This is a genomic window from Bacteroides sp. Marseille-P8574 (genome assembly GCF_902825465.1).
GTDB lineage: Bacteria > Bacteroidota > Bacteroidia > Bacteroidales > Bacteroidaceae > Bacteroides > Bacteroides uniformis.
In genome coordinates this window covers 1557132-1613668 of record NZ_CADEBE010000001.1, presented here as the reverse complement: position 1 = coordinate 1613668, position 56537 = coordinate 1557132, and the positions used below count along the sequence as shown (strand labels likewise).

General features: G+C 49.3%; 63 protein-coding genes (2 of these 63 cut by a window edge). 38 read left to right on the top strand and 25 right to left on the bottom strand.

Going from position 1 to position 56537, the window contains the following annotated elements; genetic code table 11:
- Positions 1 to 137, top strand: the final stretch of a protein-coding gene (locus HUX74_RS07040; protein WP_117599240.1) for a carbonic anhydrase. 406 nt of this gene lie to the left of the window's left edge; the window shows 137 of its 543 coding nt (coding positions 407-543); the start codon falls outside the window, past its left edge; the stop codon is at positions 135 to 137.
- 10 nt (positions 138 to 147) lie between these two features.
- Here the strand turns inward: HUX74_RS07040 and HUX74_RS07035 are convergent, their stop codons facing one another.
- Positions 148 to 1185: an asparaginase gene (locus HUX74_RS07035; protein ID WP_117966348.1), complete on the bottom strand. Its 1038-nt coding sequence runs from the start codon at positions 1183 to 1185 to the stop codon at positions 148 to 150.
- 448 nt (positions 1186 to 1633) lie between these two features.
- On the opposite strand from HUX74_RS07035, the gene thrA reads away from it, so the two are divergent.
- The 3 genes from thrA (at position 1634) to thrC (ending at position 6773) form a co-directional block, all read left to right on the top strand.
- Positions 1634 to 4066: a bifunctional aspartate kinase/homoserine dehydrogenase I gene (gene thrA, locus HUX74_RS07030; protein ID WP_138346142.1), complete on the top strand. Its 2433-nt coding sequence runs from the start codon at positions 1634 to 1636 to the stop codon at positions 4064 to 4066.
- Positions 4067 to 4214: 148 nt separating this feature from the next.
- Positions 4215 to 5465, top strand: coding sequence for a cofactor-independent phosphoglycerate mutase (locus HUX74_RS07025; RefSeq protein ID WP_174646748.1), 1251 nt, complete (start codon positions 4215 to 4217; stop codon positions 5463 to 5465).
- Between the two features lie 6 nt (positions 5466 to 5471).
- Positions 5472 to 6773: a threonine synthase gene (gene thrC, locus HUX74_RS07020; protein ID WP_117599244.1), complete on the top strand. Its 1302-nt coding sequence runs from the start codon at positions 5472 to 5474 to the stop codon at positions 6771 to 6773.
- A gap of 578 nt (positions 6774 to 7351) precedes the next feature.
- Here thrC and HUX74_RS07015 read toward each other — a convergent pair.
- Positions 7352 to 7549, bottom strand: coding sequence for a hypothetical protein (locus HUX74_RS07015; RefSeq protein ID WP_174646420.1), 198 nt, complete (start codon positions 7547 to 7549; stop codon positions 7352 to 7354).
- A gap of 297 nt (positions 7550 to 7846) precedes the next feature.
- On the opposite strand from HUX74_RS07015, the gene HUX74_RS07010 reads away from it, so the two are divergent.
- Genes HUX74_RS07010 through HUX74_RS06970 form a run of 9 tightly spaced genes read left to right on the top strand, consistent with a single transcriptional unit; the run spans position 7847 to position 11393 of the window.
- Positions 7847 to 8062, top strand: coding sequence for a hypothetical protein (locus HUX74_RS07010; RefSeq protein WP_004320352.1), 216 nt, complete (start codon positions 7847 to 7849; stop codon positions 8060 to 8062).
- Between the two features lie 11 nt (positions 8063 to 8073).
- On the top strand, positions 8074 to 8295 hold the full coding sequence (locus tag HUX74_RS07005) for a hypothetical protein (protein WP_004320353.1): 222 nt from the start codon (positions 8074 to 8076) through the stop codon (positions 8293 to 8295).
- Positions 8296 to 8307: 12 nt separating this feature from the next.
- A complete protein-coding gene (locus HUX74_RS07000) occupies positions 8308 to 8718 on the top strand; it encodes a PcfK-like family protein (RefSeq protein ID WP_004320354.1) in 411 nt (136 codons plus the stop codon).
- A gap of 2 nt (positions 8719 to 8720) precedes the next feature.
- A complete protein-coding gene (locus tag HUX74_RS06995; RefSeq protein WP_174646419.1) occupies positions 8721 to 10052 on the top strand; it encodes a PcfJ domain-containing protein in 1332 nt (443 codons plus the stop codon).
- Between the two features lie 24 nt (positions 10053 to 10076).
- Positions 10077 to 10334: a hypothetical protein gene (locus HUX74_RS06990; RefSeq protein WP_174646418.1), complete on the top strand. Its 258-nt coding sequence runs from the start codon at positions 10077 to 10079 to the stop codon at positions 10332 to 10334.
- A 20-nt stretch (positions 10335 to 10354) separates the two neighbouring features.
- Positions 10355 to 10558 carry a hypothetical protein gene (locus HUX74_RS06985; protein WP_005642470.1) on the top strand — a complete coding sequence of 68 codons (204 nt, stop codon included), beginning with the start codon at positions 10355 to 10357 and terminating at the stop codon, positions 10556 to 10558.
- Between the two features lie 5 nt (positions 10559 to 10563).
- Positions 10564 to 10797: a DUF3873 domain-containing protein gene (locus HUX74_RS06980; protein ID WP_174646417.1), complete on the top strand. Its 234-nt coding sequence runs from the start codon at positions 10564 to 10566 to the stop codon at positions 10795 to 10797.
- Entirely contained in the window at positions 10794 to 11039 is a 246-nt protein-coding gene (locus HUX74_RS06975; RefSeq protein ID WP_174646416.1) for a hypothetical protein, read from the top strand. The genes HUX74_RS06980 and HUX74_RS06975 overlap by 4 nt, the downstream gene beginning before the upstream one ends.
- Before the next feature lie 45 nt (positions 11040 to 11084).
- On the top strand, positions 11085 to 11393 hold the full coding sequence (locus HUX74_RS06970) for a hypothetical protein (RefSeq protein WP_174646415.1): 309 nt from the start codon (positions 11085 to 11087) through the stop codon (positions 11391 to 11393).
- Positions 11394 to 11624: 231 nt separating this feature from the next.
- On the opposite strand, the gene HUX74_RS20695 is transcribed toward HUX74_RS06970, so the two are convergent.
- Positions 11625 to 12503, bottom strand: a complete 879-nt coding sequence (locus HUX74_RS20695) for a helix-turn-helix domain-containing protein (RefSeq protein WP_254592843.1) — start codon at positions 12501 to 12503, stop codon at positions 11625 to 11627.
- 190 nt (positions 12504 to 12693) lie between these two features.
- Between HUX74_RS20695 and HUX74_RS06960 the strand changes: the two genes are divergently transcribed.
- From HUX74_RS06960 to HUX74_RS06945, 4 genes are read left to right on the top strand one after another with little or no spacing between them, the layout of a single operon-like run.
- A complete protein-coding gene (locus HUX74_RS06960; RefSeq protein ID WP_174646414.1) occupies positions 12694 to 13827 on the top strand; it encodes an efflux RND transporter periplasmic adaptor subunit in 1134 nt (377 codons plus the stop codon).
- The gene (locus tag HUX74_RS06955; protein ID WP_174646413.1) at positions 13824 to 16964 is read left to right on the top strand and encodes an efflux RND transporter permease subunit; all 3141 of its coding nucleotides are present in this window, start codon (positions 13824 to 13826) and stop codon (positions 16962 to 16964) included. Before HUX74_RS06960 ends, HUX74_RS06955 begins: the two co-directional genes overlap by 4 nt.
- Positions 16961 to 18331 carry an efflux transporter outer membrane subunit gene (locus HUX74_RS06950; RefSeq protein WP_174646412.1) on the top strand — a complete coding sequence of 457 codons (1371 nt, stop codon included), beginning with the start codon at positions 16961 to 16963 and terminating at the stop codon, positions 18329 to 18331. The genes HUX74_RS06955 and HUX74_RS06950 overlap by 4 nt, the downstream gene beginning before the upstream one ends.
- The gene (locus HUX74_RS06945) at positions 18328 to 19530 is read left to right on the top strand and encodes a multidrug effflux MFS transporter (protein WP_174646411.1); all 1203 of its coding nucleotides are present in this window, start codon (positions 18328 to 18330) and stop codon (positions 19528 to 19530) included. Before HUX74_RS06950 ends, HUX74_RS06945 begins: the two co-directional genes overlap by 4 nt.
- A 257-nt stretch (positions 19531 to 19787) precedes the next feature.
- On the opposite strand, the gene HUX74_RS06940 is transcribed toward HUX74_RS06945, so the two are convergent.
- From HUX74_RS06940 to HUX74_RS06855, 18 genes are all read right to left on the bottom strand, one after another.
- The gene (locus HUX74_RS06940; RefSeq protein WP_174646410.1) at positions 19788 to 20315 is read right to left on the bottom strand and encodes a glycoside hydrolase family protein; all 528 of its coding nucleotides are present in this window, start codon (positions 20313 to 20315) and stop codon (positions 19788 to 19790) included.
- Positions 20312 to 20815 (bottom strand): DUF3872 domain-containing protein, encoded by a 504-nt coding sequence (locus HUX74_RS06935; protein WP_174646409.1) that lies wholly within the window; start codon positions 20813 to 20815, stop codon positions 20312 to 20314. Before HUX74_RS06935 ends, HUX74_RS06940 begins: the two co-directional genes overlap by 4 nt.
- A 2-nt stretch (positions 20816 to 20817) precedes the next feature.
- Entirely contained in the window at positions 20818 to 21708 is an 891-nt protein-coding gene (locus tag HUX74_RS06930) for a toprim domain-containing protein (protein WP_174646408.1), read from the bottom strand.
- Between the two features lie 9 nt (positions 21709 to 21717).
- Positions 21718 to 22293, bottom strand: coding sequence for a conjugal transfer protein TraO (locus HUX74_RS06925; protein ID WP_174646407.1), 576 nt, complete (start codon positions 22291 to 22293; stop codon positions 21718 to 21720).
- Positions 22294 to 22295: 2 nt separating this feature from the next.
- Positions 22296 to 23300 carry a conjugative transposon protein TraN gene (gene traN, locus HUX74_RS06920; protein WP_174646406.1) on the bottom strand — a complete coding sequence of 335 codons (1005 nt, stop codon included), beginning with the start codon at positions 23298 to 23300 and terminating at the stop codon, positions 22296 to 22298.
- A gap of 47 nt (positions 23301 to 23347) precedes the next feature.
- Positions 23348 to 24691 carry a conjugative transposon protein TraM gene (traM, locus tag HUX74_RS06915; RefSeq protein ID WP_174646405.1) on the bottom strand — a complete coding sequence of 448 codons (1344 nt, stop codon included), beginning with the start codon at positions 24689 to 24691 and terminating at the stop codon, positions 23348 to 23350.
- The gene (locus tag HUX74_RS06910; RefSeq protein ID WP_174646404.1) at positions 24660 to 24986 is read right to left on the bottom strand and encodes a TraL conjugative transposon family protein; all 327 of its coding nucleotides are present in this window, start codon (positions 24984 to 24986) and stop codon (positions 24660 to 24662) included. The genes traM and HUX74_RS06910 overlap by 32 nt, the downstream gene beginning before the upstream one ends.
- A gap of 6 nt (positions 24987 to 24992) precedes the next feature.
- Positions 24993 to 25616: a conjugative transposon protein TraK gene (gene traK, locus HUX74_RS06905; RefSeq protein WP_004320393.1), complete on the bottom strand. Its 624-nt coding sequence runs from the start codon at positions 25614 to 25616 to the stop codon at positions 24993 to 24995.
- Between the two features lie 19 nt (positions 25617 to 25635).
- Positions 25636 to 26694 (bottom strand): conjugative transposon protein TraJ, encoded by a 1059-nt coding sequence (gene traJ / locus HUX74_RS06900; RefSeq protein WP_174646403.1) that lies wholly within the window; start codon positions 26692 to 26694, stop codon positions 25636 to 25638.
- Between the two features lie 3 nt (positions 26695 to 26697).
- Positions 26698 to 27327, bottom strand: a complete 630-nt coding sequence (locus HUX74_RS06895) for a DUF4141 domain-containing protein (protein WP_005841853.1) — start codon at positions 27325 to 27327, stop codon at positions 26698 to 26700.
- 34 nt (positions 27328 to 27361) lie between these two features.
- A complete protein-coding gene (locus HUX74_RS06890; RefSeq protein WP_004320399.1) occupies positions 27362 to 27742 on the bottom strand; it encodes a DUF3876 domain-containing protein in 381 nt (126 codons plus the stop codon).
- 42 nt (positions 27743 to 27784) lie between these two features.
- Positions 27785 to 30289 (bottom strand): TraG family conjugative transposon ATPase, encoded by a 2505-nt coding sequence (locus HUX74_RS06885; protein ID WP_174646402.1) that lies wholly within the window; start codon positions 30287 to 30289, stop codon positions 27785 to 27787.
- Positions 30286 to 30618, bottom strand: a complete 333-nt coding sequence (locus tag HUX74_RS06880) for a DUF4133 domain-containing protein (protein ID WP_174646401.1) — start codon at positions 30616 to 30618, stop codon at positions 30286 to 30288. Before HUX74_RS06880 ends, HUX74_RS06885 begins: the two co-directional genes overlap by 4 nt.
- An 11-nt stretch (positions 30619 to 30629) precedes the next feature.
- Positions 30630 to 30941 (bottom strand): DUF4134 domain-containing protein, encoded by a 312-nt coding sequence (locus HUX74_RS06875; protein WP_005841848.1) that lies wholly within the window; start codon positions 30939 to 30941, stop codon positions 30630 to 30632.
- A 201-nt stretch (positions 30942 to 31142) separates the two neighbouring features.
- On the bottom strand, positions 31143 to 31883 hold the full coding sequence (locus HUX74_RS06870) for a hypothetical protein (RefSeq protein ID WP_004320407.1): 741 nt from the start codon (positions 31881 to 31883) through the stop codon (positions 31143 to 31145).
- Entirely contained in the window at positions 31880 to 32260 is a 381-nt protein-coding gene (locus HUX74_RS06865) for a DUF3408 domain-containing protein (protein ID WP_256379963.1), read from the bottom strand. The genes HUX74_RS06870 and HUX74_RS06865 overlap by 4 nt, the downstream gene beginning before the upstream one ends.
- A gap of 7 nt (positions 32261 to 32267) precedes the next feature.
- Positions 32268 to 32720 (bottom strand): DUF3408 domain-containing protein, encoded by a 453-nt coding sequence (locus HUX74_RS06860; RefSeq protein ID WP_004320411.1) that lies wholly within the window; start codon positions 32718 to 32720, stop codon positions 32268 to 32270.
- 5 nt (positions 32721 to 32725) lie between these two features.
- On the bottom strand, positions 32726 to 33481 hold the full coding sequence (locus HUX74_RS06855; protein WP_005642430.1) for a ParA family protein: 756 nt from the start codon (positions 33479 to 33481) through the stop codon (positions 32726 to 32728).
- Between the two features lie 16 nt (positions 33482 to 33497).
- Here HUX74_RS06855 and HUX74_RS06850 point away from each other — a divergent pair, with 16 nt between their 5' ends.
- From HUX74_RS06850 to mobC, 4 genes are all read left to right on the top strand, one after another.
- Entirely contained in the window at positions 33498 to 33929 is a 432-nt protein-coding gene (locus HUX74_RS06850) for a hypothetical protein (protein ID WP_174646399.1), read from the top strand.
- Between the two features lie 218 nt (positions 33930 to 34147).
- Entirely contained in the window at positions 34148 to 34573 is a 426-nt protein-coding gene (mobA, locus tag HUX74_RS06845; RefSeq protein ID WP_005841206.1) for a conjugal transfer protein MobA, read from the top strand.
- A complete protein-coding gene (gene mobB / locus HUX74_RS06840) occupies positions 34552 to 35802 on the top strand; it encodes a conjugal transfer protein MobB (RefSeq protein ID WP_174646398.1) in 1251 nt (416 codons plus the stop codon). Before mobA ends, mobB begins: the two co-directional genes overlap by 22 nt.
- Positions 35803 to 35834: 32 nt before the next feature.
- The gene (gene mobC, locus HUX74_RS06835; protein WP_174646397.1) at positions 35835 to 37844 is read left to right on the top strand and encodes a conjugal transfer protein MobC; all 2010 of its coding nucleotides are present in this window, start codon (positions 35835 to 35837) and stop codon (positions 37842 to 37844) included.
- A 58-nt stretch (positions 37845 to 37902) separates the two neighbouring features.
- Here mobC and HUX74_RS06830 read toward each other — a convergent pair whose 3' ends face one another.
- From HUX74_RS06830 to HUX74_RS06815, 4 genes are all read right to left on the bottom strand, one after another.
- Positions 37903 to 38355: a hypothetical protein gene (locus tag HUX74_RS06830; RefSeq protein WP_174646396.1), complete on the bottom strand. Its 453-nt coding sequence runs from the start codon at positions 38353 to 38355 to the stop codon at positions 37903 to 37905.
- A gap of 6 nt (positions 38356 to 38361) precedes the next feature.
- Positions 38362 to 39300, bottom strand: coding sequence for an Abi family protein (locus HUX74_RS06825; RefSeq protein ID WP_174646395.1), 939 nt, complete (start codon positions 39298 to 39300; stop codon positions 38362 to 38364).
- A gap of 187 nt (positions 39301 to 39487) precedes the next feature.
- The gene (locus HUX74_RS06820) at positions 39488 to 40102 is read right to left on the bottom strand and encodes an RteC domain-containing protein (protein WP_174646394.1); all 615 of its coding nucleotides are present in this window, start codon (positions 40100 to 40102) and stop codon (positions 39488 to 39490) included.
- 235 nt (positions 40103 to 40337) lie between these two features.
- On the bottom strand, positions 40338 to 40766 hold the full coding sequence (locus HUX74_RS06815; protein WP_174646393.1) for a dihydrofolate reductase family protein: 429 nt from the start codon (positions 40764 to 40766) through the stop codon (positions 40338 to 40340).
- Positions 40767 to 41150: 384 nt separating this feature from the next.
- On the opposite strand from HUX74_RS06815, the gene HUX74_RS06810 reads away from it, so the two are divergent.
- The 17 genes from HUX74_RS06810 to traK (HUX74_RS06730) form a co-directional block, all read left to right on the top strand.
- Complete coding sequence (locus HUX74_RS06810; RefSeq protein ID WP_005807062.1) at positions 41151 to 42284, top strand: site-specific integrase; 1134 nt, start codon at positions 41151 to 41153, stop codon at positions 42282 to 42284.
- 205 nt (positions 42285 to 42489) lie between these two features.
- Positions 42490 to 43182, top strand: a complete 693-nt coding sequence (locus HUX74_RS06805; protein ID WP_051035920.1) for a hypothetical protein — start codon at positions 42490 to 42492, stop codon at positions 43180 to 43182.
- A gap of 179 nt (positions 43183 to 43361) precedes the next feature.
- Positions 43362 to 43757, top strand: a complete 396-nt coding sequence (locus tag HUX74_RS06800) for a helix-turn-helix domain-containing protein (RefSeq protein WP_005807064.1) — start codon at positions 43362 to 43364, stop codon at positions 43755 to 43757.
- Positions 43735 to 44835 (top strand): AAA family ATPase, encoded by a 1101-nt coding sequence (locus HUX74_RS06795; RefSeq protein WP_005807066.1) that lies wholly within the window; start codon positions 43735 to 43737, stop codon positions 44833 to 44835. The genes HUX74_RS06800 and HUX74_RS06795 overlap by 23 nt, the downstream gene beginning before the upstream one ends.
- Before the next feature lie 105 nt (positions 44836 to 44940).
- Positions 44941 to 45828: a toprim domain-containing protein gene (locus HUX74_RS06790; RefSeq protein ID WP_007216023.1), complete on the top strand. Its 888-nt coding sequence runs from the start codon at positions 44941 to 44943 to the stop codon at positions 45826 to 45828.
- 245 nt (positions 45829 to 46073) lie between these two features.
- Positions 46074 to 46529 (top strand): hypothetical protein, encoded by a 456-nt coding sequence (locus HUX74_RS06785; protein ID WP_071148945.1) that lies wholly within the window; start codon positions 46074 to 46076, stop codon positions 46527 to 46529.
- Position 46530: 1 nt separating this feature from the next.
- Positions 46531 to 46854 (top strand): DUF4134 domain-containing protein, encoded by a 324-nt coding sequence (locus tag HUX74_RS06780; RefSeq protein ID WP_005807072.1) that lies wholly within the window; start codon positions 46531 to 46533, stop codon positions 46852 to 46854.
- 49 nt (positions 46855 to 46903) lie between these two features.
- Positions 46904 to 47281, top strand: a complete 378-nt coding sequence (locus HUX74_RS06775; RefSeq protein WP_005807074.1) for a DUF4134 domain-containing protein — start codon at positions 46904 to 46906, stop codon at positions 47279 to 47281.
- A 12-nt stretch (positions 47282 to 47293) separates the two neighbouring features.
- Entirely contained in the window at positions 47294 to 47590 is a 297-nt protein-coding gene (locus tag HUX74_RS06770) for a hypothetical protein (RefSeq protein WP_005807076.1), read from the top strand.
- A gap of 104 nt (positions 47591 to 47694) precedes the next feature.
- Entirely contained in the window at positions 47695 to 50400 is a 2706-nt protein-coding gene (locus HUX74_RS06765; RefSeq protein ID WP_071148946.1) for a helicase HerA domain-containing protein, read from the top strand.
- Positions 50401 to 50411: 11 nt separating this feature from the next.
- Positions 50412 to 50891, top strand: a complete 480-nt coding sequence (locus tag HUX74_RS06760; RefSeq protein ID WP_071148947.1) for a hypothetical protein — start codon at positions 50412 to 50414, stop codon at positions 50889 to 50891.
- An 11-nt stretch (positions 50892 to 50902) separates the two neighbouring features.
- The gene (locus HUX74_RS06755) at positions 50903 to 53434 is read left to right on the top strand and encodes a hypothetical protein (protein ID WP_071149384.1); all 2532 of its coding nucleotides are present in this window, start codon (positions 50903 to 50905) and stop codon (positions 53432 to 53434) included.
- Positions 53431 to 54156: a hypothetical protein gene (locus HUX74_RS06750; RefSeq protein WP_071148948.1), complete on the top strand. Its 726-nt coding sequence runs from the start codon at positions 53431 to 53433 to the stop codon at positions 54154 to 54156. The genes HUX74_RS06755 and HUX74_RS06750 overlap by 4 nt, the downstream gene beginning before the upstream one ends.
- An 18-nt stretch (positions 54157 to 54174) precedes the next feature.
- Positions 54175 to 54933 (top strand): DUF5045 domain-containing protein, encoded by a 759-nt coding sequence (locus tag HUX74_RS06745; protein ID WP_007216017.1) that lies wholly within the window; start codon positions 54175 to 54177, stop codon positions 54931 to 54933.
- A gap of 21 nt (positions 54934 to 54954) precedes the next feature.
- Positions 54955 to 56088 carry a hypothetical protein gene (locus tag HUX74_RS06740; protein ID WP_071148949.1) on the top strand — a complete coding sequence of 378 codons (1134 nt, stop codon included), beginning with the start codon at positions 54955 to 54957 and terminating at the stop codon, positions 56086 to 56088.
- 42 nt (positions 56089 to 56130) lie between these two features.
- Positions 56131 to 56526: a hypothetical protein gene (locus HUX74_RS06735; RefSeq protein ID WP_071148950.1), complete on the top strand. Its 396-nt coding sequence runs from the start codon at positions 56131 to 56133 to the stop codon at positions 56524 to 56526.
- Positions 56527 to 56532: 6 nt separating this feature from the next.
- Positions 56533 to 56537: the beginning of a conjugative transposon protein TraK gene (gene traK / locus HUX74_RS06730; RefSeq protein ID WP_007216015.1), read on the top strand. It continues 610 nt past the right edge of the window; only the first 5 of its 615 coding nucleotides appear in the window; its start codon is at positions 56533 to 56535; its stop codon lies off the right edge, out of view.

Here is a 56537-nt window from a genome sequence, read left to right as displayed (position 1 = left end):
ATGGGTTCGAAGATACGGAGAAATCGGTAAAAGGTACGGTGGAAGCCATTGTCAACCATCCGCTGATACCGGATGATGTCAATGTCAGCGGTTTCATAATAGATTCTGTGACGGGAGAATTGACCCCGGTGCAGTGATAGTTGTGCTTCACACGGTAATTTCCCCTGCCAGCGGTCGTCCCATCAGTTCGCGTATTTCGGCAGGTGGATAATCGTGCCCCAGAAGGAACATCAGCTTGGTTACGGCAGATTCCGTTGTGCTGTCATATCCGCAGACAACTCCTGCCTGCATCAGGTGGTAACCGGTTTCATAGCGCTCCATTTCAACGGTGCCGGCACTGCATTGGGTGACGTTGACAATGATGATGCCTTGTTCGCAGGCATCATGCAGGCGGCGTAGAAACCATTCCTTTCGGGGAGCGTTGCCGGAACCGTAGGTTTCGAGGACTACGGCCTTCAGTCCTTTAGTGGCAAGTATGGCTGCCACGACATTTTCCTGAATACCTGGAAAAAGCTTCAGTATGGCGATGTTGGTATCGAGCAGATAATGAGGCTCCAGTTCGCGGGGAGTGCCGTGTGTATGAATCTGCACATTATTATATTTAATATGTATACCGGCAGAAGCGAGTACCGGATAATTGAAGGAGCGGAAAGCATTGAAGTTCTCCGCGTTCATTTTGGTGGTACGGTTGCCGCGCATCAGGTGATTTTCGAAGAAGATGCAGACTTCGGGTACGATGGGCTGTCCGTTGGAGTGGCGGTCGGTGGCTATTTCGATGCTGGTCAGCAGGTTTTCCTTGCCGTCTGTGCGGAGCACGCCAATGGGCAGTTGCGAGCCGGTTAGGATGACGGGCTTGTTCAGACCTTCAAGCATGAAGCTGAGTGCGGAAGCTGTGTAGGCCATGGTGTCTGTGCCATGCAGAATGACGAAGCCAGTGTATTGGTCGTAGTTGTCGCTGATGATACGTACCAGTTTGCGCCAGGCATCGGGGTCCATGTCCGAAGAGTCCATGGGCGGGTCGAATTGATAAGTGTCGATACGGAACGCAAATCTCTGAAGCTCGGGAACATGTTTCTGCAACTGCTCGAAGTTGAAGCTTTCCAGGGCGCCGGTTTCTGCATTCTCTATCATTCCGATAGTTCCACCGGTGTATATTAGCAAAACGGAAGTGTTTTCTGGGTTCATGCGCACTTTTCTTTCATGTTTTCCATGCAAATATAATGATATCTATTGAGAATGATAGCAAAATGTTAGAAAAGAATAAACGGATATACAGAAAAAAGGTATGGAAAGTGTGAAAGTGTAAGCCGTAAGTTGCGCATATTTCTTGCCTTTTTAAAGGCTTTCTGTATTTTTATCGCAAAAAAGTCGTAAAAAGTGATAGATTGAATGTTTTTATTGTTACTTTTGCAACACTTATCATAAACGATAGAAACAAGAGACAATGAACAAGTACTATCAGCATACAGTCACATCCATGTGGACCATGACCCTTAGGGGTTAGGGATAGTATTTTGTGTTTCTACGTGTTACACCATTTTCAAGCAGTTTTTCCATTTAATAAAAGTCAATGCAAGCCGTATCAGCTTGTTTCCGACACATTGTATCAACCATCTCAACAATATAAAGAGAAATGAAAGTAATGAAATTCGGCGGAACGTCCGTAGGTTCCGTGAACAGTATTTTGAGCGTCAAGAGAATTGTAGAAGCAGTCGATGAACCGGTTATCGTGGTAGTGTCCGCATTGGGTGGCATCACGGACAAGTTGATTAACACCTCCAGAATGGCGGCAGCCGGTGATGCTTCTTACGAGAATGAGTTCCGGGAGATTGTCTACCGTCATGTGGAAATGATTAAGGAAGTGATTCCGGCAGGCGAGGAGCAGGTTGCCTTGCAACGTCAGATTGGCGAACTGCTTAATGAGCTGAAAGATATTTTTCAGGGTATTTATCTGATAAAGGACCTTTCGCAGAAGACGTCCGATACGATTGTGAGCTATGGCGAACGGCTTTCATCTATCATCGTGGCACAACTGACGGGAGCTGAATGGTTTGATTCGCGTAAGTTTATCAAGACGGAGAAGAAACATTCCAAGCATGTGCTGGATACGGAGCTGACAAATTCGTTGGTGCGCGAAACATTCAGCAGCCTGCCCAAACGCGTATTGGTTCCGGGGTTTATCTCCACAGACAAAATGACGGGAGAGGTAACGAACCTGGGTAGAGGTGGTTCCGACTATACAGCGGCAATCATTGCTGCCGCACTGGATGCCGACAGTCTGGAAATTTGGACGGATGTAGACGGGTTCATGACAGCTGACCCGCGTGTGATTTCCAGGGCATACACTATCAATGAATTGAGCTATGTGGAAGCTACGGAGCTTTGTAACTTCGGTGCGAAAGTGGTCTATCCGCCTACAATCTATCCGGTTTGCCACAAGAATATCCCCATTCTGGTGAAGAATACCTTCAATCCGGAGGGTGTGGGAACTGTCATCAAGCGAGAGGTTTCCGACCCGCAAAGCAAGGCCATCAAGGGTATTTCATCCATCAATGATACGAGCCTGATTACAGTGCAAGGCCTTGGTATGGTAGGTGTTATCGGTGTGAACTACCGTATCTTCAAGGCGCTGGCAAAGAATGGCATCAGTGTGTTCCTTGTGTCCCAGGCTTCTTCGGAGAATTCAACGTCTATCGGTGTGCGCAATGCGGATGCTGACCTGGCTTGCGAGGTGCTGAACGAGGAGTTTGCCAAAGAGATAGAGATGGGAGAGATTTCTCCTATTCAGGCAGAAAAGAACTTGGCTACCGTGGCCATCGTAGGCGAGAACATGAAGCATACGCCGGGTATTGCCGGAAAGCTGTTCGGTACGTTGGGGCGTAACGGTATCAATGTGATTGCTTGTGCTCAGGGTGCTTCGGAAACCAACATCTCGTTTGTAGTGGACAGCAAATCATTGCGCAAATCGCTGAATGTCATCCATGATTCTTTCTTCTTGTCGGAATATCAGGTACTGAATCTCTTTATCTGTGGCATAGGAACCGTAGGCGGTAGCCTGATAGAGCAAATCCACAGCCAGCGCCAGAAGCTGATGCAGGAGAACGGCCTGCAGCTGAATGTAGTGGGTATTGCCGATGCAAACAAAGCCATGTTCAGCCGCGAAGGTTTCGATTTGGGACGTTTCCGTGAAGAACTGCAGGAGAAGGGAAAGGACAGCTCTCTGGAAACGCTGCGTAATGAGATTATCGGTATGAACATCTTTAACTCTGTCTTTGTGGACTGTACGGCAAGTGCAGGCGTGGCTTCCCTTTACAAGGACTTGCTGCTGCACAATGTTTCGGTAGTGGCTGCCAACAAGATTGCCGCTTCTTCCGAATACGAGAACTATCGTGAACTGAAACAGATTGCCCGCCAACGCGGTGTGAAGTACTTGTTTGAAACAAATGTAGGTGCCGGACTCCCCATCATCAATACCATTAACGACCTTATTCATAGCGGTGATAAGATATTGAAGATTGAAGCCGTGCTGAGCGGTACGTTGAACTATATCTTCAATAAAATCAGTGCCGACATTCCTTTCAGCAAGACCATTAAGATGGCACAGGAGGAACGTTACTCCGAACCCGATCCGCGTATCGACCTCAGCGGAAAGGATGTTATCCGCAAACTGGTGATTCTGGCACGCGAGGCCGGTTACTGTTTGGAACAGAGCGATGTTGAGAAGAACCTCTTTGTGCCCGATGACTTCTTTGAAGGCTCCCTGGATGACTTCTGGAAGAAAGTGCCGAGCCTCGATGCCGATTTCGAGGCCCGTCGCAAGGTGTTGGAAGCCGAGAACAAGCATTGGCGTTTCGTAGCCAAGCTGGAAAACGGCAAAGCATCTGTCGGCTTGCAGGAAGTCGGCGCTAACCATCCGTTTTACGGTCTGGAAGGCAGCAATAACATCATCCTGCTGACCACGGCACGTTATAAGGAATATCCGATGATGATACAAGGATACGGAGCCGGTGCGGGTGTAACGGCTGCGGGGGTATTTGCGGATATTATGAGTATTGCGAATGTTTAAAGCCTCTCCCCCCCTTCTCCCTCCCCCGTAGGGAGGGGGAGCGGATAGATTGGCATTCATAAATTATATAGCAGAGAAGAATATGGAAGTACAAAACAATAGTAACTCATTCCCCCTCCCTACGGGGGAGGGGGTTAGGGGGAGAGGCTTGAAGCACATCATCATCCTGGGTGATGGTATGGCCGACTGGCCCGTGAAGGCTCTGGGAGGCAAAACCTTGCTGCAGGCGGCTGCAACTCCCTATATGGACAAGCTGGCACGCATGGGACGTGTGGGAAGGCTGGTGACGGTGGCCGAGGGATTTCATCCCGGCAGTGAGGTGGCGAATATGTCCGTTCTGGGCTATAACCTGCCGAAGGTGTACGAAGGCCGCGGTCCGTTGGAGGCGGCGAGCATCGGTGTGGACTTGCAGCCAGGTGAGATGGCGATGCGCTGCAATATTATCTGCATCGAGGGAGACAATATCAAGAATCATTCTGCCGGGCACATCACTACAGAGGAAGCGGATGTGTTGGTGAAATACCTTCAAGAGCATCTGGGCGACGACCGCGTGCGTTTCCATACGGGCGTGCAATACCGCCATCTGCTGGTAATAAAAGGAGGGGACAAGCGCATTGACTGTACGCCGCCCCACGATGTCCCTTTGAGGCCTTTCCGTCCGTTGATGGTGAAGCCGATGGAGGGGACGGAGAATATTTCGGTCCCCGAAGGCGGTGCAGAGCTTACTCCGAAGCAGACTGCCGATTTGATTAACGATTTGATTATCCGTTCGCAAGTGTTGCTGGAAAACCATCCGGTCAACATGAAGCGGAAGTCCGAGGGTAAGGACCCTGCCAATAGCATCTGGCCGTGGAGTCCCGGTTATCGTCCGCAGATGGAGCGCCTTTCAGACAAGTTTCCGCAGGTGAGGCGCGGCGCCGTGATTTCTGCCGTGGATTTGATTAACGGCATCGGCTACTATGCGGGGCTGCGGCGTATTACCGTAGAAGGTGCGACGGGGCTTTATGATACCAACTATGAGAATAAGGTGGCTGCCGCTCTCGATGCATTGCGGACGGATGATTTTGTCTACCTGCATATCGAAGCCAGTGATGAGGCCGGTCATGAAGGAAACGTCCCCTTGAAGATTATGACGATTGAGAATCTGGACAGCCGTGCTGTAGGTCCTATCTACGAGGCTGTGAAGGATTGGGAGGAACCCGTTGCCATCTCCGTATTGCCCGACCATCCCACTCCCTGCGAGCTCCGTACGCATACGGCCGAACCTGTTCCATTCCTCATCTGGCATCCGGGTATCGAGGCTGACAAAGTACGGACATTTGATGAAGTGGCAGCCTGTGAAGGCAGTTACGGACTGATGAAAGAAGACGAGTTTATCAATGAATTCTTTAATTTTTAATTTAATATGAAATATTATAGCACCAACAAACAAGCTTCCGAAGTCACTCTTGAAGAGGCCGTGGTAAAGGGGCTTGCCGCAGACAAGGGGCTTTTCATGCCATTTACAATCAAAACTCTGCCACAAGAGTTTTACGATAGCATCGATACACTCAGCTTTCAGGAGATAGCCTATCGCGTGGCAGATGCTTTCTTTGGTGAGGATGTTCCTGCCGATACGCTGAAACAGATTGTTTATGACACACTCAGTTTCGATGTCCCTCTGGTCCGGGTGACGGAGAATATTTATTCGCTTGAGCTGTTCCATGGTCCGACACTTGCCTTTAAGGATGTAGGCGGTCGCTTCATGGCGCGTTTGCTGGGGTACTTTATCAAGAAAGAGGGCAAGAAGCAAGTCAATGTGCTTGTGGCTACTTCCGGTGATACGGGGAGTGCCGTTGCCAATGGTTTCCTCGGTGTGGAAGGCATACACGTCTATGTGCTCTACCCGAAGGGAAAAGTCAGTGAAATCCAGGAGAAACAGTTCACTACCTTAGGGCAGAATATCACGGCCATTGAGGTTGACGGTACGTTCGACGATTGCCAGGCTCTGGTTAAATCCGCTTTTATGGACGGGGAACTAAACGAGCACCTGCAACTGACCAGCGCCAATTCCATCAACGTGGCGCGTTTCTTGCCGCAGGCATTCTATTACTTTTATGCCTATGCTCAACTGAAGCGTGCCGGTAAGGGAGACAATGCCGTCATTTGTGTACCCAGTGGTAACTTCGGCAATATCACTGCCGGCCTTTTCGGCAAGCGTATGGGACTACCCGTGGAACGCTTTATCGCTTCCAACAACCGCAATGATATCTTCTTCCAATATTTGCAGACGGGCATTTATACACCGCGTCCCAGTATCGCTACCATTGCTAACGCGATGGATGTGGGCGACCCGAGCAACTTTGCTCGCATACTCGACCTTTACGGAGGCAGCCATGCCGCCATCTCTGCCGAAATCAGCGGTGCCACTTATACCGATGAGCAGATTGCCGAAACTATGCGGGAAGTGTGGAAGAAGGACCATTACCTGCTCGACCCGCACGGAGCCTGCGGCTTCCGCGCTTTGGTCGAAGGACTGAAACTCGGTGAAACGGGCGTGTTCCTTGAAACGGCTCATCCGGCGAAGTTCAAGGATACAGTCGAGAAGATTATCGGTGAAGCCGTAGAAATACCAGCCAAGCTTCAGGCCTTTATGCGCGGTGAGAAGAAGAGCCTGCCGATGTCGAAGGATTTCGCGGACTTCAAGCAATATCTGATGCATGTATAAAGAATGGGACGTCAGTAAAGAAAAACACCGGATTGCTTGACATTGCCTTTCGGATGTTGTATCTTTGTAACTGGAAGTTATGAAAAAGGTCTAAGATATTGAAAATGAGCATAGGTTATTCGCTCATTATGGTAATAGGTTACGAATAAGAGAGTTATCTCCTTAAATATACTTCTGCGCGTTGCGTAACCTTCAAAGAACTCTTCAAGTACAAAAGTACAAATAAAACGGGAGATTACGACAGAATCTCCCTACTTTTTTTCACTCTAATTTGGCTTTTCCGCAAAAGCGATTTTATTTCGTCGGCACACCATCGCCAAAACAAGTTTTGACAACCATGTCCCGACTATCCGCATAAGCGAAGAAAAGGGCTTTGCCTCATGCCTAAACAACAAGTTTAGACTGATGAAGCAAGGCCCATTTCTTTTGGGCTTATGCTACAAAGGTGCTTTTACGGATTTTCTGAGATTTTTTTCTTTTTGCTGTTTTTTTGAGCCGGTAGCGGAAAGCTGCATGTGACCGCCCGCCCATAAATGGGACAAGCCGTCACCCACAGCAGGCAAACCGGGAAGAATGGTTTATTTGCCCGACCAAACGGGTTTGGCCAGACGGATAAACCACACTTCCTTGCAAGTGGTTTGCCCGGTTTCACGCTTCCGGCAGTATTTCCTTTCTCTTTGTCTTTTCTTCTTTTTGTGGATTTTTCCCTGAAGTTTTCTCTCGAATCTGCCTCTACTTCCGTTTACCTCCATTTTTACGCCTTTCAGTAGCCGCATCAGTCAGTCATTTTCGTTCTGGGCGCAAAGGTAATTCCGGGATTTTACGGGAATGCAAGGTCAAGCCTCCTGTTTTCTGGAAAAATCTCCAGCCCTGCGGGTAGTATTTTTCCGAAAAACCTTGCATCCCCTAATCCCTACCTTTTTGAGCACCCGAAACGAAAACGACCGATGCGACAGAAAGACGCATTAAAAAAAATGTCGGATAAACGAGAGGCAGATAAGATAGTTTGAAACTCAACTCCCTCAGCTCTTGAATCCGCATTAAAAACAAAAAAAATCAAAAACAACGTAGATATGACAGCAACGGCAAATTTCAGACAAGTGGCGCAGAACATAGGACTTGCAGTATGCGGTTTAATCGTGCGCACCGCCTTCGGGATGTTCGGCATCCTCTTGGGCATCATTTCAGAGATTGTAAACGGATTGTTCCGAGTGGCAATAGGCATAATCGTGGCTATCCTTTCCACCATTGCCTTCTTCGGTCTTATCCTTTGGTTATTCACCCTTTAATACTTACCGATATGGCAAAGAGAAACAGCAAGACAGCAGCACAGCAGTGCAGATACTATGAGGTGGACAACATCTTCGAGTATATGGTGGAAACATACATCAACGGCAATATATCCGTGTTCCGTGAACTCTACCACGAACTGAACAAGGACACCCGAAAGGATTTTACCGACTTCCTATTGAGCGAAGTGGAGCCGACCTATTGGAGAGAGATACTGAAAGAAACAATCTAAAACGACAGCGATATGAAAGGAACTGACCATTTTAAGAAAACGATACTGATGTACTTGGAGCAACGTGCAGAGGAAGACCAACTCTTTGCCAAAAGTTTCAGCAACCCTGCCAAGAACATAGACGACTGCGTGACCTACATTCTGAACTATGTAAAGAACAGCGGTTGCAACGGCTTCACGGACGGAGAGATATTCGGGCAAGCCATCCACTACTATGAAGAAAACGAGATAGAGGTGGGCAAACCAATGAACTGCCAAGTGGCGGTGAACCATATTGTGGAACTCACGGCAGAGGAAAAGGCAGAAGCACGGCAGAAGGCTATCCAAAAATATCAAGAAGAGGAAGTCCGCAAGTTGCAGAACCGCAACAGACCGGCAGCGAAAAAAGAAACTATTGTACAACCCTCCCTATTTGACTTTTGATTATGAAACCCAAGACACGCATACAAAAAGAGGTGGCAAGACTTTCCACCAACCTTCGCCCCATATCCGCGACACAAATTGATTGGGCATACCGCCATTGTGTTGAACATATCGGCTACCGCACCAAGAAAGGGAACATCACCTGTTCTGACTGCGGTCACGAGTGGCACAGCAACAGCGGACTATGCGACAGCCTTGATGGTTGTACCTGCCCCCAATGCCGTGCAGAACTCAAAGTGCGAGACACCCGAAAGCGCACTCACAAGGAAACGCAGTATTTCAGCGTGATAACCACCTGCAAAGGCTATCAGTTAATCCGTGTGGCACAGGTCAGATGCGAGAGCAGGAAAGGCGAGCCGATGAAATTCTACTGCCACGAGGTTGTGCAGCGTTGGATTTCACCCAAAGGCATCATCACTGACATGGCTCTGCTTCGTGGCTTCGCTTTCTGCTATTGCGATGTATGGGCTTTGGATAGTAATATGGAGGTCAGACCACACAACAGCCTTTATGATGATGTGGTGGCATGGGGGAATGTGTACCCCAATATGAAGATATTGCCCCAACTCAGACGCAATGGTTTCAAGGGCGATTTTCACGGAATTTCCCCCGTGCGTCTTTTCAAGGCTTTGCTTTCAGACCCAAGAATTGAAACCCTTATGAAAGGCGGTGAGATTGAGGATATGAAATACTTTCTTTTCAATCCAATGATAGCCGATGAATGTTGGGTGTCATATCTGATTGCCAAACGTCATAAATATCAGATACACAACCTCTCCATGTGGTGCGACTATCTACGTATGCTCAAAAAACTCGGTCAAGACCTCCGTAACCCGAAGAACATTTGTCCCGAAGATTTCATGGTGGCACACGACAAGGCAACCCAAAAGATTGAAGCCATACATGAGAAGGAACGGATTGAGCGACAGCGCAGGTGGGAGATTGAAAAGCGTGAACGTGAGCAGCAGCGACAACTCCAACAAAAGAAAGATGCGGAGGATTTCATCGCCAACAAATCCAAATTCTTCGGATTGGTAATCACTGACGAGGAAATAATCGTCAAGGTGCTTGAAAGCATAGACGAGTATTACAACGAGGGCAAGACGCAGAACATCTGCGTGTTCGGCAGTGAATACTATAAGAAAGTCGACACCCTCATACTCTCGGCAAGGATTGGCGGTGAGATAATTGAAACCATTGAGGTGGACTTGCGCACCTTCAAAGTTGTGCAGTGTCACGGCAAGTACAACCAAGACACCGAATATCACGAGCGTATCATAGACCTTGTGAACAAGAACGCCAACCTTATCCGTGAACGGATGAAAGCGGCATAATATCAACCTATAATATTGAACAATATGGAAATAAGAATTGAAAGTATGGTTTGTCTTTGGGATGATACAATCCCAAAGATGTTCCTTGAATTTGTAAACCTTCTCACTCTTGCAACGAGTGAGGAGCAGTTAAGGCGAAGCGTAAAGGACTTTGCCGAGAAGCACGAACTTGACAAGTTCTTCCTTTACGGCTTCGGCTCACACCATTTCTATATGCACCAACGCTACACGAGCGACCCCGAAATGGTGATGCAGAACAGAGTGCTGTCAGTACATTTTTAACCTATAAACAGAATGGAATTATGACCAACGAAAGAGAAAAAAGAAACCGCTACTACAAGCATATTGTCAAAAGACATTTGAACGATATAAGGGAACATATCGGATTATCCACAAACGAAATGGAAAGGAGTTATTACAATACCCGTTATGCAGTCCAATTAAGTATCTATGCCGAAGCACTCGGCATACAAGAGAAGTATTTGGAAAGATTTATTCAAAAGTAAATGATATGAGTACACGAATGACCATCAATGGAGTGAGTACCTGCCAAACGGCAGGTACGGAAAAGTATGAAAGTTTCCAATTAGGTTACAGCAGGAAAAGACGCACCCTTGTGCAGTACGACTACCGTCATCACACGGACGGAGAACTTTTCTCTTGTGTGAAGCCCACATTGGGCGAGTGCCGAGCAGAAAGGGACAAGTGGCTTATGGCTAAAAGCAGAAAGGAGGACAAGAAATGAGCGTAATCTATCAGACTACGATTGTCAAGTTTGGCGAGCCTATCAAGGTATTGGACAGTATTTTCGAGGATGCCAAAGCGTGGGGAACGGACAGCCTAAAGGGATGGATAGACAACTATGAGAGCAGCAGGTTTACCGCCATTGACACCTACACGGCAGTCATAACAAGCGAGTACAATATGGAGTGTCTGTTGGAATGGTTGAAACGACATACACCCATTTCCGAGATAACCGAATGTTGAACAAGTTGGCGGTGTTCACACCGCCAACCATAAAGACTTGAAAACATGATAGCTAAGACCATTTGGAAGCAGATTGGTGGCAGACGCTTTGCCACTATGACGGGAAGCAAGGATTTCATTGATATGGGTAACGGCTTGCGCATGAGCCTTGCACGTAACAAGACGAGTGCCAACCGCCTTGACATTATCTACGATGCGGGAGCAGATTTATATAATATGCGTTTCTACCGCAAGACCTTCAGCAAAAAGACCTTTGAGTGCAGGAAAACGGACATAGCCACGCACGAAGGCGTATATTGTGATATGCTGGAAGAGGTATTCACTATGGTGACAGGACTTTACACGCATTTTTGAGTGGTGGGCGGCGAAAGCCGCCTACTTTCTTTCATGAGCATAGGGCGGAAAAGAAAGTAGCAAAGAAACCTTTGTCCCAATCTACGATGTCAGTCTTAAAAGCAAGTTTTATGGAAGCAATTTGGTAAAACCAAAAAATCATCTTGCAAAGGAGCGGTGGCATAAGCACAAACATGATTTCCAATAACCTCACAAATGAAAACTTCATGGCAGGAAACATATGATAACTGTCTAAGACAAATGAAGTTGACGATAAGCGACAGGTGATACCTGCATATGCTTTTTAAAGAATTTGCTGAAAGATGCCATATCTGCAAAATTTAGTTCTTCGGATATTTGCTGGATACTTATCTCATGATTATCCAACATGTCCAAAGCATGATGAATGATTTCTTTGCATATCATTTCGTGGGGTGTCTGTTTAAACGCTTCTTTCGTCAATCGAGTCAGGTGCTTGGTTGAAACACACAAGTTATCAGCATAGAATGCGACACCATGTTCTGTAATGGCATTTTCCCAAATCAATTTCATGAAATTCATTAACAAGATGTCTTTTTTGTTAATAATCAGCGTGTTTCCGGCAGTCATTGCATTAGCACGTGAAAACATGAGATTTCCTTCTTCCAACATGAAACTACGGAAGTAAGTCTGTACTAAATCATTTCGATAGTAATGTTGTAATGATTCCAAACTTTCTTTTAACAAGACCATTTGCTGTTGAATACGATGTGCTTCTTCCTCAGTAAGATGTAAGATAGGAAACTTTGTTCGTTCTAGAAAATAATTTTCCGGTCCTGGTCGAAAGAGTTTTAGAGAGTTACGCGCAAACTTATAATTGGGAAAAAGACAATAAGCATGCAGATCGTCACTGCAAGATTTAAAGTGGATGGGAACACCTTCGAGCACATCCATAAAATCATTTTCCTCCATATTATAAGAACGACTATCAATAGAGAGGTTTATTTTGCCACTACATACCAATATAAATACTCGACAGCCTTCAATGCTTTGGCTTATCAATTGTTTTAATTCTTGACCAACAATTAATAGTACCTGGTTGGATAACATCCGACTAGGAGAAAATCTGGGAAATAATTCTTGTAGATTCATACATCGGGAACTTTATAAATGCAAATTTAGTGTTTTTCAATCGTTTTAAAAGCTGGATAATGTTATAAAATCATTCAATTGCTAATTTTAGTTGATTATGTCTCAAATGGACAAATGCTGGCGTTATTTGAATAACAGCTCTGTTTTTAATCATTCCTAATTTTGACGCAAAATTTAATAATAGTATTATATGAAGGTAAGTAGATTTTTAGTATTAGGATTGTGTGCCTGCTGGTTGCAAAGTTGCCATCAAAAGGAGCAGGTACGTGGGAATCAGGTGAATTATCCCTTGCTGACCTTGAAACCGGAAACCAGAACTTTCTCGGTAAAGTATTCAGCTGTTGTAGAAGGCAAACAAGATGTTGAAGTTCGTCCCCAGGTGTCGGGTACGATTACACAAGTTTGCGTGGAAGAAGGGGCTAAGGTTCGAAAAGGACAAGTACTTTTTGTAATAGATCAAGTCCCTTATCAAGCAGCTTTGTTAAAAGCAGAAGCAGCTGTGGCTACGGCTGAAGCCAATGAAGCCACAGCCAAACAGACGCTGGAAGGCAAAGAACTTTTGTACCGTGACCGCGTGATTTCCGAATATGAGCTTCACACGGCCCGGAACAATTATAAAAGTGCAAAAGCTACCCTGATGCAGGCTCAGGCTGAGTTGAAGGATGCTGCCAATAATCTTTCCTATACCGAAGTAAAAAGCCCGGTGGACGGATATGCCGGGATGACTTCTTTCCGTATAGGGGCTTTGGTCAGTGCTTCTATGACAGAACCGCTTATTCGAGTCTCTGATAATTCTCAGATGTATGCTTATTTTTCATTATCTGAAAAGCAAGTGTTGTCTATGATGTCTCAATACAGCACATTGGATAGTCTGTTAGCTACATTCCCTCCGGTGTCACTGGAATTGAACGACCATTCCATTTATCCGCTACAGGGGAAAGTGGATGTCGTGAGTGGTATCATTGACAAGGTCACAGGAACAGTCAGCTTACGGGCTGTGTTTGATAATCCGGACAGGCGTATTTTAAGTGGAGGATCTGCCAATGTGGTCATACCCTATGAGCGTAAGCAATGCGTGGTTGTACCTCAAGAAGGTACTTACGATATTCAAAACCGTATTTTTGCTTATAAAGTTGTGGATGGCAAAGCTGTTTCCACTCCTATTCAAGTATATGAATTAAATAACGGATCCGAATATATCGTGGAAGAAGGTTTGAAGATCGGAGATGTGATTGTAGCAGAAGGAGCAGGTTTGTTAAAAGAAGGCACATTGGTACAATCACCAGTGGCTGATGAGTCGGAAAAGAAGGAGGAAAGCTTATGAAACTGCAACATTTTATTGACCGTCCCATTTTGTCCATGGTGATTTCTGTAGTCATTTTTGTGGCGGGATTAATCGGTCTATATGCTTTGTCTGTTGAACAGTATCCAGATATTGCACCGCCTACCATCCGGGTTTCTACCACCTATAGTGGTGCCAATGCCGAAGCGGTACAGAAAAGCGTAATTGTACCCTTGGAAGAAGCTATAAATGGAGTCGAAAATATGACCTACATGACTTCTACAGCCAGCAATACGGGCAGTGCGGAAATAACAGTTTATTTTAAGCAGGGAACTGACCCTGACATGGCTGCTGTCAACGTACAAAATAAAGTATCATCAGCTACTTCACTACTACCGGCTGAAGTTACCAAAGTAGGAGTAACCACCATGAAGCGGCAAAGTAGTATGTTGAAAATATTTGGCTTATACAGTCCGAAAGGGACGTATGATGAAAATTTTCTGACAAACTATCTGAACATAAACGTAAAGCCACAGATTCAACGCATTTCGGGGGTAGGTGAAGTAAATGTAATGGGAGGAGCTTATGCCATGCGTATTTGGTTAAAACCCGATATAATGGCCAGATATGAGTTGGTTCCCAGTGATGTTGAATCGGCTTTAGCCAGTCAAAACATAGAGGCTGCCGCAGGAGCTATTGGTGAAGATTCCCAAAATGTCTACCAATATACATTAAAATACCGGGGACGCCTGGAAACGGAAAAGGAGTTTGAAGAAATTGTCATAAAAGCTTATGCAGACGGGCGGGTACTGAAATTGAAGGATATAGCTACTGTAGAACTGGGTGCGCAAAGTTACTCCTATTCGGGAACAGTCAATGGGTGTCCGGGAAGTACCTGTATGATTAATCAGATGGCAGGAACCAACGCCAATGAGATCATTACAGAAATTGACCGTTACTTGGAGGAGTTGAAAGAATCACTGCCTGAAGATGTGGAAGTTGTGGAACTCATGAGTACTAAAAACTTTTTGGATGCTTCTATTCATGAAGTTATCAAAACGCTGATTGAGGCCATTATTTTGGTAGTGTTGGTGGTGTATATATTCTTGCAGAACCCTCGTTCCACCCTGATTCCTACCATCAGCATTTTTGTATCATTGATTGGTACATTTGCTGTATTGTATGTGGCTGGTTTCAGTATTAACTTGCTGACTCTCTTTGCCTTGGTGTTGGCTATTGGTACCATTGTGGATGATGCTATCATTGTAGTGGAAGCGGTTCAGGTTCGCTTTGACGAAGGATACCGTTCACCTTATCAGGCCACTGTCAATGCTATGGGAGGTATTTCATCGGCTATTGTTACCTCCACCCTGGTATTTATGGCTGTGTTTGTCCCTGTCTCATTTATGGGCGGTACTTCGGGAATATTTTATACCCAATTTGGTATCACGATGGCTGTTGCAGTGGGTATTTCCGCCGTCAATGCCCTGACCCTTTCCCCTGCCCTTTGCGCCTTAATCCTACGACCCAATGAAATGCTTATAGAAGGACGTAAACCAGAGTTTTCCACTCGTTTCCGGCTGGCTTTTGACAGTGCCTTCCGTCGCATCGTATTAAAATATAAAATTGGAGCTAAATATTTCATTAAACGTAAATGGCAGGCATGGGGAGTTTTGGTTGCTTCAGTACTTTTGCTGGTTTATTTGATGGGAACCACTAAAACCGGTCTGGTTCCATCTGAAGATACAGGTTCTATTTTCATTAGCATGGATGCTCCGGCTGGCAGTTCACTTTCGGAAACACTGAGCATTATGAATGAAATAGAAGAAGAATTGAAAGAAATACCTCACATCGACAGCTTCAATAAAGTGGCAGGTTTTGGTATGGGTTCAGGCAGTGGAGCCTCTCATGGCATGTTCATTATAAAATTAAAACATTGGGATGAGCGGAAGACGGAAGCAGGGAGTGTGGATGCCATTTCTGCCGAAATCTATCGCCGTACAGCTCACGTAAAGAATGCGAAGATTTTTATATTTTCTCCGCCTATGATTTCCGGATATGGTACAGGAAACAGTTTTGAATTATATCTGCAAGACCGTTCCGGAAAAGGTATTGAGGCTTTAAGTGAAGTGGCCAATCGATTTTTAGAAGTCTTGAACCAGCGTCCTGAAGTGCAAATGGCCTACACTTCCTTCAGTGCTGATTTCCCCCAGTACCGAGTGGATGTAGACGAGGCGCAGTGTCAACGTGCCGGTACAACTACCGAAGAAGTACTGTCTGTATTGTCTGGCTATATGGGAAGCGTGTATGCCTCCAACTTCAACCGTTTTACCAAATTGTATAGAGTTATCTTGCAGGCTCCTTCAGACAGCCGGAATAGTATCCAGTCTTTGGATAATATTTATGTCAAGACTTCAGGGGGCATGGCACCAGTCAGCCAGTTTGTTACATTGACAAAAACTTACGGTTCTGAATCACTGACACGTTTCAACATGTTTTCTTCCATCAATATACAAGGAATGCCTGCAACCGGTTACAGTTCGGGTGATGTAATCCGGGCTGTTAATGAAGTGGCGGCTCAAACCTTGCCTACAGGCTACGGCTATGAGTTTTCGGGTATGACACGCGAAGAAAAACAGATGAGTGATTCGCATGACACCGTTATTATCTATGGAGTCTGTATATTGTTCATTTATTTGATTCTTTGTGCTCTTTATGAGAGTCTTTTTATCCCGATGGCTGTAATTCTTTCAGTACCATTTGGCTTGATGGGAAGTTTCCTATTTGCCCGATTATGGGGTGTCGAAAATAATATCTACCTACAAACCGGTTTGATTATGCTGATTGGATTGCTTTCTAAAACAGCCATTCTTCTGACAGAATATGCATCCGAACGAAGAAAAGAAGGCATGTCACTTACACAAGCTGCGGTATCAGCTGCTGGAGTGCGCCTCCGACCCATTCTGATGACAGCGCTTACCATGATATTCGGTCTGCTTCCACTGATGTTTGCATCTGGAGTTGGTGCCAATGGAAACACGTCATTAGGTGTAGGAACAGTTGGTGGAATGCTGATAGGCACTATCGCTTTATTATTTGTTACGCCTGTATTTTTCATCACATTTCAGTATTTGGAAGAGCGGGTAATGGGTAAACGAAAAGAAGATAAAATTTTATGAAAAGAATAGGATATTGTTTGGCATGTGTGACTTTATTGAGCAGTTGTCACATTTATCAGAATTATAAACGTCCGGAAGGATTGCCTGTTGACAGCCTTTATCGTGACTCAATAGAAATAACATCCAATGATTCAGTTACGTTGGGTGATATATCCTGGCAAGATTTATTTCAGGATGAGCAGTTGCAGTTGTGGATAGAATATGGTTTACAACACAATACAGACATACAAATAGCTATGCTTCGCACGGAACAGGCCAAAGCACAGCTTATGTCGGCTCGTCTTGCATTTCTTCCGTCATTGTCCTTATCTCCTCAAGGGACACTGACCAGCACTGATGGAGGAAAAACTGTAAAATCGTATGAATTGCCAGTTCAGGCAAGTTGGGAAATTGATTTGTTTGGAAATCTGAGAAATGCCAAGAAGGGCAGCCATACCTCTTTGCTGCAACAGCAAGCTTACCAGCAGGCAGTTCGTTCTGAGTTGATAGCTAACATAGCCAATGGGTATTACACTTTATTGCTATTGGATGAGCAAATAACTTTAAGTCAGAAAACTTTAGAAGTTTGGAAAGAACAAGTGAGACTGATGGAAGCGAAATGGAAAATAGGTGAGGAAACGGAAAATGCCGTAACACAAGCTCGTGCCAGTTTATATGAATTGGAAGCTACACATAATGATTTGTTGCGTCAGCAGCGAGAGGCAGAAAACAGCCTATGTACGCTTTTGGGAAAGACATCCCAAACCATCAAGCGTTCAAGTTTATCAGCCCAAGAGTTTCCGCAACATTATAATATAGGTATTCCCTTGCGGCTGCTTTCGAAACGTCCTGATGTAGTACAGGCTGAAATGGTTTTAGCCAGTGCTTATTACAATACCAATCAGGCACGATCGGCATTTTATCCCAATCTGACATTGAGTGGTGAAGCCGGGTGGACCAATTCGTTGGGACAGGTTATCGCAAATCCGAGTGGCTGGATTCTATCAGCATTGGGTAGTTTAACCCAGCCTCTTTTCAATCGGGGTAAGTTAGTTTCCAACTTACGGGTTTCCAAATCAGAAGAACAGATAGCTTTATTGTCTTATAAGCAAACTTTATTGGATGCAGGAGAGGAAGTGAACAATGCGCTCTATGCGGTAGAGTCAGCCGGTCGTATGTGGAAATTCCATAGTCAGCAATGCAAGGAACTGGAGCGTTCTGTGGAGACATCCGAATCGTTGTATCAGACAGGAAATGCTACTTATCTGGAATTGCTGACTGCCCGGCAGTCTCTGTTGACTGCCCGTTTAAGCATGGCTACGGATAAGTTTACTCAGTTACAATCTGTCATAACTCTTTATCATGCTTTAGGAGGAGGTACTTTATGAATCTGGTAAATCATAGCATAGGTGTGCGGAATTTTAAGAACACCTTATTTGTTACGTTTTTATTAGGAATGCTAACAGCTTTTGGCCCCTTTGTAACAGATATGTATTTGTCTGCTCTGCCTGCCATGATGGAATCATTTGATACGTCAGCCTCCATGGTACAGCTCAGTTTGACATGTTGTATGGTCGGATTAGGATTAGGACAACTGGCATTCGGTCCGTTAAGTGATCGTTATGGGCGTAAACCTTTATTAGTAGGTACGATACTATTTTATATTCTATCTACCTTATTCTGTTTGTATTCCGATACAATTTGCTTATTCGTATTATGCAGATTGTTTCAGGGTATGGCGGCTTCGGGAAGCATTGTCATTGCACGTTCAATCGCTACCGATCTCTACGATGGACATCAACTGGCGAAGATGCTGGCTGTTGTGGGTTCTATTAACGGTTTTGCACCTGTACTGGCACCTGTTATTGGTGGTATGATGGTGAAGACAACGGGTTGGGAAGGCATATTTGCTGTATTGCTTGGCATAGGTGTAGTTCTATTAATCGCTGTATGTTTTTTCCGAGAATCATTGCCCGTGGAAAGGCGTCTTCAGTCTACTTTCCTTCATACTATTTCTGACTATAAACCTTTACTGAAGAATCGTTCTTACATGGGCTATATGTTGCAGCTTGGGTTTGCCCAAGCTGCAATCTTTACTAATATAGCTTCAGCCCCTTTTATAATGCAGCAATATTTCGGTTTCCCCCCTGAACAATTCAGCCTCTGTTTCGGAATGAATGCAGTTGCAATTGTTGTGTCAGCATCTGTTGGTGCAAAATTCAAGCAAATAGAGAAAGGAACAATGTGGGGTTGTTATGGATTGTTGTTATTTGCAGTTTCAGAAGCAATTGCTCTAATCTACGGATGTAATTTTTGGATATATGAACTTCTACTTATAGGCATTCTGTTGTCTTTAGGCCTATGTTTCACTTGTTCAACAGCCTTATCTATGGAATTTGGTCGCCAACATTCAGGTAGTGCCTCTGCATTGCTTGGAGCTGTTTCTTTTGCATTAGGCGGTTTAGTTTCACCATTAACAGGAATAGGAAACACTTGTTATTCTACTGGAATTCTATTTGTAATTTGTGCTGTAGGTTCGCTCTTATCACGTAAGTATGCTATAAAGAAAAATAGTATTAGATGTTAAATATTGAAATTAAAAGTAAAATTAAAAAACACACTATCGGCTTCTTACCGAAAACTGACAACGCGTTTATGCAATAGATAACAAAAATCTCAAAAAGATTTGCTTGTCAGCGTGAATGCTGTAATGTTAGGAGTTCATTCTTATATTATGCGAAAAAACAATCTTGCAGGAACGGTATTTTTACAAGGAGAAAAATCCGATGAAGCCATCAACTTCATCGGATTTTTTTTGGTCAGATGTCTGACATATACTGATATTTATGGAACATGCAGCAACGTAAACTCCGCCTTCCTCCGTTTGAGCAGCAGGGTGTGGCGTTTCCCCTTGTAGTTGCAGAAAGCGATATACTCGCGGTAGATGTTCCTGTCGCCAGCTTCCAACTTCCTAACCAGTGTGCTTTTGGGTATGTTGCGGTTTCCCAACAGACGGTACGGACCGACATTGTAGGCAAGTGTGGCAAGGAGCAGGCTGTCCTTTCCGAACTGACGGAACATTGAGCAGAACTTCCGCAAGTCTTTTCGGAGCAACACCTCTGCTTCCCGTTTGGTCATTGTGCGTGCCGACAACTTTTCACCTGGCAGGAGCTTGTGTCCATAACCCACATACGGGTAATGCTTTTCTGAATGCCAGCCCTCAAAATATTTCGTGCAGCGTACCGCCCGCTCAAAAGGCAGAAGGCGGTAGATAGCCGCCTGTCTGTCCGTTCCCTTTGTGCGGTTGATCTGGGCAGGCACAGAACAGACCACCCAAAGCGAACAGAAGAAAACCATGAATATTCTCATCATCTTGACAAGGGCTTATATTTGCCGGCAGAAACAACGGTCTGGATGCCGTCTTCCACATTCCGGTTGTTAAAATCAAATTCCAGCTCAAAGGTGTTTCCGAAATTATCTTCCACCACCACGATAAAATTGTGCGCCTCTTCGCCCGCAGCCGTATAGTATAGGCGGAATTTATCGTTTTCGAGCAGGTAACGGTCATTGGGCAGGAATGCGATGCCGTTATCCATTTTCAGGGAGCCTTCCCCCTCAAACTGGAAATAGCGGATGGTGTAGAGTGTATTCGCAAAATCGCCCGTCTTTTTCAGTTCACAGCGGATTTCCACCGTTTGTCCCTTTGTAACCTTTTTAGGTACGGGCATCGTCTCCACCGTGAAGGGATAGGATTGCTGGATGTCCATGTCATCATCGCACGATACGAATGTGAATGACATGGCGGCGAACAGGCAAAGTGCCAACGTCTTGAAAAATGATGTTCTCTTGTTCTTGTTGTTCGGTATATTCATTGTCATTTGATTTTTAGATGTTTGATATTCTGTTTTTTCGTTGTCCGTTGCAGGTGCTCGTTCAAGTCCTTGCAACCGTCATAGAGAGCGGAGCGGTCTGCGACACGCCCGCCATACCGTTCTTTCAGGGTTTCAAGCGTCCTTCGTCCCGCATCGTCACGGTCAAGGAAACAGCCGATGCGCCCGTAACCGTCCAGATACCTCAGCGCCTTCTTCACGTTGGCGACCGAGTTCAGTACAAGGTGGTCGCACCTTTCGCCTATGCCGAGCGTGACAGCGGAAAGGAAGTCCATAAATCCCTCGTACACGCAGCAGGCGTCAGTGCCGGCGGCTTCCGTCCTTATCAGCGACACATCCTTCGGCGGCACGCAACCCTTGAAATGGCGGCTGCGGATTTCATAACCGCCCGCCACATTGGGGAAACCGACTGCAAAATACCTTTTCCCGTGCACACCATAGTTCAGGCGGCAGCAGTGACGCGATGCGACAGCGTAAGGGATACCCCTCTCTTTCAGATATTCCGTCAGCGGAGAGAGGAGAAGCCGGGCGGCTTCCACTTCCTCAAAGACCGGCTCCGGGGGCTTCGGTTCAAAAGCCGGCAATGCCGTTAGCGGCATATGGGCGGCTTCCGATATGAACCTCGCCTGCACCATGAAATCACCGCTTCGGACAAACTCCCCGGCAAGCGTGAATATGTCGCCGCCCTTGCCCAAGCCGAAGTCGTACCAGAGCTGTTTCGCCACGTTCACACGGAACGAGGCTGTGCGCTCGTTGCGGTACGGCGCACGATACCACAGCTCGTTTCCGCTTCTTCGGACAGGCTCATGCCCCAACCGTGCGAGGAAGTCCGCAAGGGGTATCCGCTTCATGTTTTCAATGTCCGTCCGTTCCATACACGCCTTTCAGTTGATGATGAACTTTATGCCCACACCCCATTGGCAGTGCAGCTTCTTCGTGTCGCCACCCCACAGCAGGCGTTCCCTGAGATTGGCGAGCAGGGCGATACGATCTGCCACATAAAACTCCACATCAAGCGTCAGCGCACTCCCGTAGATGAAAGCGTCCCGGTCGTGCAGTGTGGCTCCGTCATACAGCATCTTCTTCCCCCAATTCACCGACTCATATCCGGCGAGAGCCGAAATACCCCCATAGACAAAAATGATTTTTCGGGCATCCGTCAGCAGTTTGAAGAAGTAGCCGCCCTCTGCCGTGAACTGCGCCACAGGTATGGCGGTGTCCTTGTACGGGGTGTTCTTCAAGAGATATTCGCCGCCGAACACCCACTTGTTTCCTCTTTTCGTATAGGTGGATAAAGCCGCCCCGAAACTGTACCCTCCGTCATTGCCGCCGGGCTTGAAGCCGTCCGTCATGTTCGCCCTGACTTCGATACCCTGCATTTTCGGCAGGCATCGTTGGGCGTGCGCCTGCCCCGTGAAAAGGGCAAGCGACGCGATGATGATTGCGATGTACTTTCTCATGGTCAGCGCACTTGAAGTTCGTCAATCGTGTTGGCACGCACCAGATCCTCGTTCTCAATCACGAAGGACTGGTGGCGACCGCCGTTCTTCTCGCTCAGTTCCACCACGAGGCACTTGTCATCGGGAATGGTGAACTTCGCCATTGTGAAGACCGTACGCTCGCTTTTTTTGCCCGGCACACAGGTGGCGTAGTTCTGCGCACGGAGCGGCAGGATTATCTGCTCCTGCACGGCGGTACGCTTCGCCACCTTCTTGTCCACGATTTTCCACGTGATGTAGTCCACATCGAAAGGCACGTTGCTTTGGTTTTTGATTTCCGTGTGGAAATAGAGAAGACCGTTGTGCGTGTAGATGCCTTTCAGCAGGTACTGGATGCCGAAACGCTTGCTGCCGATGTGCTTCACCTCACGCTTGTTCTGCTTGTGTATGGACTTCATGATAAGGCGCACCAGCATCGGGCTTTCGCTGCCCAGCTCCTTCAGGTAGATTTCCTGCGCGTTGTTCGGACGGTTCACCGATTCCCCGTCGTGGATGAAGTCGCACATCTCCACGTTGAGCAGCAGCGGTTCGGCGGCGTACTTCACGTTGAACGTGTAGAAACTTCCGTCCTCCGTGATTACTGACATGTTGGTCTCGTTCGGGAAGTTTCTCACGGTAGCCTTCACACGGATCACGTTCTCCGCTCCGTCCGCTTTTCCGGCTATCAGGTCGGGCGAGCCCAAATCCACATAGCGCACCTCTGCCGGAAAGATGATATGCACGGTCTTGTCGTAGGTCACTTCCAGACCGTGAGGGGGTATCATGCGGTCAAAAGTCAGTTTCTTCGTCAGACCGTGATACAGGTCGCCGTCCGCCTCCTTCTGCGGATAGACCTCCTTGGTCAATACCGGCTGTGCGTCCGTCTGTTGCTTACTTCCGTTGTTCTCTTCAGCAACGGTTGCATTTTCCTGCGCATGGGCAGTTACGATGCCCATAGCGAGGGCAAACATCATGATTGTTTTTCTCATATTACTTTGGATTTAGTGGTAAATAAAATAGGATTTATTGTTGTTTTTTAATTCGTTTCCTGATAGAGCATGACCCTGTACCCGGATTTCAGATGCACTTTCACGGTACGCATCTTCTTGGATATGTATTGGCTTGTGCCCTGTATCAGCCCCTTGCCCAAATCAGAGGCAAGCTGCGCCCCGGCATTGGTGGAGATGTTGATGCTGCTGCCGAGCGAACTGCCCATATTGGCGGCGACCTCTTTGACAGCGTTCAGTTCCAGCGAGTTCGGGATGAAGATGCCGGGCTGTCCGTCCGTGTCATAGACTGCCAGCTCTATCGGGATGATGCTGCCGTCATGTTCCAGCGAACTGATTCCGATTTCGAGCCGTTCCCCCTGTATCTTGGCAGTGCCGACCACCACCGCATTACGGGGAATGATTTTATCCGCTATCGCCATCGGCTCCAGCAGCCGCAATCTGACAGCCTGCCCGTCCGTCACGCTCTGCGCCCCATAGACGCAAGCCGACAAGGTGTTCTTGTCCGATATGGCTGTTCCGCCCACCGCTGTATTAAAGCCCCGGTTACGCTCCTGCGGGCAGGTAGCGGCAACCTCCGCATTGCCCGCAGGCTGTGCGAGCGAGGATACCACCTGACGTTCCACCTGCCTGACGGGTTCCGCCTTGTTCTTCCCTGCTTTCTGAACGGAAGAGGGCTTTGCCGTCTGTGTGCCGTTTTGTCCGCCCATGTATTTCGCTGCCAGTTCATAGGACTTCTCCATCAGTGCCACCTGCTCGTCCATTGTGGAAGCTTTTTCCTTTTCACTTTCCAGTTCCGACTCCAGCAGGGATATACGCTCCATCAGTTTCTCCATCTCCGCATCGTTCCGTGCGGGTTCTTCATAGAAGTTGCCGAGTGTGGCATTCAGGTTGCGGTAGGCGGCTGCGGAAGACCGGATGGTCTGTGTGGCAGACCCGTCTTCCTTTCCTTCGGGAGTGGAGAGGTCGAAGCCGCCGCCATTCCCTGTATCTCCCGTTTCACGGTCGAACATGTCGCCCAGCTGCCGCACGGCATGGTCCCTTTCCTCCAGCCGTTCCTCCATCGCCGCCTGCTCGTAGGCTTTCAGTTTGTCGCCGATTATCTGGCGGTCTGCCTTGTCCGCATCCGGCATCTCGGTGTTGTAACCTACCGTTCCCGGTTTCTGCTCCGTTTCGGAGGACGGGGCGAATATCAGCCACATCACCCCGATGAACACCAGCACCATGACGGGCAGCACGATCATTTTCTGACGTTGCAGCCTCTGTGCTTCGGTCAGCGGTTTACGCTCCTTTTTCGGTTTTCCCTTGTTATCGGGCATAGCCGTGTTTCCGGTATTGCCCTCAATCCTTGTTTCGTTCTTTGTCTGTTCCATACATATTATAACAAGGTGTAAAACTATTGTTCTTGTCAGGCTTCACGGACAGCTCCACCTGCCCGGCATGGTCTATCCTCATCCGTCCGCCGTCATTCCTGCCGATGTCATGGACGGCTTTGCCGAAGGTGTGGAGGGCAAGCGTGGCGAAAATGGCAAACATGACCAGCACGATGCGTCTGCGTGTCTTCGGTGGCAAGCCGTCCAGATAGCCTTTGAGCCTTGCCACCCACATTTTCTTCTTGTTGTGGAGTTTCCGGTATGCGCCCCACTGTGATTTTCCGGTTCCTTTCATGTCTTATTACCTTTTGATGGTTTGTAAATCCTTGTTTTCGATAATGGTGAACCCCTCGATGGTGAACCCATTCGGATTGTCGTCCGAACGGGACGAGTTGAGCAGCCGGCACGTGGTCACGAGGCTGCGCTCGGTGACGTTGCTCTGCCGGATGATCTTCTGCGTGGCATAGGTCACGGCACGGTAGGGATAGCTGTCGAAGTCGCACACCACGCTGTCCACCTTCAGCACCTGGTTGATGTTCCCGGCGATGATGCGGTTGTAGTACCCCTTCTCGGCAAAGTCCGAATAGTAGTGGTACACGCTCTTGTCCGCCAGCAGCAGGGCACGTTTCACGTTGTGCTCAATCGCGCTCTTTTCCGGCGAGAGCGTGAAGAAAAGCTCGTGGAAGCGGCGCACGTGTTCCCGTGCTTCTGCCGGACGGTTCTGCGAAAGGTCCTGCGAGAGTGCCAGCATCAGCGACTTGCCGTTGTCCAGTACATAGATTTTTTCCCTCTGCCGCTCCGCAAAGCGGTAGGAACTCCACACGCTCCAGACCGTTATCACGGTACAAAGGGCGAGGAAGACGATACCGAACAGGCGTATCTGCCTGAACGATGTTTCGATGTTCTTGAGTGACTTGAATTCCATTTCTGTCTGATTTTATAGGTTATTTCCGTTTGAGAAGGCGTCCGGCGGTATGGTTCCATGCCGCCTTGCCCATATTTACCCCGGCACGTCCGACACGCCCGGCTGCGTTTCCTGCCGCAGCACCGGCGACACCCCCTGCAAGGGCCGCTCCGCGTCCGGCAAGCTGCGTCACACCGCGCCCGTAACTGCCCATGCCACCGGCTTGGATGATCCAGCCCGCAACAGTGGGTATCGTGAAGTAGCCGATGATGCCGATAATCATGAAGACGATATAGACCCCGTCGCTCGAATCCAGCGAGAAGTTCGGGTCAGCCTGCATACGCTCGATGTCGCTTTGCAGCATCAGCACCTGTATCTTCGCCAGTATGGTGCTGAATATGTCCGACACCGGAAGCCACAGATAGACCTGTATATAGCGGCAGAACCATTGCGTGAGCGTACTCTGGAAGCCGTCCCACACGGATATGGCGAAGGCTATCGGGCCGAGTATCGCCAGCACCACGAGGAAGAACGTGCGGATGGTGTCTATCACGAGGGCGGCGGCTTGGAACATCAGTTCCAGTATCTCCCGGAAGAAGTCACGGATGTTCTTCTTCATGTTGTACATCCCCCGGTCTATATACATTCCCGCCATCGTCACCATGTCGGAGGGAGACCAGCCCAGTTCCTCCAGTTGCTTGTCAAACTCCTCGTTGGACACAAGGTAGGCGGTTTCCGGATTGCGCACTTTTGCCTCGTATTCCAGCTTGTCTTTCTGCCTGCGGTATTCGTTCATGTCCAGCGTCTGTGTTTCAAGCAGTTTCGCTGTGCCTTGCACGACGGGCGACAGAATGCTGTTCACCGTACCGAGTACCACTTTCGGAAAGAACATGATGCACAGACCGACGGCGAACGGGCGGAGCATGGGGAACACGTCTATCGCTTCGGCTCTCGCCAGCGACTGCCATACCCGGCAGGCAACGTAGAACAATGCGCCCAGTCCGGCGATGCCTCTCGCCACGTCCGCCATGTCCCCGCACAGCGGCATCATCTGCTCGTAAAGCGAGCGCAAAATCTGATGAAGGTTGTCAAATTCCATAGGCTACCAGTATCTTTCGTCCATGTTCCCGTACAGTCCCATGATGCGGTCGAGGTCATTCTTCTTCTTCGCACGCAGGTAACTCACGCTGATGTTCTTGTTGGTATAGTAACCCACAAGGTTACGGTAACGCTTCATCTTGGAATAGCACCGCTCCACCACGTCCATGCGGTCCTTGTCGGTCATGGAGAGCGTGGTGATGTTCACCACGTTCTTTAAATCTGTCAGCACGTCGTTGCTCTCTTCCAACAGCTTCGTGTAGCCGAAGGCGATTGCCGACAGCTCTTCGGGGGTGAAGTTCCCGTCATGGAGCATCTTCTGGAAGTTGTTCACGTAGATGTCCGTGATGTCGCCCACCATCAGGATGGTCTGCTGTACCTTGCGGGCATCCTTGACGAGGTTGTTCACCGATTTGAGCGCATCGTAATATTTCTTGCCCTGCTGGTAGATTTTCACCGTTTCCTGAAAGTTGTTCACCATGTTGGTGGCGGTCTTCGAGGTGTGGACGATGTTCTTCGAGGCGTTGATGATGCCCTGCGCCAGATTGCCGGGGTCGCTCACCACCCATTGGGCGGAAGCCCTGCCTGCGAAAAGCAGGCACAGGCATACGGCGATTGCCATTCTTGTTTTCATACTCATATTCTTTGGATTTAGCGGTTGTACATTCTTATTCTTCTGCCGGGTTCTCCGGTTCGTGGCTTGCACGCACATAGTCCCCGTTCGGAGAGAAGGTCAGTACGTCGGTAGCCTCGTTATAGGACACGTCGATGCGGAATCCCGTGTTCATGAACAGGTTGCCGTTCTCCTCCTGCAGGAGGTAGGTTTCCGGTTTCAGCCTGCGGCGGATGCCGCTCCGCTTGAACACCGTCACCTTGTAGGCTTCGCCCTCCTTGTAGATGAGCACGTCGGGCTTTCCCTCCATGCTTGTCCAGTTTCCGCACAGTTGGTCGCGGCGGTTATCCGCCATATCGCAAGATTGCAGCATCACGACTGCCAATCCTATTAAACACTCGCTGATTTTCAGCATCTTCATTCTTGAAATACTCATACGCTTTTCTTTTTTCGTTGATAAATCTGTTTTATTGATTGCTTATTGTCTGTTTCTCCGCCTTTCGGCAAGCTGCCGGATGGCGGCTTCGATGTCGCCGCCCAGCTGCTCCGCCAGACGGTACACCTCCACCTTCTCCGTTTCCTCGGTGGTGTATGCCAGATACTCTTCCGCGCTCACCTCGGTGGCATAGACTGCCGACTGCGTGCCGCCCAAGCCTATCCATACTTCCTTGTAGAGCCGTGAAGGGTTGTTCGCCATGTTGATGGAGAGTATCTGCGACTTCTCCTTTTCCGTCAGTCCGAGCAATGCCTGAATCTGGTCGAACTTGTTCATGTACTTTCTTTGGTCGAGAAGTATCTTGCAGTCCGAGTTGTTGATGATGCTCTCTTTGACAACGGGGGAGGAAATGATGTCGTCCACCTCCTGCGTCACCACGATTGCCTCACCGTAATATTTTCTGACCGTCTTGTACATATAGCGCAAATATTCAGCCATGTTCGCCGAAGAAAGAGCCTTCCAAGCCTCTTCCACTATCAGTTGTTTCCGCACCCCTTTCAGCCGTCGCATCTTGTTGATGAAAGCCTCCATGATGATGATGGTAACTACCGGGAACAGTTCACGGTTTTCCTTTATACTGTCAATCTCGAAGACGATGAACCGCTTGCCCAGCAGGTCGATGTTCTCCGTGGAGTTGAGCAGGAAGTCGTATCGTCCGCCCCGGTAATACTGCCGCATGGTGGTCAGCATGTTGTCGATGTTGAAGTCCTCCTTCTCCACCTTTATCTCACGCTCCGCCAGTTCCCTGCGGTAGTCGTCACGCATGTACTCGTAGAAGGTGTTGAATGAGGGCACGATGCTCCTGTCCGCCTTGATACGTTCGATGTAGGCGTTCACCGCACTGCCCAGTTCACCGCTCTCCGTTTTCGTCACCTTGTCGTCCTCCGACTTCCAGAGCGTCAGCAGCAGCGTCTTGATGCTGTCTTTCTTCTCCACGTCGAACACGCAGTCATCAGTGTAGAACGGATTGAAGCTGATGGGCTTCTCCTCCGTGTAGGTGAAATACACGCCGTCAGCGCCGCCCGTCTTGCGCCGTATCATCTCGCACAGTCCCTGATAGGAGTTTCCCGTGTCCACCAGTACCACGTGCGTGCCCTGCTCCCAATACTGCCTCACGAGGTGGTTCATGAAGAAGGACTTGCCGCTTCCGCTGGGACCCAGCACGAATTTGTTTCTGTTGGTCGTGATGCCTTTTTTCATCGGCAGGTCGGAAATATCGAGGTGCAGCGGTTTTCCCGTGAGCCTGTCCACCATCTTGATGCCGAAGGGCGAGGGCGAGCTGCGGTAGTTCGTTTCCTCCGTGAAGAGGCACACCGCCTGCTCGATGAAGGTGTGGAAACTCTCCTCCGCAGGGAAGTCCGCCGCATTGCCGGGCATGGCCGCCCAGTAGAGTGTCGGGCAGTCGATGGTGTTATGGCGCGGCACGCACTCCATGCTTGCCAGCAGGCTTCCCACATCGTTCCTGATATGCTTCAGCTCCTCCGCGTCGTCGCTCCACGCCATGACGTTGAAGTGCGCCCGTACAGAGGTCAGACCGTAGGAATGGGCTTCGTTCAGGTACTGGTCTATCCACTCGCGGTTGATGCTGTTGCTCCTTGAATAGCGGGAGAGCGACTGCATGTTGCGGGCGGACTTCTCGAACCTCTGCAGGTTCTCCTCGCTGTTGTCGATAATCACATACTGGTTGTAAATGTGGTTGCACGGCAGCAGCAGCCCCACGGGGGAGGCGAAGGAGAGGCGGCAGTCCGAGCGGTCGGTGGACAGCCGCTCGTAACGGGTGTCTGTCGCCACCGTGCCGGGCAGGTCTTCCGCGTCGGAAAGGGTGTGCAGGCACAGCCGGTTGTCGCCGATGCGCATCTCCCTTGCGGAAAGCTCGATGTCCTGCAACGTGGCGTTATCTTCGGGCAGGAACGAGAAGTACCGCTCCAGCAGCCCGGCTTTGCCGTCCGTCCCCACTATCTCGTCGGTGGAGAGGCGGCGCAGCCTGACAAAACCGCTGTCGTTCATGATGCGCTCGAACTGTTCCGTCGCCTCCATGAACTTCGCGGCGGTTTCCCTGTCCAGCTCCTTCGGGATGATATGCCCCCGGCACAGTGTGCTGAAATTGCTCTGCATACGGTTGCGCTCCCTTGTCGTCTTGGTCAGGTAGAGGTAGCACGTGTGCTTCAGGTACGGACGCTCGTTGAAGTGACGCTCGAAGCTCCGCGAGAGGAAGCTCATGTCGTTCTTCTCCAGTTCCGGCTTATACCGTTCCTTGATGAACCAGTCCTGCTTGTGGACGACGGAGAAATCCGGCAAGACCTTGATCGCCTTGCACCAGCAGCCGTGTATCGCCTCGTACTCCGCGCTTGTCACGGTATAAAGCTCCGGCAGTTCCACCTCGAAAGCCACCGTGATGTCGGCATCCTTGGAGATGATGCAGCCGTGTTCCACTGCCAGCAGCGGGAACCTGTTTTCCAATGTAGTCATTTTCGATGTATTTCTCATGCAGTTTCTTCCTTTCGTTTACGTGTGAATAATCGGGTGATCCGCCGCCGGTTGATAAGGTATCGGGGATGGCTCCGTGCCGCTCCCAACTTCATCAGCCCGTGTTCGCCGTACCGGGCATTCAGTGCGAAGGTCTGCCATACGAGGATGGAGGACGATACCGCACCGAAGCCGATACATATCCACTGGCCGATGCCGACCATGTAGAGGATGACGAACAGGACGAAGAGAGCCAGCAGTCCTCCGCAGAAGATGAAGAGGTACTGGGCTTTCAGTCCCTTGAGCTCGACCGGACGGCCGATACCCTTGTTTATCGGGTATTCAGCCATACATTATCATATTAAAGGAAGAATGAGCGCAGGATGGTGGCGGCTACAATCAGGAAGATGCACGCACCGAACCAGCTTGCGGCGGTCTTGGAGGTGTCGGGGTCTCCTGACGAGAATTTTGAATAGACTTTCACGCCCCCGATAAGACCGATCACCGCGCCGATGGCGTAGATGAGTTTCGTGGCGGGTTCAAAATACGAACTCACCATCGAGGTGGCTTCCGTGATGCCTGCAAGACCGTTTCCCTGAGCGGAAGCGGTAGCGGTGGCGGCGATCATAAGTGCCGCAGAGATGATAAACTTTTGTCTGATGTTCTTGTTCATAAACTGTTCTTGTTTTGTGCCGTCGAAAGGGTGGATGGTCCTTTTTCGGGCGGTTGATACTTGATTACTTTACTTTGGTTTAGTGGTAGCCCGTTTGTTTCTACGGACTTGGGTGTGTCCGTTGCGGATTGGCTGTACCTTGTACTGCCGTGCGCATGGTGTGATACAGTCTTACGTTTTCATTTCCATTCTTTTTAGTCGTTATACATAGTTTCGGAAATCGAACTCCTCGATATTGTCGGGAATCACGAACACCTTTTCCTTTTGGCGTGTCACTGTCATGTTCACCGTGTCCACGAAAACAGACATCGCCTTTGCAAGCCTCTCGCTCATCGCTTCATCGGTCAGGCGTTCCGTTATCCTTGTGAAAAGCTCTGTTCCGTCCAGTTCCGTCATGACCTTCCCGGCGTGTCGCATTTCCTCATCGGATGGTGAATCTTTCCGTATGGCGCGTACTGCTATGTCAATATCCTCGAAACTGCTTCCCGAAGCCTGCTTTTTGTCCGGTTCTTCGTCCTCCGGATCATCCTCTCCGTACTCCAGTTCCGAAGGTGAAATGCTCATGAAGGTCTCATCGAGCTTGTCTTCGGGTATTTGTCGCGGACGGGAAGCGGTTTCCGTGTTTCCGTCGTCAAAAGTAGCCTCTTCCTCCGACAGCTCAATGCCTTTTTCTGAAGTGGCAGCTTCCTGCGTCGGTATGGCAGTCTTTGTCCGGGTTGGAGCCATCTTGAAACGGCTCTTGCCGATGATGTCCGAGGTATCTGTGGGAGGCGTTTCCTTATCCTTTCCCTGCTCTGCCACCGTACTGTCCAATGACCGCCACAGACCGGCAATGTGTCTGAAGAAACGGATAAGTTTCGTTTCCATGATGCGGTCGTAGAGCAACAGGGACAGAAACCACACGTTGCAGGCAACCGATACGATTAAAAACACCTTTGTCATAGTTTCACTTTTTTGGCGTTTTCAATCTGCTCCGTGTACTGTGTCCCGTATTGTCGGAAATGGTCTCGGAGGATGTTGTCCACGAACTTGCCGATGCTTAAGCCGTTTCCCATTCGACTGGCAACGATGGCGACTTTCTCATGGATCTCGCGGCTGATGTATATACATTGCCGCGTTTTGATTTCCGATGCTTGCAGGAAAGTCGAGAGCGGTTTGTCTCTGCTTTTATCCTTGCGGAAGTCACCGCCGGTATTTTCCTGATTGTAGTCGGTTGTACACTTTGCTGCACGGGCAGCGGTTCTCTCTCTCTTTTCTGTTTGCAGGCAGTCTGCCTGACGGTCCTTCTTTGTTCTTTTCATACTTTTTTTGTTGTTTATTGGGTGTTTATAGGTTATAGGATTCCATATGCCGTTTGAACGATTCGGCTATCTCGTCTTGGAACAGCGTGAAATGGTGTGTCAGCACGTTGTCAAGAAAAGCCGCGATAGTCACCTCGTTGCCTCCGATTACATGAAGCATTTTCTGTATGCGGTCGTGGTATTCCTTGCGGATATATACTTGCTTGCCGAGCCTTGCCGTTACATTGGACCCGCACATGAATACCGTATCATAATCCGGTTTTTCCAGCTTGCCGTTCCTGCGCCTGCGTTCCGGTTCCTCTTTGTAGTGCGGGACAGGCAAGGAAACGGCTGCTTCTTGTGTCGCTTCTTTCGGAGGTGGAGAAGGTGCGTTTCCACCCGCACTTCTCGCTTCCGGTGGAATGCTTGTATCATCCAGCCGGAACGAGTTGATTACGGCTTCGCTGTCGATGTCCTCGATTCTTGTTTTCTTTGCCATGATATTCAGCTTTTAATGATACCGAGAATCTCATCCGCAAGTTTGTCAAGGTTACTGCCGCGTATCAGCGTCTTGTCCGCAGGGAAGGCTGTGGATCGGAATACCGCCTTGCGTTCTGCCGCCGTTTCCTTGCGAAAACGCTTGCTATCAGGCAGGTATGTTTCCAAAATAGGCAGGGCGAACTCGGCACAGACCTTGTCGTATGCCTTATACAGTTCTGTCTTTTCGCGTCCGTCCACCATGTTCCACACGAGATAAATCCCTTTGATGCCGGACTTGCCCGTACTTATCATCTGTTCGTTGATGACAGTGGCGAACTTGATGGAACTCTCCATCACCACACGGTCGGCGATGATGGGCGTGAAGATATAGTCCATTTTGGAAATGGTCTGTACCACGTCGGCGTTGTTGATGGTTCCCGGCAGGTCGAAGAACACGAAATCGAGGTCGGGCTGCGCTTCTACCAGATTTTCGGCGGTGCTTATCGCGTCTTCCGCACGGCTGCATCTGATTGGGTACGGATTTTTCTTCAGCCGCTTGAGCTGCTCATACGCCAGCACCTTGTAATGCTCATCCTCCATGACGGCTTTCATGTCACGCTTGCGCATATCATGGATGCTGTACTGCGGAAAATCGCAGTCCACTACGGCTACGTTATAGCCTTTCACATAGTGCAGGTAGCTTGCCACAAGCACTGTCAGGGTTGTCTTACCCGCTCCACCTTTCTGCGTGGAGATTGCCACATAAGTTGCTTCTTTCATTTGTCTGATAATTTATTTGGTTATACATCTGTCCGGTAGCGGTAGCGTATTGCCATTCATACATACGCACGCACTTCCATTTATTTATTCACTCTTTAATCCGGCTGTGCCTGCGGGCATTCATCGGTCTGTCCAATCACCCACGCCTTTATCCGTCCGCATGGACGTGTGCTTGGAAAACCGGCTGAATATGTACACCCGTTTTCATCCGTTTGGATTGATGTCCGAACATCTGGCGGAAGGAGTGTATTTTCAGTCCCACATCCGAATCACGCTGCAAATAAACAATGAATTTTCAGTACTTGTATCACTTCTCCGGCAAGTGGCAGCATGTTGCGCCGATTGGCACCATTCGGCACACTTACGCCTCTGTCAGACACGGATTTATCACCCTAACTTTGCACCCGAACGGCAGGGTACGCAGCCGGTGGCGCAGCCCGGAGTTTGAAAGGCATTCCCCCAATCCGTCCGAAGGCGGATTTTTATGTTCACCTGAACATAGCAAGGTATGTTTTCAGCCGCTCAAAACATTTTGAGCATCCCGGAAAACGCCTTGCCCTTGCAGGGGGCGGGCTTCCCCTCCGAAGTCGGGAAGCCTTTCAAACCTGCGGTATCTGTGCCCCGAAGCAGCGGCTTATGCCGTCAAACCGCTAAATCCAATTTTATATGAGTGAAAAAAAAAGTAAGGCTGGGAGAAATCCCAAAATTGATCCGGCGGTGTTCCGCTACACCGTCCGTTTCAACGAGGAGGAACACAACCGTTTCCTCTCCATGTTCGAGAAATCGGGTGTTTACGCCAAGTCGGTTTTCATCAAGGCGCACTTCTTCGGGCAGCCTTTCAAGGTGCTGAAAGTGGACAAGACGCTGGTGGACTACTACACCAAGCTGTCTGATTTTCATGCGCAGTTCCGCGCTGTCGGCACGAACTACAACCAAGTCGTGAAGGAATTGCGTTGCCATTTCTCCGAGAAAAAGGCGATGGCGTTGCTCTACAAGCTGGAGCAGCAGACCGTAGAACTCGTGAAACTGAGCCGTCGGATTGTGGAACTTTCAAGGGAGATGCAGGCGAAATGGTCGCAAAAATCAGTGTAGGAAATTCGTTGTACGGCGCACTCGCCTACAACGGGGAGAAGATTAACGAGGCGAAAGGGCGGCTGCTCACCGCCAACCGCATCTACAATGACGGTTCGGGAACGGTGGACATCCATAGGGCTATGGAGGATTTTCTATCCTTCATGCCCGCGCAGTCGAGGGTGGAGAAACCAGTGGTGCATATATCTCTCAACCCGCACCCGGAGGATGTGCTGACCGATACGGAGCTTCAGGACATCGCACGCGAGTATCTGGAAAAGATGGGCTACGGCAACCAGCCGTATCTTGTGTTCAAACACGAGGACATCGACCGCCACCACCTGCATATCGTGACGGTCAGGGTGGACGAAAACGGCAGGAGCATCGACACCCGAAACAATTTCTACCGCAGCAAGCAGATTACACGTGAACTGGAACAGAAGTACGGGCTTCACGATGCGGAACGCTGGAATCGCCGTCTTGATACACCGCTGCACAAGGTGGACGCTTCGGCAGGCGATGTGAAGAAGCAGGTAGGGAACACGGTCAAGGCGTTGAACGCGCAGTACCGTTTCCAGTCGATGGGTGAATACCGTGCCCTCCTGTCCTTGTATAATGTGACGGTGGAGGAAGTGCAGGGCAATGTGCGCGGAAGGGAGTATCATGGGCTGGTTTATTCTGCCACAGACGATGCCGGCGACAAGGTGGGCAACCCTTTCAAGTCCTCGCTCTTCGGAAAGGCTGTCGGCTATGAAGCCGTAGAGAGGAAGTTTGCCCGTTCCAAACAGGAGATTAAAGACAGGAAACTCGCCGAAATGACGAAACGCACCGTCCTTTCCGTTCTCGCCGATACGTATGACAAGGAAACATTCGTTTCCCGGCTCAAGGAGAAAGGGATTGATACGGTGTTGCGCCATACGGAGGGAGGGCGCATCTATGGGGTCACTTTCATTGACCACCGCACGGGATGCGTGCTGAACGGCTCACGCATGGGCAAGGAACTTTCCGCCAATGCCTTGCAGGAACACTTCTCGCTGCCTTATGCCGGACAGCCGCCGCTCACGCTTTCCATTCCGGTGGAAAACGGGGAAGATATGTGCGGACCGGTCGTTTCCGGGCATGATGACACGGATGGCGGTATGGGCTTGCTCTCTCCCGAAGGTCCGGCGGTGGATGCCGAGGAGGAAGCCTTCATCCGGGCGATGCGGCGCAAAAAGAAAAAGAAGAAGCGCAAGGGCTTGGGAATGTAACAGAAGTATCAACAATTAAAAATTTTCAACGTATGTCACAACAAGAAGACGATTTGAGGGCACTGGCGAAAATCATGGATTTCCTGCGTGCCGTGAGTATTATTTTAGTGGTCATGAACGTGTATTGGTTCTGCTATGAAGCCATAAGTCTGTGGGGATTGGACATCGGCGTGGTGGACAAAATCCTGATGAACTTCAACCGCACGGCGGGGTTGTTCCAATCAGTCCTTTACACGAAGCTGTTCGCCCTGCTTCTGCTTGCCCTGTCCTGCATGGGCACGAAGGGGGTCAAGGGAGAGAAAATCACTTGGCAAAAGATATGGGCGGTGCTTGCCGCCGGGTTCGTACTCTTTTTCCTGAACTGGTGGATACTGGCTTTGCCGCTCCCGGTGGAAGCGGTCGCAGCTCTGTATATCCTTACTATCGGCACAGGCTATGTCTGCCTGATGATGGGCGGTCTGTGGATGAGCCGCCTGCTGAAACACAACCTGATGGATGACATGTTCAATAACGAGAACGAGAGCTTCATACAGGAAACACGGTTTATCGGAAGCGAGTATTCAGTCAATCTGCCCACTCGCTTCTACTACAAGAAGCGTTGGAACAACGGCTGGATAAACGTGGTGAACCCGTTCCGTGCCTCCATCGTATTGGGCACGCCGGGCAGCGGAAAATCCTATGCGGTGGTAAACTCTTTCATCAAGCAGCAGATTGAGAAGGGCTTCTCGATGTATGTCTATGATTTCAAATTCAGTGACTTATCGACCATTGCCTACAACCATCTGCTCAACCACCCGGAGGGATACAAGGTGAAGCCGAAGTTCTATGTGATAAACTTCGACGACCCGCGACGCAGCCACCGCTGCAATCCCATACACCCGGATTTCATGGAGGATATTACGGACGCTTACGAGAGTGCGTACACCATCATGCTCAACCTCAATAAGAGTTGGGTGCAAAAGCAGGGCGACTTCTTTGTGGAATCACCTATCATTCTGTTTGCCAGTATTATATGGTATTTGAAAATCTATCAGAACGGCAAATACTGTACGTTCCCTCATGCCATTGAGTTCCTGAACCGCCGTTATGAGGATATTTTTCCGATATTGACCTCTTACCCGGAACTGGAAAACTACCTCTCACCGTTTATGGATGCGTGGCTCGGTGGAGCGGCTGAGCAGTTGATGGGGCAGATCGCTTCGGCGAAAATTCCGCTGTCGAGGATGATTTCCCCGCAGCTCTATTGGGTGATGTCGGACAGCGAGTTTACGCTGGACATCAACAATCCTAAAGAACCGAAAATACTCTGTGTCGGCAACAATCCCGACCGTCAGAACATTTACGGGGCGGCTCTCGGTCTGTATAACTCCCGCATCGTGAAGCTCATCAACAAGAAGGGAATGTTGAAGTCGTCGGTCATCATTGACGAGCTGCCCACGATATACTTCAAGGGGCTGGACAACCTTATCGCCACCGCACGAAGCAACAAGGTTGCCGTGTGCTTAGGCTTTCAGGACTTCTCGCAGTTGAAGCGTGACTACGGCGACAAGGAGGCCGCCGTGGTGATGAATACCGTCGGTAACATCTTCTCCGGGCAGGTGGTGGGTGACACGGCCAAGACGCTTTCGGAACGCTTCGGAAAGGTGTTGCAGAAACGGCAGTCCATTTCCATCAACCGGCAGGATGTTTCCACTTCCATTAACACGCAGATGGACGCGCTTATCCCGCCGAGCAAGATTTCCGGCTTGACGCAGGGAATGTTTGTCGGTTCGGTGTCCGACAACTTCAACGAACGCATTGAGCAGAAGATTTTCCATTGCGAGATTGTCGTGGATGCCGAGAAGGTGAAGCGTGAGGAGAAAGCCTACAAGCCGATACCCGTCATTACCGACTTTACGGATGAGGACGGCAATGACTGCATGAAGGAAACGGTGCAGGCGAATTACAGGCGCATCAAGGAGGAAGTGAAACAAATCGTGAAAGACGAGCTGGAACGAATCGCGGGTGACGAGAACCTGAAACATCTGTTGCAGCAGAAATAACCGACTGCCATAAAACAAAGGGCGGAACAAGGTAATCAAACTTGCACCGCCCTTTGTTTTAATCCTGATTTTCAGAAAATTCCTCTTTGAGCAATTTTTTTATGGTCGTTATCGTATGGGTCTGAAAGTAGTTTTTCAGCTCGGCATCATCTTTCAGAAGTATGCCGCATTCTTCATCATAAGTTCCTATGATGTACTTTTTTAGTTCGGAGAAACTGTCCGCAAACGGTATCTGTCTGTTTTCCTGCCAGTATTCGGTTGTGACTTCGGTGATAAACGCTTTCAACACGGCTTTTTCTTCTTTGCCCAGTTTTTTGAAACGTATAGTTTCACGGTTCACGGGTAACGGCTCCGGAAAAATATCCTCCGGATTCTTGCCGCTACGCATGGCTGACATACAACTCTTGCAGATATGTCGGGCGTGTCCCTTTCCGCTGAATTTCTCGTTCGCCTTGTAGTCGCCACAGATACGGCAATAGTGTCCCTGCTGTTTTTTCTTCTTCTTCGCCATATGATTCTATTCTGACATCTTTTTCCAGATCGGTTCCTCTTCCCAACGGTTGAAGAAACCTATTTTGTAGATGGGCACATCCGCATATTCCTTAAACAATGCCAGTAACTTCTCCTTGAACGTGTGTCCCTCGTCTATGGCATTGCAGAGGTATAGCATGGCTGTAATCACATAGAACGGTTTTTTCTGCTGTACCTCGGTCAACGGGCGGGAAAGCCATGCCATTCGCGGATTGCGGATTTCACAAGGGCGTTTGACCATATTCCGGCTCCATACTCTGGAATGGTGCGCGATGATGTTGCGCATGTATGAAATGGCTTCCAGCCATCCCGACAGTTCACTGTGTAAATTTAACCCCATATCATTGGCTATTGCCGATTTTTCGGGCAACTGGTGGTTGAGGTTCTTGTATATCTTGGAAAGTGTGCCGAATGTGGCCACCTCAAATATAATCCACGCATCCGGGTATTCGTCAAGTATCCTTTCTCCGTCTGTATTCGTAATGAAATGCTTGCGCTTGTAGTCCTTCACGAATATCTCGTTGCTCCGCAAGAACTCTTCCATCAGTTCTTTGAGGTGCTGGGCATGGAAAGCGGCATCCGCAAACAGTTCCGGGTCACGATACCAAAGTCCTCCGTAAGACTGTGACAGATGATAAATCATCTTTGTACGCAGGGTGATCTCTATTGTTTCGATGGCATCGAATAAGATAAGGCGCAGTTCTTTATCAAAATAATAGCGTGTGACGACATCTTGCAGATCGGAATCAGGCTGGAACAGATGACGGGTCTTGTCATACTGCATATCCCACCAATAGCCTTTCAGACGATAGTAGCTGATATGGGCCAGATGCCGGGCGGCAAAAATTTCATCCCCGACAATCATCCCCCTTTGTTTGAGCAGTTCTATTTGTTCTTCAATGGAACGTGATTTCTTGTTTGCCATACCGTTATAAAAAAGAATGACCCGCCGGCAGATCTTACGGTATGCCAAACGGGTACTGTTATCGTTGAACACGGTCTGAGCCGCATATCTTCTCAATTCATTTGCAAAGGTAAGCCTTTTTTGCGTAACGCACAAGAAATAAGTTGCTTTTTATTCAAGATAATGGACGCAAATTCTTCAAGAACAGCTATCTTCTTTTCAATTCAGCTTCCTCATCCCTTCTTATCCGCTCGTTCAGCTTCTCCTGCATTTGTTCGAGAAAATGCGTGTGGCTGATTGTTTTCCTGCGTTTGATGTCGATGTAGAAGCGGTAGCAGTCTTTGGCTTCGACACCGAAAATCCGGTACAGCAGCGGGGCAAGCTGTTTGAGCGGCATCTCACCGTTGTTGATGCAGCCCATCTCATAGATGCCGTAGATAAGTTCCACAAGGTCGATGGCGTTGCCCGTCCATTGAAGCGGCGGAGCGGGATTCTCGGATGGCGTTTCGGCTGAAGAAGGGAGATTGGATAGTGGCGGCACTTGGGGAGTGGTAAGGAACTTCTGCATCTTCCTCACGAAAGAGAGTGCCTTTCCGATATAGGCGGCGGCTTCCTTACGTTCTTCGGATAACAGACGCACGGGGTGGTGTTGCAACTCGATTTCAATATAAGCCAGTGCGATGGCGGTATGGCTCGCATGAATGCTGCCGCACAGTTCGATTACTTGGTTGGCAAAAGCCATATATGCCGTTTCCATGTTGCAGTCTCCGGCTTCATTGATGCGGCGGAAGAACTCGGTATCCGCCAGTAAGAAATAGTTCATATCCTGTCAATTTTGAAATTCAACACTTTGCTGTTAGGGTGCGCACATGAATATGAACGGCAAAAAGTGCGTCAAAACAGACAGATTTTCCGGTGATATACTTATAATGCTGGCTATCAGTGATATTAAAATAAATATTTGTATTCCGACAGGATTTGTAATCAAACAAAAGTGTTCACTTTCCGAACATTTGTACTTTTTCGGTACTTTAATAATAGGATAGCAAGTCGTTTTTTCAGGCTGTTCTTTCGGAAGTCATACGATTATAGATATGGCAGGTCACGCCATTGGGAAATTTCTTTTGTGATACAAGCGTCCATTTGACCAGTGGCAGGGCGGACCGGAAAAAATACTTTCCTGTCCCGGCTAAGAAAGGAACGGTATAGAGGATGATTTCATCCACCACCTGCATACGCAGCAGTCCGTTGATATAATCTGTCTTTTCGGGAGAGGCTTCCGCCAGATAGCAGGTATCCGTTTCATGTCTTCTCCATTCATCCAGCATGGAGATGGAATAATCCGGTGTGATATGATAAAGGGCGTTCTCCTTTATCTCATTGATGCCGCAACAGTCAAGGCACAGTTCCTTATACGATTTGCCATGCAACTCGGAAGCAAGACACCCGTCCATCGAGAGGACGGCAAGAACCTGAACTTTTCCCATAATCGTTCCCTTTCGTTTCGTTCGGCAAGGATAAAAAAGCAGCGTGCAAACACACTACTTCTAATGGAGGCTCTGGTAAAGCCTTTACGGAGAGTTCGTGAATGCACGCTATGCGTAGGCATAGCATAAGCTTCACGCAATCGTCTCCGTAGTGTAAATTTACCAGATTTATAAAGTAAAGCCCTAAAATGAAAACAAGAGCTAAACAAGTGCAAATAAAACAGCTTATTTACAATTGATTATAGTATACTTGATGTTTTCAGTTGTTTTCTTTCTTTTCAGTTGATTGGTTCTTTTTCGGTACAATTTTGTTTCTCGTTTGTTTCTCAATATCGACCTTTATTCATATCTTTGCAACAGAAACAAAATTATGAAGGGATCGATATGCCACGAGTAAAGAAGCCTACAAAAGTAAAAGAGCCTGTCCGCCTTCGGACAAAGAAGCTGGCAGATGGAAGCCAAAGTCTGTATCTTGATATATACCGTTTCGGAAAACGAACATACGAATATCTTAAGTTGTATCTCATTCCGGAAACGGATAACAATGCCCGTCGGCAGAATCAGGCGACTATGAATGCCGCCAATGCCATCAAGTCCAAACGTATTATCGAGCTGACCAACGGCGAGGCCGGTATAGAAACCAAAGAGAGAGTTTACCTGCTTGACTGGATGAATACCTACAAGGAGAACCAGGCCAAGCGTGGCAAAAAGGACGGTTATCAAATTGACATCACTATACGCATCTTAAAGGATTACGCGGGAGAACGTATGTTGATGGATCAAATAGACAAGACATTCTGCCAGAATTATCTTGACTACCTTCAGTCCGAATACCGTTCCAGAGGTAAACGAGTGTCGAATTACACACTGCATACTTATTACCGGGTATTGAACGGAGCCTTGAATGCGGCTGTCAGGGCCGAGATCATCAAGTCCAATCCTTTCACGAAAATCAGCAAGTCGGAAAAGATCCGTCTGCCTGAAAGCAAACGGTCATACATGACCATTGAAGAGGTGCGTGCATTGATCGCAACCCCGATGAAAAATGAATCCGTGAAAGGTGCCTATCTGTTCTCTTGTTTCTGCGGTCTGCGAATCAGTGATATAATCAAGTTGCAATGGAAAGATGTATTCGTTGACCGTGGACAATACCGTCTGTCGGTTTCCATGCAGAAAACCAAAGAACCGATTTATCTCCCGCTTTCCCCGGAAGCGTTGAAGTGGATGCCTGCGCGTGGAGACAAAACTCCTGATGACCATGTGTTTGACCTGCCGTCCCCAGCAATGGTCAATATTCTTATCAAACCATGGGCAAAAGCGGCGGGAATAAACAAGCGTTTTACATTCCATACGGCGCGGCACACGTTCGCGACGATGATGCTGACACTCGGAGCAGACTTATATACGACATCCAAGCTGCTCGGCCATGCTGACGTGAAAATGACACAGGTGTACGCCAAAATCATCAACCAGAAAAAGGATGATGCGGTCAACCTGGTCAACGGATTGTTTGAGTGACCAATGATATACCATATCATGTCAAATTTACAAGTAGATATTTTAAGGGCGTCATCGATTGCAGATACAATCGAAAAACGATACCTTTATGATGATATATTATTATAAACCAATAAAATGTAAATCGACATGACAAGAGCTGACAAAGGCCTTCTCTCTTTTTGAGGGGAGCAAACACCCGCATCACATTGAATCGGCACAGGACGTGGCGGAAGAACTTTTCGCCCTGCTTACCGAAGCAAAAACAGTTTATCTCCAGGAGGTCAAAATCCACGGCAAACAGTATCGCCGTTATGTGGAGGATTTTGTGAACAGTCACCGGTATATTGACTGCGATAACGCGGTCTGCCGGAACTGCCACGAAATGAACATCCACATCGTCAAGGGACTGCTGACCGACTGCCCCTACCTTATCCAACCGCTTTTTTCCGCCCCGAGCCTCTCTTTCGAGGAGTGCATAGAACTAAAGCGGAAGTATGACACATCGGAACTGGCATCTTCCGATTGTAATCCGGCAAAGTTTTCATTTCTTTCTTTTGACTGCAGTCTTTCGCGCAAACAACTGGCCGGTATCGTTTCTTGCGCCAATACTTATCATCTGTTCTGTTCTCCCGTAACTATTGACGACATGGAATCTCTCTTCTCCTGCAAGATAGGTTTCTGTCTTCGGGTGAACAGCGTGCGCCGTGTGGCTATCCTGTTCGATGCCCTTCTTGAGAATTCATTCATTCAGCCTTACTGGCAATCAGTCCTCGAAAGAGGGCGTTTCCTGCAATCCAAGGACGGCTCGCACTTCATATCCGCAACGAGCATATCCACCACGCTTTCGTTGGTCAGGAACAAAATGACTTCAACCGCTTACAATATCAGAAAGTTTGTAAGCCAGCTGAAGGAATGAAAGGAAGTGCTAAGAAGTCAACCATGTGAAAAGCAAAAGTATGATAACTGATATGCTACCAAACCGGTATCATACTGTCATCCAATGCTTTTAGATATTCACACTCTACCTTTGCCTCTGTATACAACGCGTTACAAACAGAGGTGCATCTCTTATTGTCTAATTTAATCACGAATAATATGTCCAACAGATTGACATTCATGGAAAGGTTGAGCGAACGGCTCACGGCCCTTGAAGCGATTATCCGGAAACTGGAGCCGGTCGAGAGCTTTCTGGAACGGGTGGAATTGCTGGAAAAGAACATTTACGCGACCAAAAAGGTCTTTACTTTTTCGGAAGCCTGCATGTACATCGGGGTATCAGAAAGTATGCTGTATAAACTTACGGCCAACAAGGAGATTCCTCACTACAAGCCTCGCGGCAAGATGATCTACTTTGCCAAGGAGGAACTGGACGAATGGCTCCTGCAGAATCATGAACTTGCCGTCGATGATGCCACGCGGATGGCACACGAGGCGGCAGCAGTACAACCCTTCTTAAACGAGAAACGCCATGGAAAACGAAAGAAGAACTGACCAGAAGACGGGAATGGGATTGGAAGAGACCCGTCTGTCAGATATTCTTTCAGCTTCCCAAATCAAGGCGACGGATACATACGAGACCCCGCCGCAAATTATCTGGATTGACAATTCGACCATAGCGACTCTCGGCAATTTCAGTGCATCGACCGGCAAGGCAAAATCCAAGAAGACATTCAATGTCTCCGCCCTTGTCGCCGCTTCCCTGGCAGGAAAGCAGGTGCTGAACTACCGGGCGCATCTGCCGGAAGGCAAACGCCGGATCCTGTATGTCGATACCGAGCAGAGCCGCTATCATTGTCACACGGTGCTGGAACGTATTCTGCGGTTGGCCGGGCTTCCTACCACAGCAGACAGCGAGAACCTTGATTTCATCTGCCTGCGGGAGTATTCTCCGACAGTCCGTATAAGTGTGATAGACTATGCCCTGCGTCAGGGTAAAGGTTACGGGCTGGTTATCATTGACGGTATCCGCGATCTTATGCTGGACATCAACAGCACCAGCGAATCGGTGGAGGTAATCAACAAAATGATGGAATGGTCCTCTCGTTACGACCTGCATATCCATTGCGTGCTGCACCTGAACAAAGGGGACAACAATGTACGAGGCCATATCGGTACGGAGATGAGCAACAAGGCGGAAACAGTACTGGTCATCAGCAAATGCAACGAGAATCCGTCTGTCAGTGAAGTCCATGCCCTGCATATCCGGGAAAAGGAGTTCAAACCCTTCGCGTTCACCGTGGACGACAACGGGCTCCCGGTCATCGCCGAAGGGCACACGTTCGGTGACACCCCGAAGCCCAGGCAACGGACAAGCTTTACGGAGCTGAGCATCGAGCAGCACCGGGAAGCCCTTTCCGCTGCCTTTGACGGCAAACCCATCAGGGGCTTTGAGAATGTACTGCAACGTCTGATCGCCTCTTATGAAAACATAGGCTTCAAACGTGGCCGCAGTGTCATGATAAAACTGCTGCAGTACCTGACGGACAACCTGAAACTTGTTGTCAAGCAGGACAAGCTGTTCTACTATGACATGACCCCCGCGGAAGCAAGGCTTTTTGATGAAGAATGAAGCCGGGCGCGGGCATATATATTTCAGTTTACTTTAGTATGTATATATATAGGGAATAAAACTAAACTAAACCATTCCCGTGTGAACAAGTGAAAGAAAACAGCCATGACTATAGAAGAAGCAAAACAGGTACGCATAGTGGACTTTCTGGCGCAGCTCGGCCACCATGCGCAATACATTAAATCGGATCAGTACTGGTATCTCTCGCCGTTAAGGGATGAACAGTCGCCGTCGTTCAAGGTCAATGACCGGTTGAACGAATGGTATGATTTTGGGGCGGCCACCGGAGGCGACCTCGTGGAATTGGGTAAATACCTTTACCAGACTGAAAGTGTAAGCGAGGTACTGGCATACATCGGGCGGCATTCCAGCGATATGCCTTTGCCGAAAGTCCGTTTCCAGGCTCTTCCGCCCCGTCCCGTGGAATCGGATATGAAAAATCTGATTGTCGTCCCGTTACGGCATCACGCGTTATACTCTTACCTTCAGTCCCGGAAAATAGATGCTGACATAGGACGTATGTTCTGCAAGGAAATCCATTATGAATTGCGTGACCGGCATTATTTTGCCCTCGCGTTCGGTAATGTTTCGGGCGGATATGAAATGCGCAACGCCTATTATAAAGGATGTATCAAAAACAAGGACATCTCCCTGATCGGACATCAGTGCGGAGAGATACAGGAACGGGTCTGCGTGTTCGAGGGGTTCATGGACTTTCTGTCTTACCTGACATTGAAGCAGTCATGCAACTGGACCATTTGTATAGACCAGCCTTGCGACTACCTTGTCATGAACTCCGTAAACAACCTAAAAAAGGCATTGATGTACCTGCAGAGATACCTGCATATACATTGTTATCTCGACAACGACCTTGCCGGGCAAAAGACCGTGGAAACCATAGCCGGACTATACGGCGAACGGGTCAGCAACGAAGCTGTCCGATATAGCGAATACAAGGATCTGAATGATTGCTTGCGAGGCAAGAAACGCTGACCTAAAAAAAGCGAATCTGCCAATGGAAGCCCTCCTGAACGGAGGGCTTTTTTTATGCCCTGACTTCTTCATTTTTCCCGTTCATTAAGGCGATATAGTACGATTTTATAGTACGATTTTCAAAATCGATATAAATCTTGCAAAGAAAACATCCGTTTAATACACAATTATTTCGTAGTTCAGAATTCTCCTTTTTTATTTGTGAAATCAAACTAATACAAAATTCAATATCCATACTAAAAGATATGAGATCATATTTCATTTTTGCCATTGTTCTGACGGTCGCGTACCTCATTTATTACGCGGTCATCATTATGCAGGATCTCTATGGAAAAAGGAGAACCGGCAAGACAGAGGAGGAAGTTTTCGACCTCGGCACACTTGAGGACGAAGAGAGTGTTGCCGTGAGCGAGAGTGAAACCGGGTTCCGTGTCGGTAACGAGCAATACGATACTGAAACAACATCAGGCGGCGATTCTGCCACCGACCAGAAGCCGGCGGACAAAAAGCCGGAGACAAAGGAGACCCCGGAAGAAAGACTGGAGCGTCTCAAAGCCAAGGCGGAGGAAAAGATGGAGGAAACCACGCCCTACCTGTCTGATGGCTTCAGTGCAGATGAAATGTACAAGGCGATGCTTTCCAGGGGCAAACTGGAAAATCGTCCGGAGATGGCCTGGAAACCAATTAAAGACAAATTGTAGCATGTCGATTAAGCAAAAGATAGTATGCCTGTTAATTCTTGTACCCTATGCGGCTTTCGCCAAGAGCGGCAGCGTGAACTACAGCTGGGGAGCGGATGCGCTGGCCACGATGCACGACTTCGTGGTCACGATGATGCTGTATGTCCTGTATATATGCTACTCCATCGCATCCGTTCTGGTCATCGTGTCCGCCTTCCAGATCTACATCAAGATGAACACTGGAGAGGACGGCATCGTCAAATCCTTTTTATCGCTGCTTGGCGCGTGCCTGTTCATCATCGGGGCCTCCATCGTGCTTCCGGCATTTTTCGGTTATCGCATATAAGGCTGTTTAACAATCCAATACATAAATATTAACTCAAAAACGATCAAGTATGTTTCAGAAAGTAAAACAAATGTGCCGAAAGGCAAAAGGATTCATCCAAGGTGTTTCCACCAAAGTGAAGATGCTTGCACTCACTTTGTTCTCTGGTACCACAGCAATGGCCCAGAGTACGGCCGGCGACTATTCAGCCGGTACTACCGCACTTTCTACCGTGGCGGAGGAAATTGTCAAGTATGTACCAGTCATGGTCAAACTCTGCTATGCCATCGCCGGTGTAGTCGCCATTATCGGCGCCATCTCCGTTTACATCGCCATGAACAACGAAGAGCAGGATGTCAAAAAGAAGATCATGATGGTGGTTGGTGCATGTCTTTTCCTGATTGCAGCAGCACAGGCTCTTCCTTTGTTTTTCGGCATTGACGCATAAAAGTACCGAGGGATGAAAAGCAAGGAAACACGTTATCCGGACTATCCGCTGTTCAAGGGGCTGCAACGTCCTCTTGAAGTGATGGGATTGCAGGGCCGCTACATCTATTGGGCGGCAGGAACGGCAGGCGGAGCCATCGCGGGCTTCATAGCCGCTTACTGCCTTGCCGGATTCGTGGCCGGACTGGCCGCGCTGACAGTCATTCTGTCGGTGGGCATCGTGCTAATCATCTTCAAGCAGCGGAAAGGTCTGCACAGCAAGAGAACGGACCGAGGCGTGTTCGTCTATGCCTACTCGCGTAAGGTCTGACAAAATTAAACCATCACAGCAATGTGTGGCTATATTGAATGTTGAACGCGGGTAGGTTCGTATGAGATACGGGCCTACCCCTATTTAATTGAACGTATATTGAAATGACCCTATACATTATCCTGATTTTCGTTGCCTTATGCGCGGGTATGGCCATATCCGTCCATGCGTTCGGTACCGGAGGCAAGCGCAAGCGTATCTTCCAGGACATCTATTTCTCGGTGGAAGACACGGAAGGCGTGGGTGTCCTGTACACCAAGACGGGCGAATACTCCGCCGTGCTGAAGATCGAGAATCCGGTACAGAAGTATTCGGCGAACATAGACAGCTACTACGATTTCACGCATCTGTTCTCCGCCCTTGCCCTGACCTTGGGAGAAGGTTATGCCATTCACAAGCAGGACATCTTCGTGAGGAAGCGTTTTGTCAACGAGGATACCGGGAAGCAGGAGTTCCTTTCTGAATCGTATTTCCGGTATTTCAAGGGAAGGGCGTACACGGACAGCATGTGTTACCTGACCATCACGCAGGAAGCCAGGAAAAGCCGCCTTTTCTCGTTCGACAACAAGAAATGGCGTGATTTCCTTGTCAAGATCCGCAAGGTACAGGACCAGTTACGGGACAGCGGCGTGCAGGCGCGTTTCCTGAACAAATCCGAGGCAAGCGATTACGTGGACCGGTATTTCGCCATGAACTTCAAGGACCGTATCATCTCGATGACGAACTTCAAGACGGACGACGAGAGCGTCTCGATGGGTGACAAGCGCTGCAAGGTGTACAGTCTCGTGGACGTGGACTGCATCTCGCTGCCTTCGATGATCAGACCCTATACCAATATAGAAGTGAACAACACGGAAATGCCCGTGGATCTTGTCTCGGCCATTGACAGCATTCCGAATGCCGATACAGTGGTCTATAACCAGGTCATCTTCCTTCCCAACCAGAAGCGTGAACTATCGCTGCTGGACAAGAAGAAGAACCGGCACGCGAGCATTCCCAACCCGAGCAACCAGGCAGCGGTCGAAGACATAAAACGTGTACAGGAGGTGATTGCCCGCGAGAGCAAGCAGCTCGTGTACAGCCATTTCAACCTTATAGTGGCCGTGTCCGGCGATACGGACCTGCAGAAGTGTACGAATCATCTGGAGAATGCTTTCGGTAGAATGGGAATCCATATCTCCAAACGAGCCTACAACCAGCTGGAGCTGTTCGTCGGCTCGTTCCCAGGCAACTGCTACAGCCTGAATGAAGAGTATGACCGGTTCCTGACCCTATCGGACGCGGCGATGTGCCTGATGTACAAGGAACGTGTGCAGCACAGCGAAGACACCCCGGTGAAAGTCTATTACACTGACCGCCAGGGAGTGCCTGTCGCCATCGACATCACCGGCAAGGAAGGCAGACAGAAACTGACGGACAACTCGAACTTTTTTGCCCTCGGGCCGAGCGGTTCCGGGAAATCCTTCCACATGAACTCTGTCGTGCGCCAGCTGCACGAACAGGGTACAGACATCGTAATGGTCGATACCGGAAACTCCTACGAGGGATTGTGCGAGTATCTGGGAGGCAAGTACATCAGCTACACGGAGGAACGCCCCATCACGATGAACCCGTTCCGTATCCACAAGGAAGAGATGAACGTGGAAAAGACCGGCTTCCTGAAGAATCTTGTCCTGCTGATCTGGAAGGGCACGCAGGGAACAGTCACGAAGACGGAAGACCGTCTGGTGGAAAATGTAATCACCGATTATTACGACGCGTATTTCAACGGCTTCGACGGCTTCACGCCCATGCAGCGGGAAGACCTGAGAAAAAGCCTCGCCATAGACGAACGCAACCGTGACGGGAACCGTGAGGAAAGCGAGCAGGAACGGAACAGCCGTATCGAGTGCATGATAGACGAAATGGAACGCAGGCGCAAGGAGTTGAAGGTGGAAGAACTCTCGTTCAATTCATTTTACGAATACTCCGTCCAGCGTATTCCGGACATCTGTCACGAGAACCACATTTCGGGCATAGACCTCTCAACTTACCGCTACATGATGAAGGACTTCTACAGGGGCGGCAACCATGAAAAGACCCTGAACGAGAACATGGACAGTTCGCTGTTCGACGAGACCTTCGTGGTGTTCGAGATTGACAGTATAAAGGATGATCCGCTGCTGTTCCCGCTTGTCACGCTGATAATCATGGACGTGTTCCTGCAGAAGATGCGAATCAAGAAGAACCGCAAGGTGCTTGTCATCGAGGAAGCCTGGAAAGCCATTGCCAGTCCGCTGATGGCCGAGTACATCAAGTTCATGTACAAGACGGCCCGTAAGTTCTGGGCCAGCGTGGGCGTTGTGACACAGGAGATACAGGACATCATCGGCAGTGAAATCGTGAAAGAGGCCATCATCAACAACAGCGATGTGGTGATGCTGCTTGACCAGAGCAAGTTCAAGGAGCGTTTCGACACCATCAAGGCCATTCTCGGACTCACCGATGTTGACTGCAAGAAGATATTCACGATCAACCGGCTGGACAACAAGGACGGCCGTTCGTTCTTCCGGGAGGTATTCATACGAAGGGGAACGACAAGCGGCGTGTATGGCGTGGAAGAGCCGCATGAATGCTACATGACCTACACGACCGAACGTGCTGAGAAGGAAGCCCTGAAACTCTACAAGAGGGAGCTCCGGTGCAGCCATCAGGAAGCCATCGAAGCCTATTGCCGGGACTGGGATGCCAGCGGCATCAGCAAGTCCCTGACATTCGCCCAGAAGGTCAACGAGGCCGGACGGGTACTGAACCTGAAAGCAAAACAATAAAATCAGATACAATGGGAAAATTTGATATAGACCGACCTATAGCGGAACTGTTCAGAGTTGAGCCTTACGCTCTCCGCATCCGCAACGTGTGCAACAGCCACGATATTGCCACCATCCGGGAACTGTGCCTGCACAGCAACTGGGACTTGATTCATTTCCGCCATTTGGGGGAAAGGAGCATCGCGCACATGGAAGAAATGCTGGGCAATTTCGGATTGCGTCTGGGCATGACTGAAAAGGAACTGGACGTATATATGGGACTTGAGTCAGACGAGGACAAAGCCGTCGCGGCTATCATGCGTTTCGAGGAATCGGAGGCGGTCAAGTGGGACCAGCGCCGGTATGAAGTAGCCAGAGACCTGTATGTCAGATACAGGGGTCTGTCCCCATACGAGGCTATGGAGGAAGCAGAGAAGCTGATACTGGCCCTGCAGGGAGTACCTGAGAAGAACAACCGCAGCAAGCGGAGAGGTAATATTTTCAACCGTTGAACAGAATGAACATGAAGCGACTGTCACTTGTCTTTGCAGTTCTGCTGCTTGCCTTCACGCAGCATGTCCACGCCCAGTATTACAGCGTGAACTATGACGCACGTACCGTGGCGGCAATGGCAGCCGCGTTCGGTACGGAGGTCGTGGCTGAAAGCTACTACCGTGAGCAGGTCGATGACATCCTGAAGCACTATACGGCGGCGGAGGTGGCGGCAGCCGGAATCTTCTCTTCCAAATTTCTGGAACACAAAGCACTCTCGGACCTCGGTATCTGGTGTAGCAGCACGGAAAACTACTATTACCGCCGTATCTACCACATGGTGGCCGACAAGATCATACCGAAAATCTGGGTGGTGGCAAAGCAGATGCTTCACTCCCCACAGACAGCGATCCACTGGGGCAGCTACCTGATGAAGGTGTGCGATGAGACGAAGAGCCTGTGTATGCAGTTCGAAAGCGTTGTGACAAACAGTACACTTTCGTTCTCGGACATCGCTTTTCTGGAGATCAACAGCGAGGTCGTGCCTCTGCTGAAACTTTCGGAACTGGGCGGTATAGACTGGCAGCGGATGCTGGACGATTTTTCCCGGATTCCTGACCGCTTTACACGGGAGAACCTGCAAAGCGACCTTGACAATCTCTACAATCTGGGTGTCGGTCTGGCAACGGCCGGTGCGAGTAATCTCGGCGATGCCCTGCTGCCTGAAAGTATGTTCCATAACCTGCTTTCGGGCAAGGTCAGCGAGATTGCCAACCTGTACGACCATTACTCCGGTCTGTTCGAGGAAGCGGAACAAGGTATCGGGAACCTGCTGCTGGACAAGATCGGCGGTCCTGACAACGTGGCCGGCCTGTTCGAGTTCGGGGATTACGACCTTGCCGGCTGGACCAGTGACTATATAGACGACGAAGCCGGGACTTATTACACGCAGCGCTGGTACATCGCCAGACGTGACCAAGGCAGCGTGTCATTGTGTGACTATTACCCGCCCACGGACGACAACAGCATCCTGAACGGCGGTGAGTGGACCCGTTTCGAAACGAGCGACCCCGGTTTTTATCCCAATGCCTCGCAGCGGGAACAGGCTCTCTCCAACTCGGAACGATATGCCGGATGGTCGAGAAACCGTGTACAGCAGCTCAACAACCAGAATGACGGCAACACTTACAGCATCAACTACTGGCAGAACGCCTACATCATCAGCCGCGGCGGCAAGCAGACAAAGAAGGCTTACGCCTACGAGATACATGTCAAGAAAAGCTGGAACCATGAGGAAATCGTGTATGAAGAGATATTCGATTCCTACACTATGGATCTGGAGACCTTCAAGGCGCAGCTCAATGCCCGTCTGTCGGAATTCAACGAGAACGAGGACGGCTATGTCTATTACATAGCTTCCGACGCGCGGAACTACTATCAGGCAACGGATGCCGCCAAACTTAAAGGATGCGAGAGCGTGACCATCAGCGTCACCTGCTCGGACGGGGCCACCCTGGGCCAAGGTTCGACCCAGTACAAATGCAGGAAATGCGGCGGTTCACCCAATGCCCATACCAAGGATTGCTCCATGCAGACCTCCGTGACGGAAAATGAACTTGACTTTTCGGAATTGGATGAGCTGATACGGGAGGCAGACAACCAGGTAGCCATGCTTCAATCACAGATCAAGGCACTGGAGGATGAGAACAAGGAGCTGCTGAAGAAAATATCCGAGGCCAGTGTAGAGGATGCTGCCGTTTACAGGCAGCAGTACAACGCCAACCTGACGCGTATCGGAGAGTTGAAGGCAGAACTGGCCGAGTGGCAGAAGAAACAGAAGGAATACGCTGATGCGAAGCAGGAAGCGGCAAACGACAATGACGTGCCGACGGACGACTACTACCGTATCCCGGCCATCATGCAGGACTGCAAGACGGCCTACAGTCTGTCGTGGCAGGACGGCGGTTCGTGGAATGGATACACGTTCGTCCGCAAGGCGACCATGCCGAATATAGACGGCGAGATAACTTTCAAGGCAACCATCAGCATAGCACGCAAGCCGAAATACTTCCTCGGCATCAAGATTCACCGTGCCATTGTACAGATCAGCTGGGAACTGACCTCGCAATACACCGACACGTATGTGGCCGACGTGCTGACATTCGACCCGGACCTTCCGGAAGAAGAAAAAGAGCGGATCGTGAATGAACGTATCGCGGAAATCGCCCGGGAGCATCCGTCATGCAAGATCACGACGGAATATGCCCGTACCACTCCGATGGAAGATACCTCTACCGGAGAGGTGTACCACCTGCTGTGGTCAAGTGACCGTCTTGAAATCGCGCGTGAAGTGGATTCCCGGATTACGCAGATATACGCCGACCTGGTATCCCTGGAAAAGATGATGCATTACAAGCGCAGCATCATCGACGTGCTGAAGGATGTCCTTCCGGATCTGAATATGGACGAAGGGCGACGCCTCACTCTCGTGGAAGAATGCCATGACCGTTGGGTGGAAAACGCCCGTAGCCTGCGAAGCGGGAGAAAGGAGGAAAGACCATGAAACGGGCCTTGCTGATAACCATAGTGCTGCTTGCACTCCTGCCTGATGTCGTCAAAGCACAATGGACATTCGACGTGGTGTCCGTTGAAGCCTATATCAATGACCATAAGAAGCAGCGTAGCTTGTTGCTGGCCCGAAGTACCCTTGAGTACAGCAACCAGCTGCTGCACGAATACAGCCGCAAGGAGGTCGGCGAATACAAGGAGCTGAATATCGACCTTGACCGGTACACCCGTGCCTTTGATGTCATTGATGTGATGTACCAGTCGTTACGCACGGTATTGAACGCAAAGAACACCTACAATACGGTAAGTGACCGGATAGCGGACTACAAGTCCATGCTGGAGGCATTTCACGAGAAGGAGCTGAAACGCGGACGCATCGAACCCTCCGACGCCCTGCTCATCACCATCAACGAGAAAGCTATACGGGATATAGCCCATGACGGGGAGCAACTCTACAAGTCGGTCAGCGACCTGGCGCTGTATGCCACGGGAGCGGCGGCCTGCTCCACTTCGGATCTGCTGATGGTGCTGGAGGCCGTGAACAGGTCTCTGGACGACATCGAACGGCATCTGAACCGGGCCTATATGGAGACCTGGCGATACATACAGGTAAGAATCGGCTACTGGAAGTCGAAGATATACCGTGAACATACCAAACAGGAGATAATTGAAGGAGCCTTCGGACGTTGGCGCAACTCCGGAAGGCTTGATTACTAACGATAAAAGGGAAAAAAGATGAACAGAAAACTCATGCTCATGACGGTTGCGATCATTGCAACAGCAACGGCACAGGCGCAGTATGTGACCTATAACCACGACTCGCCGAAGCAGAACCAGATTACGGTCATGGAAACCGGTGCGGGCTCCCTCACGCCGGAACTGTACTACTGGGCATTACACAACAAATACAAGAAATCGGCAGCGGCAAAGAACAAACTGGGGTTCCGCACAACAGCCGGCATCAACCTCTATAACCAGACGGACGAAGCCGAATCCATCGATTCGGCATTGGTGAGCCGCGCGAAAATAGAGGCCCTGAACGTGGCGGACCGACAGGCTGATATCGCCTGGCTTGCCGAAGGTGACAAGATCAACGGCCAGATGGAAAGGATGAAGCGTAACATCGACCGTATCCTTCCTGCCGGGGGCACCCCGGAGGACAGGGAACGCTGGACGGAATACTACCATGTTTTCCAGTGCGCCATTGATGCTACCAGGGATGCCTATATGCCCAATGCGCAGCGGAAGAAAGAGTATCTGCGAATCTACGACGACGTGGTGCAGCAGAATGAGATTCTTGTCAGCTATCTCGCCAAACGGCAGAATGCCACCCTGACGAGCAACCTGCTGAACGCGACCTCGGACCGTACCTTGGACAAAGGCAGCGTCATCAGGGAAGCCATGAGCCGCTGGAACGAATCGCGTCTCGCGGTGCGTGGCTCACAGTCGGGCGGCAGTTCCGGGGGTGACGGTGAAGAGAGTGTAAACAGGTGAAACTAAAAAGACAGACGGCAAATGGCAGACGGAAATATACTCACTGATTTCGGTATCAATCTTCTTGAGGAGGAGATTGACGATGTGATTTTTCAAACGAACGAGTTCCTCACGGACGCGACGTTTACGGGTTCGCAGGGGCCGTTCTGGTGGATACTGCAGATGTGCATGGCTCTGGCCGCCTTGTTCTCGCTTGTCATGGCGGCAGGCATGGCCTACAAGATGATGGTGAAGCATGAGCCGCTGGATGTGATGAAGCTGTTCAGGCCGCTGGCTGTTTCCATCGTTCTCTGCTGGTGGTATCCGCCTGCAGACACGGGTATGGCCGGCAGCGGAAGCGACTGGTGTTTTCTGGACTTCCTTTCCTACATCCCGAACTGCATCGGTTCGTACACGCATGACCTGTACGAGGCGGAAGCCACACAGATAGCGGACAAGTTCGAGGAAGTGCAGCAGCTCATCCACGTAAGGGACACGATGTACCACAGCCTGCAGGCACAGGCGGATGTCGCCCACACGGGAACATCAGACCCCAACCTTATCGAGGCGACCATGGAGCAGACCGGTGTGGATGAAGTGACCAGCATGGAAAAGGATGCCGCGGAACTGTGGTTCACCTCCTTGACGGCCGGTGTCGTCGTGGGAATAGACAAAATCATCATGCTGATTGCCCTTGTCGTGTTCCGCATAGGCTGGTGGGCAACGATCTACTGCCAGCAGATATTGCTCGGTATGCTGACGATATTCGGCCCGTTGCAATGGGCGTTCTCTCTGCTGCCGAAATGGGAAGGTTCCTGGGCAAAATGGCTGACGCGTTACCTGACGGTACATTTCTACGGGGCCATGCTCTACTTCGTGGGCTTCTATGTATTGCTCCTTTTCGACATCGTGCTGTGCATCCAGGTGGAAAACCTGACCGCAATCACGGCCAGCGAGCAGACAATGGCGGCCTACCTGCAGAACAGTTTCTTCTCCGCCGGTTATCTGATGGCGGCAAGCATTGTAGCCTTGAAATGTCTGAACCTTGTACCTGACCTTGCGGCGTGGATGATACCGGAGGGCGACACGGCCTTCAGTACGAGAAATTTTGGAGAAGGCGTGGCACAGCAGGCCAAGATGACAGCGACAGGCGGTATCGGGGCAATCATGAGATAAGATAAAAAACATATAAACAACAATCCTTAAAAATAAAAAAGTATGAACGTACAAGAACAAATCAAAGAATGGTGCAAGGACGGACGCTTCCTGCGCTACGCGAATGAACGCATGAGAAAAGAGATTACCGAAGTTCCGGAAAACCATGTAGTTACCCCGGAGTATGAAGCCCTTGACGAAGGCTTCGAGTATGACGACCATTATGCAGCGCCGCTGGCCGCTTACCTGACCTACCGTCTGCAAATGGCCAAGTTGCAGAAAAAGGCGAAAGTGCGCAAACGCGGTATCTGGTGGGTATTCGTGCAGGTCATGACGCTGGGCCATTACGTGCATGTCTTTTCCGATGAGTTCGGGGCTCTCGCTGCGGAACTGCAGGAAACAGTCATGCCGATGCTGCACGATGAATATGTAATGATGTTGAACGGGAAAAGACAATAAACCGATATGAT

Bases quoted from the DNA above. Each gene is read 5' to 3' on its own strand.
- traK (WP_004320393.1), bottom strand. From the start codon at position 25,616: ATGGAATTCAAGTCACTCAAGAACATCGAAACATCGTTCAGGCAGATA.
- HUX74_RS07000 (WP_004320354.1), top strand. From the start codon at position 8,308: ATGAAAGGAACTGACCATTTTAAGAAAACGATACTGATGTACTTGGAG.
- HUX74_RS06775 (WP_005807074.1), top strand. From the start codon at position 46,904: ATGTTTCAGAAAGTAAAACAAATGTGCCGAAAGGCAAAAGGATTCATC.
- HUX74_RS06735 (WP_071148950.1), top strand. From the start codon at position 56,131: ATGAACGTACAAGAACAAATCAAAGAATGGTGCAAGGACGGACGCTTC.
- traJ (WP_174646403.1), bottom strand. From the start codon at position 26,694: ATGGAATTTGACAACCTTCATCAGATTTTGCGCTCGCTTTACGAGCAG.
- HUX74_RS06985 (WP_005642470.1), top strand. From the start codon at position 10,355: ATGACCAACGAAAGAGAAAAAAGAAACCGCTACTACAAGCATATTGTC.
- HUX74_RS06980 (WP_174646417.1), top strand. From the start codon at position 10,564: ATGAGTACACGAATGACCATCAATGGAGTGAGTACCTGCCAAACGGCA.
- HUX74_RS07015 (WP_174646420.1), bottom strand. From the start codon at position 7,549: ATGCGGCTACTGAAAGGCGTAAAAATGGAGGTAAACGGAAGTAGAGGC.
- HUX74_RS06815 (WP_174646393.1), bottom strand. From the start codon at position 40,766: ATGGGAAAAGTTCAGGTTCTTGCCGTCCTCTCGATGGACGGGTGTCTT.
- HUX74_RS06975 (WP_174646416.1), top strand. From the start codon at position 10,794: ATGAGCGTAATCTATCAGACTACGATTGTCAAGTTTGGCGAGCCTATC.
- HUX74_RS06940 (WP_174646410.1), bottom strand. From the start codon at position 20,315: ATGATGAGAATATTCATGGTTTTCTTCTGTTCGCTTTGGGTGGTCTGT.
- HUX74_RS06830 (WP_174646396.1), bottom strand. From the start codon at position 38,355: ATGGCGAAGAAGAAGAAAAAACAGCAGGGACACTATTGCCGTATCTGT.
- HUX74_RS06760 (WP_071148947.1), top strand. From the start codon at position 50,412: ATGGGAAAATTTGATATAGACCGACCTATAGCGGAACTGTTCAGAGTT.
- HUX74_RS06970 (WP_174646415.1), top strand. From the start codon at position 11,085: ATGATAGCTAAGACCATTTGGAAGCAGATTGGTGGCAGACGCTTTGCC.
- HUX74_RS20695 (WP_254592843.1), bottom strand. From the start codon at position 12,503: ATGAATCTACAAGAATTATTTCCCAGATTTTCTCCTAGTCGGATGTTA.
- HUX74_RS06960 (WP_174646414.1), top strand. From the start codon at position 12,694: ATGAAGGTAAGTAGATTTTTAGTATTAGGATTGTGTGCCTGCTGGTTG.
- HUX74_RS07005 (WP_004320353.1), top strand. From the start codon at position 8,074: ATGGCAAAGAGAAACAGCAAGACAGCAGCACAGCAGTGCAGATACTAT.
- HUX74_RS06990 (WP_174646418.1), top strand. From the start codon at position 10,077: ATGGAAATAAGAATTGAAAGTATGGTTTGTCTTTGGGATGATACAATC.
- HUX74_RS06860 (WP_004320411.1), bottom strand. From the start codon at position 32,720: ATGGCAAAGAAAACAAGAATCGAGGACATCGACAGCGAAGCCGTAATC.
- HUX74_RS06785 (WP_071148945.1), top strand. From the start codon at position 46,074: ATGAGATCATATTTCATTTTTGCCATTGTTCTGACGGTCGCGTACCTC.
- HUX74_RS06950 (WP_174646412.1), top strand. From the start codon at position 16,961: ATGAAAAGAATAGGATATTGTTTGGCATGTGTGACTTTATTGAGCAGT.
- thrA (WP_138346142.1), top strand. From the start codon at position 1,634: ATGAAAGTAATGAAATTCGGCGGAACGTCCGTAGGTTCCGTGAACAGT.
- HUX74_RS06875 (WP_005841848.1), bottom strand. From the start codon at position 30,941: ATGAACAAGAACATCAGACAAAAGTTTATCATCTCTGCGGCACTTATG.
- HUX74_RS06945 (WP_174646411.1), top strand. From the start codon at position 18,328: ATGAATCTGGTAAATCATAGCATAGGTGTGCGGAATTTTAAGAACACC.
- HUX74_RS06780 (WP_005807072.1), top strand. From the start codon at position 46,531: ATGTCGATTAAGCAAAAGATAGTATGCCTGTTAATTCTTGTACCCTAT.
- HUX74_RS06935 (WP_174646409.1), bottom strand. From the start codon at position 20,815: ATGAATATACCGAACAACAAGAACAAGAGAACATCATTTTTCAAGACG.
- HUX74_RS06825 (WP_174646395.1), bottom strand. From the start codon at position 39,300: ATGGCAAACAAGAAATCACGTTCCATTGAAGAACAAATAGAACTGCTC.
- HUX74_RS06795 (WP_005807066.1), top strand. From the start codon at position 43,735: ATGGAAAACGAAAGAAGAACTGACCAGAAGACGGGAATGGGATTGGAA.
- HUX74_RS06750 (WP_071148948.1), top strand. From the start codon at position 53,431: ATGAAACGGGCCTTGCTGATAACCATAGTGCTGCTTGCACTCCTGCCT.
- HUX74_RS07010 (WP_004320352.1), top strand. From the start codon at position 7,847: ATGACAGCAACGGCAAATTTCAGACAAGTGGCGCAGAACATAGGACTT.
- thrC (WP_117599244.1), top strand. From the start codon at position 5,472: ATGAAATATTATAGCACCAACAAACAAGCTTCCGAAGTCACTCTTGAA.
- HUX74_RS06755 (WP_071149384.1), top strand. From the start codon at position 50,903: ATGAAGCGACTGTCACTTGTCTTTGCAGTTCTGCTGCTTGCCTTCACG.
- HUX74_RS06890 (WP_004320399.1), bottom strand. From the start codon at position 27,742: ATGAGTATTTCAAGAATGAAGATGCTGAAAATCAGCGAGTGTTTAATA.
- HUX74_RS06765 (WP_071148946.1), top strand. From the start codon at position 47,695: ATGACCCTATACATTATCCTGATTTTCGTTGCCTTATGCGCGGGTATG.
- HUX74_RS06870 (WP_004320407.1), bottom strand. From the start codon at position 31,883: ATGACAAAGGTGTTTTTAATCGTATCGGTTGCCTGCAACGTGTGGTTT.
- mobC (WP_174646397.1), top strand. From the start codon at position 35,835: ATGTCACAACAAGAAGACGATTTGAGGGCACTGGCGAAAATCATGGAT.
- HUX74_RS06885 (WP_174646402.1), bottom strand. From the start codon at position 30,289: ATGAGAAATACATCGAAAATGACTACATTGGAAAACAGGTTCCCGCTG.
- HUX74_RS06925 (WP_174646407.1), bottom strand. From the start codon at position 22,293: ATGAGAAAGTACATCGCAATCATCATCGCGTCGCTTGCCCTTTTCACG.
- HUX74_RS07035 (WP_117966348.1), bottom strand. From the start codon at position 1,185: ATGAACCCAGAAAACACTTCCGTTTTGCTAATATACACCGGTGGAACT.
- HUX74_RS06895 (WP_005841853.1), bottom strand. From the start codon at position 27,327: ATGAAAACAAGAATGGCAATCGCCGTATGCCTGTGCCTGCTTTTCGCA.
- traN (WP_174646406.1), bottom strand. From the start codon at position 23,300: ATGAGAAAAACAATCATGATGTTTGCCCTCGCTATGGGCATCGTAACT.
- HUX74_RS06855 (WP_005642430.1), bottom strand. From the start codon at position 33,481: ATGAAAGAAGCAACTTATGTGGCAATCTCCACGCAGAAAGGTGGAGCG.
- HUX74_RS06810 (WP_005807062.1), top strand. From the start codon at position 41,151: ATGCCACGAGTAAAGAAGCCTACAAAAGTAAAAGAGCCTGTCCGCCTT.
- mobB (WP_174646398.1), top strand. From the start codon at position 34,552: ATGGTCGCAAAAATCAGTGTAGGAAATTCGTTGTACGGCGCACTCGCC.
- HUX74_RS06745 (WP_007216017.1), top strand. From the start codon at position 54,175: ATGAACAGAAAACTCATGCTCATGACGGTTGCGATCATTGCAACAGCA.
- HUX74_RS06880 (WP_174646401.1), bottom strand. From the start codon at position 30,618: ATGGCTGAATACCCGATAAACAAGGGTATCGGCCGTCCGGTCGAGCTC.
- HUX74_RS06910 (WP_174646404.1), bottom strand. From the start codon at position 24,986: ATGAAAGGAACCGGAAAATCACAGTGGGGCGCATACCGGAAACTCCAC.
- HUX74_RS06995 (WP_174646419.1), top strand. From the start codon at position 8,721: ATGAAACCCAAGACACGCATACAAAAAGAGGTGGCAAGACTTTCCACC.
- HUX74_RS06740 (WP_071148949.1), top strand. From the start codon at position 54,955: ATGGCAGACGGAAATATACTCACTGATTTCGGTATCAATCTTCTTGAG.
- HUX74_RS06930 (WP_174646408.1), bottom strand. From the start codon at position 21,708: ATGGAACGGACGGACATTGAAAACATGAAGCGGATACCCCTTGCGGAC.
- mobA (WP_005841206.1), top strand. From the start codon at position 34,148: ATGAGTGAAAAAAAAAGTAAGGCTGGGAGAAATCCCAAAATTGATCCG.
- HUX74_RS06820 (WP_174646394.1), bottom strand. From the start codon at position 40,102: ATGAACTATTTCTTACTGGCGGATACCGAGTTCTTCCGCCGCATCAAT.
- HUX74_RS06955 (WP_174646413.1), top strand. From the start codon at position 13,824: ATGAAACTGCAACATTTTATTGACCGTCCCATTTTGTCCATGGTGATT.
- HUX74_RS06800 (WP_005807064.1), top strand. From the start codon at position 43,362: ATGTCCAACAGATTGACATTCATGGAAAGGTTGAGCGAACGGCTCACG.
- traM (WP_174646405.1), bottom strand. From the start codon at position 24,691: ATGGAACAGACAAAGAACGAAACAAGGATTGAGGGCAATACCGGAAAC.
- HUX74_RS06770 (WP_005807076.1), top strand. From the start codon at position 47,294: ATGAAAAGCAAGGAAACACGTTATCCGGACTATCCGCTGTTCAAGGGG.
- HUX74_RS06790 (WP_007216023.1), top strand. From the start codon at position 44,941: ATGACTATAGAAGAAGCAAAACAGGTACGCATAGTGGACTTTCTGGCG.